This window comes from sulfur-oxidizing endosymbiont of Gigantopelta aegis (assembly GCF_016097415.1).
In the GTDB taxonomy this organism is placed as follows: Bacteria; Pseudomonadota; Gammaproteobacteria; order GRL18; family GRL18; genus GRL18.
Window position 1 is genome coordinate 1,032,585 of sequence record NZ_JAEHGE010000001.1, and the last position, 57,671, is coordinate 1,090,255.

General features: G+C 40.3%; 50 protein-coding genes and 5 pseudogenes (2 of these 55 cut by a window edge). 46 read left to right on the plus strand and 9 right to left on the minus strand.

The window, feature by feature from the left end; all coding sequences use genetic code 11:
• The 20 genes from JEU79_RS05385 to JEU79_RS05485 all read left to right on the plus strand — a co-directional run.
• Window positions 1–361: the 3' portion of a hypothetical protein gene (locus JEU79_RS05385; RefSeq protein ID WP_198263283.1), read on the plus strand. It extends 104 nt beyond the left edge of the window; 361 of the gene's 465 nt are visible here — the last part of the coding sequence; its start codon lies beyond the left edge, outside the window; its stop codon occupies window positions 359–361.
• A 357-nt stretch (window positions 362–718) separates the two neighbouring features.
• Window positions 719–1,639, plus strand: a complete 921-nt coding sequence (locus tag JEU79_RS05390) for an alpha/beta hydrolase (protein WP_214660504.1) — start codon at window positions 719–721, stop codon at window positions 1,637–1,639.
• 10 nt (window positions 1,640–1,649) lie between these two features.
• Window positions 1,650–3,863 (plus strand): bifunctional diguanylate cyclase/phosphodiesterase, encoded by a 2,214-nt coding sequence (locus JEU79_RS05395; RefSeq protein WP_214660505.1) that lies wholly within the window; start codon window positions 1,650–1,652, stop codon window positions 3,861–3,863.
• Between the two features lie 104 nt (window positions 3,864–3,967).
• On the plus strand, window positions 3,968–5,155 hold the full coding sequence (locus JEU79_RS05400; RefSeq protein WP_198263286.1) for a lytic murein transglycosylase: 1,188 nt from the start codon (window positions 3,968–3,970) through the stop codon (window positions 5,153–5,155).
• A 135-nt stretch (window positions 5,156–5,290) separates the two neighbouring features.
• Complete coding sequence (gene cysC / locus JEU79_RS05405; RefSeq protein ID WP_198263287.1) at window positions 5,291–5,947, plus strand: adenylyl-sulfate kinase; 657 nt, start codon at window positions 5,291–5,293, stop codon at window positions 5,945–5,947.
• Between the two features lie 304 nt (window positions 5,948–6,251).
• The gene (locus tag JEU79_RS28350) at window positions 6,252–6,470 is read left to right on the plus strand and encodes a DUF4124 domain-containing protein (RefSeq protein WP_198263288.1); all 219 of its coding nucleotides are present in this window, start codon (window positions 6,252–6,254) and stop codon (window positions 6,468–6,470) included.
• Between the two features lie 769 nt (window positions 6,471–7,239).
• The gene (gene lpxC, locus JEU79_RS05420) at window positions 7,240–8,202 is read left to right on the plus strand and encodes a UDP-3-O-acyl-N-acetylglucosamine deacetylase (RefSeq protein WP_214660506.1); all 963 of its coding nucleotides are present in this window, start codon (window positions 7,240–7,242) and stop codon (window positions 8,200–8,202) included.
• Between the two features lie 155 nt (window positions 8,203–8,357).
• Entirely contained in the window at window positions 8,358–9,362 is a 1,005-nt protein-coding gene (gene bioC / locus JEU79_RS05425; protein ID WP_198263291.1) for a malonyl-ACP O-methyltransferase BioC, read from the plus strand.
• Between the two features lie 2 nt (window positions 9,363–9,364).
• The gene (gene bioD / locus JEU79_RS05430) at window positions 9,365–10,078 is read left to right on the plus strand and encodes a dethiobiotin synthase (protein WP_198263292.1); all 714 of its coding nucleotides are present in this window, start codon (window positions 9,365–9,367) and stop codon (window positions 10,076–10,078) included.
• Between the two features lie 129 nt (window positions 10,079–10,207).
• Window positions 10,208–10,834: a hypothetical protein gene (locus JEU79_RS05435; protein ID WP_214660507.1), complete on the plus strand. Its 627-nt coding sequence runs from the start codon at window positions 10,208–10,210 to the stop codon at window positions 10,832–10,834.
• A gap of 466 nt (window positions 10,835–11,300) precedes the next feature.
• Window positions 11,301–12,737, plus strand: a complete 1,437-nt coding sequence (ccoN, locus tag JEU79_RS05440) for a cytochrome-c oxidase, cbb3-type subunit I (RefSeq protein WP_198263294.1) — start codon at window positions 11,301–11,303, stop codon at window positions 12,735–12,737.
• Between the two features lie 12 nt (window positions 12,738–12,749).
• Entirely contained in the window at window positions 12,750–13,496 is a 747-nt protein-coding gene (gene ccoO / locus JEU79_RS05445) for a cytochrome-c oxidase, cbb3-type subunit II (RefSeq protein ID WP_198263295.1), read from the plus strand.
• The gene (locus JEU79_RS05450; RefSeq protein WP_246540020.1) at window positions 13,489–13,722 is read left to right on the plus strand and encodes a cbb3-type cytochrome c oxidase subunit 3; all 234 of its coding nucleotides are present in this window, start codon (window positions 13,489–13,491) and stop codon (window positions 13,720–13,722) included. The genes ccoO and JEU79_RS05450 overlap by 8 nt, the downstream gene beginning before the upstream one ends.
• A complete protein-coding gene (gene ccoP, locus JEU79_RS05455; protein ID WP_198263296.1) occupies window positions 13,722–14,579 on the plus strand; it encodes a cytochrome-c oxidase, cbb3-type subunit III in 858 nt (285 codons plus the stop codon). The genes JEU79_RS05450 and ccoP overlap by 1 nt, the downstream gene beginning before the upstream one ends.
• A 506-nt stretch (window positions 14,580–15,085) precedes the next feature.
• Entirely contained in the window at window positions 15,086–16,519 is a 1,434-nt protein-coding gene (ccoG, locus tag JEU79_RS05460) for a cytochrome c oxidase accessory protein CcoG (protein ID WP_198263297.1), read from the plus strand.
• 35 nt (window positions 16,520–16,554) lie between these two features.
• Window positions 16,555–17,076 carry a FixH family protein gene (locus JEU79_RS05465; RefSeq protein ID WP_198263298.1) on the plus strand — a complete coding sequence of 174 codons (522 nt, stop codon included), beginning with the start codon at window positions 16,555–16,557 and terminating at the stop codon, window positions 17,074–17,076.
• Window positions 17,077–17,099: 23 nt separating this feature from the next.
• Complete coding sequence (locus JEU79_RS05470; RefSeq protein WP_246540021.1) at window positions 17,100–19,649, plus strand: heavy metal translocating P-type ATPase; 2,550 nt, start codon at window positions 17,100–17,102, stop codon at window positions 19,647–19,649.
• A 13-nt stretch (window positions 19,650–19,662) separates the two neighbouring features.
• Window positions 19,663–19,881: a cbb3-type cytochrome oxidase assembly protein CcoS gene (gene ccoS / locus JEU79_RS05475; RefSeq protein ID WP_198263299.1), complete on the plus strand. Its 219-nt coding sequence runs from the start codon at window positions 19,663–19,665 to the stop codon at window positions 19,879–19,881.
• A gap of 145 nt (window positions 19,882–20,026) precedes the next feature.
• Window positions 20,027–20,191, plus strand: a complete 165-nt coding sequence (locus JEU79_RS05480; RefSeq protein ID WP_198263300.1) for a hypothetical protein — start codon at window positions 20,027–20,029, stop codon at window positions 20,189–20,191.
• A 181-nt stretch (window positions 20,192–20,372) separates the two neighbouring features.
• Window positions 20,373–20,876 carry a hypothetical protein gene (locus JEU79_RS05485; RefSeq protein ID WP_198263301.1) on the plus strand — a complete coding sequence of 168 codons (504 nt, stop codon included), beginning with the start codon at window positions 20,373–20,375 and terminating at the stop codon, window positions 20,874–20,876.
• A gap of 132 nt (window positions 20,877–21,008) precedes the next feature.
• Here JEU79_RS05485 and rpoH read toward each other — a convergent pair whose 3' ends face one another.
• The 4 genes from rpoH to ftsY form a co-directional block, all read right to left on the minus strand.
• The gene (rpoH, locus tag JEU79_RS05490) at window positions 21,009–21,863 is read right to left on the minus strand and encodes an RNA polymerase sigma factor RpoH (RefSeq protein ID WP_198263302.1); all 855 of its coding nucleotides are present in this window, start codon (window positions 21,861–21,863) and stop codon (window positions 21,009–21,011) included.
• A gap of 279 nt (window positions 21,864–22,142) precedes the next feature.
• Window positions 22,143–23,135 (minus strand): permease-like cell division protein FtsX, encoded by a 993-nt coding sequence (gene ftsX / locus JEU79_RS05495; RefSeq protein ID WP_198263303.1) that lies wholly within the window; start codon window positions 23,133–23,135, stop codon window positions 22,143–22,145.
• On the minus strand, window positions 23,132–23,809 hold the full coding sequence (ftsE, locus tag JEU79_RS05500; RefSeq protein WP_198263304.1) for a cell division ATP-binding protein FtsE: 678 nt from the start codon (window positions 23,807–23,809) through the stop codon (window positions 23,132–23,134). The genes ftsX and ftsE overlap by 4 nt, the downstream gene beginning before the upstream one ends.
• Window positions 23,810–23,867: 58 nt before the next feature.
• Window positions 23,868–24,932: a signal recognition particle-docking protein FtsY gene (gene ftsY / locus JEU79_RS05505; RefSeq protein WP_198263305.1), complete on the minus strand. Its 1,065-nt coding sequence runs from the start codon at window positions 24,930–24,932 to the stop codon at window positions 23,868–23,870.
• Window positions 24,933–25,528: 596 nt separating this feature from the next.
• Here ftsY and JEU79_RS05510 point away from each other — a divergent pair.
• From JEU79_RS05510 to JEU79_RS05550, 9 genes are all read left to right on the plus strand, one after another.
• Window positions 25,529–26,992: a M16 family metallopeptidase gene (locus JEU79_RS05510; RefSeq protein WP_246540023.1), complete on the plus strand. Its 1,464-nt coding sequence runs from the start codon at window positions 25,529–25,531 to the stop codon at window positions 26,990–26,992.
• Window positions 26,993–27,041: 49 nt separating this feature from the next.
• Window positions 27,042–28,478 carry a M16 family metallopeptidase gene (locus tag JEU79_RS05515; protein ID WP_198263306.1) on the plus strand — a complete coding sequence of 479 codons (1,437 nt, stop codon included), beginning with the start codon at window positions 27,042–27,044 and terminating at the stop codon, window positions 28,476–28,478.
• Window positions 28,450–29,070, plus strand: a complete 621-nt coding sequence (gene rsmD / locus JEU79_RS05520; protein ID WP_246540025.1) for a 16S rRNA (guanine(966)-N(2))-methyltransferase RsmD — start codon at window positions 28,450–28,452, stop codon at window positions 29,068–29,070. The genes JEU79_RS05515 and rsmD overlap by 29 nt, the downstream gene beginning before the upstream one ends.
• A gap of 103 nt (window positions 29,071–29,173) precedes the next feature.
• On the plus strand, window positions 29,174–29,713 hold the full coding sequence (locus tag JEU79_RS05525) for a hypothetical protein (protein ID WP_198263308.1): 540 nt from the start codon (window positions 29,174–29,176) through the stop codon (window positions 29,711–29,713).
• Window positions 29,710–30,189: a pantetheine-phosphate adenylyltransferase gene (coaD, locus tag JEU79_RS05530; RefSeq protein ID WP_198265874.1), complete on the plus strand. Its 480-nt coding sequence runs from the start codon at window positions 29,710–29,712 to the stop codon at window positions 30,187–30,189. The genes JEU79_RS05525 and coaD overlap by 4 nt, the downstream gene beginning before the upstream one ends.
• Before the next feature lie 86 nt (window positions 30,190–30,275).
• Window positions 30,276–30,524: a YfhL family 4Fe-4S dicluster ferredoxin gene (locus JEU79_RS05535; protein WP_198263309.1), complete on the plus strand. Its 249-nt coding sequence runs from the start codon at window positions 30,276–30,278 to the stop codon at window positions 30,522–30,524.
• Window positions 30,525–30,687: 163 nt separating this feature from the next.
• Window positions 30,688–32,496, plus strand: a complete 1,809-nt coding sequence (gene ggt, locus JEU79_RS05540; protein ID WP_198263310.1) for a gamma-glutamyltransferase — start codon at window positions 30,688–30,690, stop codon at window positions 32,494–32,496.
• A gap of 52 nt (window positions 32,497–32,548) precedes the next feature.
• Window positions 32,549–32,929 carry a hypothetical protein gene (locus JEU79_RS05545; protein WP_214660508.1) on the plus strand — a complete coding sequence of 127 codons (381 nt, stop codon included), beginning with the start codon at window positions 32,549–32,551 and terminating at the stop codon, window positions 32,927–32,929.
• Window positions 32,930–33,752: 823 nt separating this feature from the next.
• On the plus strand, window positions 33,753–33,956 hold the full coding sequence (locus JEU79_RS05550) for an addiction module protein (RefSeq protein WP_198263312.1): 204 nt from the start codon (window positions 33,753–33,755) through the stop codon (window positions 33,954–33,956).
• A 136-nt stretch (window positions 33,957–34,092) separates the two neighbouring features.
• On the opposite strand, the gene JEU79_RS05555 is transcribed toward JEU79_RS05550, so the two are convergent.
• Window positions 34,093–34,383 carry a hypothetical protein gene (locus JEU79_RS05555; protein WP_198263313.1) on the minus strand — a complete coding sequence of 97 codons (291 nt, stop codon included), beginning with the start codon at window positions 34,381–34,383 and terminating at the stop codon, window positions 34,093–34,095.
• A gap of 75 nt (window positions 34,384–34,458) precedes the next feature.
• On the opposite strand from JEU79_RS05555, the pseudogene istA reads away from it, so the two are divergent.
• Window positions 34,459–35,949, plus strand: a pseudogene (gene istA, locus JEU79_RS05560) (IS21 family transposase).
• Window position 35,950: 1 nt separating this feature from the next.
• Window positions 35,951–36,698, plus strand: a pseudogene (gene istB, locus JEU79_RS05565) (IS21-like element helper ATPase IstB).
• A gap of 25 nt (window positions 36,699–36,723) precedes the next feature.
• On the opposite strand, the gene JEU79_RS05570 reads toward istB, so the two are convergent.
• Genes JEU79_RS05570 through JEU79_RS05580 form a run of 3 tightly spaced genes read right to left on the minus strand, consistent with a single transcriptional unit; the run spans window position 36,724 to window position 38,365 of the window.
• Window positions 36,724–37,689, minus strand: coding sequence for an IS66 family transposase (locus tag JEU79_RS05570; RefSeq protein WP_198262524.1), 966 nt, complete (start codon window positions 37,687–37,689; stop codon window positions 36,724–36,726).
• On the minus strand, window positions 37,683–37,928 hold the full coding sequence (locus tag JEU79_RS05575) for a hypothetical protein (RefSeq protein ID WP_198263038.1): 246 nt from the start codon (window positions 37,926–37,928) through the stop codon (window positions 37,683–37,685). Before JEU79_RS05575 ends, JEU79_RS05570 begins: the two co-directional genes overlap by 7 nt.
• Before the next feature lie 59 nt (window positions 37,929–37,987).
• On the minus strand, window positions 37,988–38,365 hold the full coding sequence (locus JEU79_RS05580) for a hypothetical protein (protein WP_198263314.1): 378 nt from the start codon (window positions 38,363–38,365) through the stop codon (window positions 37,988–37,990).
• A 155-nt stretch (window positions 38,366–38,520) separates the two neighbouring features.
• On the opposite strand from JEU79_RS05580, the gene JEU79_RS05585 reads away from it, so the two are divergent.
• The 8 genes from JEU79_RS05585 to JEU79_RS05620 all read left to right on the plus strand — a co-directional run bounded on the left by JEU79_RS05585 (window position 38,521) and on the right by JEU79_RS05620 (window position 47,306).
• On the plus strand, window positions 38,521–38,907 hold the full coding sequence (locus JEU79_RS05585) for an FHIPEP family type III secretion protein (RefSeq protein WP_198263315.1): 387 nt from the start codon (window positions 38,521–38,523) through the stop codon (window positions 38,905–38,907).
• A gap of 81 nt (window positions 38,908–38,988) precedes the next feature.
• Window positions 38,989–40,767 carry a flagellar biosynthesis GTPase FlhF gene (flhF, locus tag JEU79_RS05590; protein WP_198263316.1) on the plus strand — a complete coding sequence of 593 codons (1,779 nt, stop codon included), beginning with the start codon at window positions 38,989–38,991 and terminating at the stop codon, window positions 40,765–40,767.
• Window positions 40,768–40,816: 49 nt separating this feature from the next.
• A complete protein-coding gene (locus tag JEU79_RS05595; protein ID WP_198265875.1) occupies window positions 40,817–41,680 on the plus strand; it encodes a MinD/ParA family protein in 864 nt (287 codons plus the stop codon).
• A gap of 229 nt (window positions 41,681–41,909) precedes the next feature.
• Window positions 41,910–42,623 (plus strand): RNA polymerase sigma factor FliA, encoded by a 714-nt coding sequence (locus JEU79_RS05600; RefSeq protein WP_198263317.1) that lies wholly within the window; start codon window positions 41,910–41,912, stop codon window positions 42,621–42,623.
• A 474-nt stretch (window positions 42,624–43,097) separates the two neighbouring features.
• Entirely contained in the window at window positions 43,098–43,472 is a 375-nt protein-coding gene (cheY, locus tag JEU79_RS05605; protein WP_198263318.1) for a chemotaxis response regulator CheY, read from the plus strand.
• A gap of 99 nt (window positions 43,473–43,571) precedes the next feature.
• Window positions 43,572–44,363 carry a protein phosphatase CheZ gene (locus JEU79_RS05610; protein ID WP_198263319.1) on the plus strand — a complete coding sequence of 264 codons (792 nt, stop codon included), beginning with the start codon at window positions 43,572–43,574 and terminating at the stop codon, window positions 44,361–44,363.
• 10 nt (window positions 44,364–44,373) lie between these two features.
• Window positions 44,374–46,485 carry a chemotaxis protein CheA gene (locus JEU79_RS05615; RefSeq protein WP_198263320.1) on the plus strand — a complete coding sequence of 704 codons (2,112 nt, stop codon included), beginning with the start codon at window positions 44,374–44,376 and terminating at the stop codon, window positions 46,483–46,485.
• 41 nt (window positions 46,486–46,526) lie between these two features.
• Entirely contained in the window at window positions 46,527–47,306 is a 780-nt protein-coding gene (locus tag JEU79_RS05620) for a flagellar motor protein (protein ID WP_198265876.1), read from the plus strand.
• Between the two features lie 20 nt (window positions 47,307–47,326).
• Here JEU79_RS05620 and JEU79_RS05625 read toward each other — a convergent pair.
• Window positions 47,327–48,273 (minus strand): annotated as a pseudogene (locus JEU79_RS05625) (IS1595 family transposase).
• A gap of 160 nt (window positions 48,274–48,433) precedes the next feature.
• On the opposite strand from JEU79_RS05625, the gene motD reads away from it, so the two are divergent.
• The 7 genes and pseudogenes from motD to JEU79_RS05660 all read left to right on the plus strand — a co-directional run.
• Entirely contained in the window at window positions 48,434–49,309 is an 876-nt protein-coding gene (gene motD / locus JEU79_RS05630; RefSeq protein WP_198263321.1) for a flagellar motor protein MotD, read from the plus strand.
• A 387-nt stretch (window positions 49,310–49,696) separates the two neighbouring features.
• Window positions 49,697–50,479, plus strand: coding sequence for a ParA family protein (locus JEU79_RS05635; protein ID WP_198263322.1), 783 nt, complete (start codon window positions 49,697–49,699; stop codon window positions 50,477–50,479).
• Window positions 50,472–50,702, plus strand: a complete 231-nt coding sequence (locus JEU79_RS05640; RefSeq protein ID WP_198263323.1) for a hypothetical protein — start codon at window positions 50,472–50,474, stop codon at window positions 50,700–50,702. The genes JEU79_RS05635 and JEU79_RS05640 overlap by 8 nt, the downstream gene beginning before the upstream one ends.
• Window positions 50,703–50,733: 31 nt before the next feature.
• Window positions 50,734–51,039, plus strand: a pseudogene (locus JEU79_RS05645) (transposase); the annotation flags it as partial.
• A 110-nt stretch (window positions 51,040–51,149) separates the two neighbouring features.
• Window positions 51,150–51,386, plus strand: a pseudogene (locus tag JEU79_RS05650) (transposase); the annotation flags it as partial.
• Window positions 51,364–52,068: an IS3 family transposase gene (locus JEU79_RS05655; protein ID WP_198263325.1), complete on the plus strand. Its 705-nt coding sequence runs from the start codon at window positions 51,364–51,366 to the stop codon at window positions 52,066–52,068. The pseudogene JEU79_RS05650 and the gene JEU79_RS05655, both read left to right, overlap by 23 nt.
• Window positions 52,026–57,671: the 5' portion of a matrixin family metalloprotease gene (locus JEU79_RS05660; protein ID WP_198263326.1), read on the plus strand. The gene runs 1,002 nt beyond the window's last position; 5,646 of the gene's 6,648 nt are visible here — the first part of the coding sequence; the start codon lies at window positions 52,026–52,028; its stop codon lies off the right edge, out of view. The genes JEU79_RS05655 and JEU79_RS05660 overlap by 43 nt, the downstream gene beginning before the upstream one ends.

Below are 57,671 nucleotides of genomic sequence, written 5' to 3' on the forward strand. Positions count from 1 at the left end.
GAGACGAAAAATAAAAAGTCATGCCTATCATGCCATAGAAAATGAATACAGTTTACAAAAGAAATTGGCCACTTACATTGAAAATAGGGTGACTGGCATTGCTTATGCAGCCCATGCATTAGACGTTGAACTGGCTGTATTAACGCCACAATACTCTAGAATTCAGGTCAGTCGAAGTTGTTTGTTGTTACGCCTGCTTGACGAACTGAAAAAGCAGAAAAGCATTCGACCCTATCAAAAAAAATATCAATTCTTTCAGGCACTTTTTTATAATCTGCAGCAAGCGTTGGGCGAAAAGCTGGATGAGGTACAATCTAAAAACACGCAGGCAGGGACGTTACAAAGGCACTTCTGCTCATGAATGTATTTCTGGCCAAAAAGTGGATGACTGGCTGCCCACCATTGGGCGTCTTGCACTAAACAAAAAAATCATCTCTCAATGCTGTTTTTTCAGAATTTAAATATTCTGTGGCTAAAGTGTGTCTATATGTAAAGCAAAAGGCTTAGATTTGATCTGTCCCGAATAAAATTCTGATGTTGACTTTGTTCCTGACCACTTCTGACGAAGAAGAGTGCTTTTTTCTTGGCTTAAGCACTCAGGTTAAAATTTTTTTAATTTAATTATTTTATAAAGCGGGTGTTGTTTTTTTTTAAATACAAACTATATTGAGAGTAATAAATTATTATTATTCAGAGTGCTATGGGGTACTACATTGATATGAGTAACTATTTATTTTTTTTTCAAATAAACAATGTTATCAAAAATGGGTTGATTTACCTCTTTTTTAGTCAGTTATTCTTCTGTTATTCTGCGTTTTCTCAGGATGATTTAACACAGCCCCGTATTATTGTTTTACCACAAACTGATGCACTTTCTTCTTATGGTGAATGTTATCCTGGAGAGAGTGATAAACCGACAATACTTATTTTGCACGGATTTATGCTGACTCATAATTTTCAGACCGTCAAACGACTTGCCGAATCATTGCATGATTCCGGTTATAACGTATTAACGCCAACATTAACGCTGGGAATCAACAAACGTAAGCAAAGTATGTCCTGCGAAGCAATTCATACTCATTCACTCCTTGATGATATGAAAGAAATTGAACAGTGGGTACAATGGTTAACAAAAAAAAGCTTAGCAACAAAAGCTGAAAAAAAAATCATAATGATAGGTCATAGCGCAGGCTCTTCACAAATCATTTCTTATATCCATCATTATCCTCAAACACCGGTCAAATATCTTATTTTTCTGTCGATGCCAAATTTCGGAGACAGCCCTAATTCGTTTGAAAGAAAACAAGATCTGGAGTTGGCTGAAAGCGCAAAAAATGATAATGAAATGAAAGTGTTTTCTTTATCATATTGTAGAAAATATGTGACGACGGCTAAAAACTTTATATCATATTATAATTTGTCAAAAAAGAATTTATTTAAATATCTTGAGCAATCGCCTATTGATAAAACCCTTGTTCTGGGTAGTGAAGATACTCGAGTGGATAAGGAATGGAATAAAAATCTAAGCTCTACAGGTATGAATGTTATTATAATTCCAGGGGCAAATCATTTTTTTGATTCTGAACATGAATTTAATCTGTTCGATGTGGTTGAAAACATTCTAATGGAGCTTAAATAACCGAATCATGATGATAAAGCGTCTATCCATAAAACATTATGCCTTGGGATTTATTCTTTTATATATCATTGTTTTTATCAGCAGCAGTTATTATGCGTATCATTATATCAATATCATTAATGAGCGATTAGTCAGTGCCAATAAAGATCGAGGAGAAACTGAATTAATCACGGCTTATCAGGCACTAATCCAACAACATCAGAATATCAGCAATAAATTTGCTTTGTGGGAGGAAGTGCATCAACAATTAGACAATACTGCCTTTTATTCTTACTGGCATTCTCATCGTTTATATAGTTCACATCGTTTGCCTAATTATTTTAAAGAGGTTGCGCTCTATAATAAACAGGGTAATATTTTGGCAAAACTCATAACAACCACATTGCCTGAAAAAATTACTAGCAATAATTTATCCCCCTATTTTATTATTGAAAAAAACACGGCTTATCTTATACTGACTACTGCTATAATTGAGCAGGGTGATGAAAAAATAATTCGCGGTTATCTCATGACTAAAAGCCAAGTCATAAGTTCATTATTAAGCATAAAACAATTTAATTTTATTGAATCAGAATCGATTAAAGAAGCAGTCAATGAAAAAAGCAGATTCCCAGTTGATCAGCTCATTGAATATTTGCATTATCAGCTTAAAAACAATGACAATATTCATATTTATTCAAATATACTGAAAGAAGCGATTTTTCGCAATGCAATGGTACTCATTGTCTTTGCTCTTTTATTTTATTATTTAATCAGCTTTTTTCTCTCCCGTCCCTTACTTAAAATCGCCACTTATATCGATAAGCTTAACAAACGCTCAGAGAGTAATAAAATATTGGACTCTGATGATCAATTCCATATTGATGAACTGGAAAAAGTGCGTCATTCTCTTGTCCAGTATCAGCGTAAATTAAAGAAAGTTTATCTGAACCTGGATGTAAAAAACAAAGAACTCTGGGATATGGCACATCATGATGCCCTGACAGGTATTTATAATCGGAGGGCATTTGACGAACACTGGAAGCATGTAAAAGATGTGTTTTTCGATAATAGGCATAAAATCGCATTACTTTTATTTGATATAAATCACTTTAAAAGCATTAATGATTCTTATGGTCACCTGGTTGGCGATAAGGTGCTTAAAGCCATAGCCATAGCTATAGAAAAATCACTTAGAAAAGGAGAAAAACTTTATCGTATCGGTGGTGATGAATTTGTCTCTATTATACAAATTGAAAAAATAGATGAAGCACTTTATGTTGCTGAACGATGCAATAATAATATTAAAAATATTGCTTTTAATGACTTCAAAATAAGTGAACCGGTGAATGTCAGTATTGGCATTGCGCATAATGTCGGGCTTGAACAAAACAATATTAATGACTTGCTCTGGCAGGCTGATATCGCTGTTTATGAGGCTAAAAAACCAGGACAATCACATATTATTTTTTACTCAAAAAAGATTGAAAATATTTCTAATAGCATTTTTTCAAGCAAAATTAACACACTGGTTTATGATACAATTGAGTCGGGAAAAGGCATTACTATGTTTTATCAGCCCATTATTAATTTAACAGATAATTCGGTCGCTTATTATGAAACTTTATTGAGGATAAAAAAAGAGGATGAATTTATTTCACCACAACATATTTTTCAATTAGTTGAAGCACGGAAACTAGAATGTGAGCTGGATATTGTTATTTTTAAATCAATAGAACATGATCTGAAAATGGGTGTTATTAGTGAAAAAACAGGGGGTTCAATTAATGTTTCTGGGCCTTCTATTGTCAGCAATAAAATTATAGAAAAGCTCTCTCAGTTTACTCCTTATTTAGCTCGGTATAAAATTATTCTGGAAATTACTGAAACCTCATTAATTACCAATATCAATCAGGCCAGTGATAATATCTCCCAACTAAAAAAACTGGGCTTTATGATTGCTCTGGATGACTTTGGTAGTGGTTATTCATCCCTGAGTTATTTATCATCCATGCCGGTTGATATTGTTAAATTTGATATCTCTTTAATTCAACAAGTAAGCAATAAAAAACAATACACTTTGATTAATTACCTAGCCAACATGATTAATGAGATCGGTTATAAATTGGTAGCAGAAGGCATTGAGACTGAAGCAACCAGCAAGATTATAAAAACCATGAAATTTCATTATGCTCAAGGCTTTTTATATGGCAAGCCTTCGAATAAACCTAAAAAAATTAATTGAATCAATTATGAGTGACGGATGTGTAGTCACCCTATGATAAATTCAATTATAATGCAGTAACCCAAACTTGACATCCTCAATCACCCAAATACAATACATTCCCTATGAAAAAACAGATAACTTTTCTTTTTATGATATTACTCTCACCCATCATCCTGGCTCAGGAAGAGGAGTTGCCTACACAATGTATTAATCGCTTACAGACTCAGGCAAAAGCTGCTGGACTGCCTGCATCTTTAATTATGGACATTATTCCTAGGCTTAAAGTGCTCCCTAAGGTCATTAAGTCTGATCAGTCACAACCGGAGTTTACCCAGACTTTTTCTGATTATCTGAGCAAACGTGTCACCAATACCCGTATTAAACAAGGCACAAAATTATTAAAAAAGCATAATAAGTTTCTAAATGCACTTTATCGTCAATATGGCGTACCGGGTCGCTATCTGGTTGCATTCTGGGGGCTGGAAACTAATTTTGGTTCTTATATGGGTAAAATGTCGACGCTGAATTCTCTGGCAACACTTGCCTGTGATAAACGTCGCTCAGAATTCTTTACAGCCGAGTTTATACAAGCATTAAAATTAATTGAACGTGAATCATTGGTGCCTGAGAAGATGCAAGGTTCATGGGCAGGTGCTATGGGGCATACTCAATTTATGCCATCGACTTATTATAAATATGCAGTGGACGGTGATGGAGACGGTAAGATAAACCTCTGGTTCAGTGAAAAAGATGCACTGGCCAGTAGTGCCAACTATCTTCATCAATTGGGTTGGAAGTCAGGTGAACGTTGGGGGCGTGAAATTAGTCTGCCAAAAGGCTTTCCCTATGAAAAAACGGGTCTAAGGAAGGCGCGGCCATTAAAAGAGTGGAGAGCGTTGGGTGCAATAAATATCAATGGGGTTCTGGTGCCTGCGCTGGATATAGAGTCATCTATTCTGGTGCCTTCGGGTCACAGGGGACCTATTTTTGTTGCCTATAATAATTTTTCTATCATTATGCGTTGGAATAATAGTAAATCGTATGCACTTGCTGTTGGCTTGCTTGCAGATAGAATTATTGGTCAGGGGCCATTAAGCCGGTCATCAAATGATCAAAAACCGCTCAGTACTAAAACAGTTTATTCACTACAGAAAAAGCTCAATAGAGCTGGTTTTGATGCAGGTAAGCCTGATGGCGTTATAGGCTCAAATACCCAGCAGGCTATTCAGGCATTTCAGGTTTCAGCCGGCTTGATTGCTGATGGTTATCCAGGCTTTTCAACTCTTTCAAAACTGCCTGATGATGGATAGTATGAGGTAATCCCATCGATGAAAACAATCATAATTCAAGGGAACTATTTTTATACTCAAAATAGGATCTCATATTTTATCCGGTCAAATGTATATAATAAGACATGACATAATATATTTTATAGAGGATCTACTATGAACAATGATACAAATGTTACCTGGCATGAACATAGAGTTTCACGAGAAATGCGTGAAAAGAAAAATAACCACAAGGGTTGTGTTATTTGGTTTACAGGCTTAAGTGGTTCAGGAAAAAGTACTATTGCCAATACACTCGATCATAAGCTTCATCAGGCCGGCATACAGACTGTCGTGCTTGATGGTGATAATGTTCGTCATGGCCTCAATGCTGGCCCAGGCATGCTGGAAGACTCTCATGGAATAGAATTTTCAAAACGTTTTGGACTGGGGTTTTCTGCTATTGACCGAGAAGAAAATATTCGCCGCATAGGCGCAGTGGCTGAAATTTTTACTCAGACGGGTGCCATCGCACTTACTGCCTTCATTAGTCCCTATCGCATTGATCGTGATCGAGTGAGAAATACTTTAAAGAAGGGTGAGTTTATTGAGGTTTTTGTTGATACGCCCATAGAGGTTTGTGAGCATCGTGATCCTAAGGGGCTTTACAAAAAAGCAAGAGCAGGTGAGATAAAAGGCTTTACTGGGATTGATGATCCCTATGAAGCGCCAGTAGCACCTGAAATTATTCTCTTAGCAGCTGAAAAAACACCCGATATGCTTGCGGATGAAATTATTACTTTTTTGAAAAATAAAGATATTATCAGTCTATAGAGGAGCTTGCAAAATCCCATAGCCCCATAGTCCTAGAATAATAGATTATTATACGTCACATCATTAATTAAATTATTTCAATTCATTTTTCTGTATTTTTTGCTAATAAGCAGTGAGTTTAAAATGTCAAAGTAGCAAAATTTCCAATTTATGGATTGAAAAAGTCATTGAATTGCCCAACCTTTTTCCTTATGGGTGAGTGTTGGAATGTGTGAAGATCCATGAAATACTCTCTTTAGCAGGTAAAAAATGAATACAATGAGCTGTAAAAGGCAATGTTTTACCATAAAACACAGGATAGAAAATGATTATCACTATACGAAATTTTTTTTATGTTCTCTTACTTTTATGCGTATCACAGACGAATTTCGCGGAAACTATCTATCAGTGGAGTGATTCTTGGGGGCATATTCAGTATAGTAAAACACCAGTTTCGGGCGCTATGATATCACCAGTTACCGCAGCAGCAGCCGGTCACAGAACAACAGAAACAGGAGGCCATGTTAAAAAAAAATACAGGTGATACAAAATGCTGGCAAACAAGTACGTGACAACAAAACCATTGCACAATTGTTGATGAAACAACGGCTACAGAAAGATAACTATTGTCGCAAACTACGCGATATGCTGGCCGATGTGAGGTCGGTAAATTTACAAAAATATTATTACCCAAGTGGTGGATTATATCCTGACAGGTATCCTTATCAGGGAAATAATTATATGCCATACTATCATTATTCGCAGGCTAAATATAAATTTCTGGAAATGGATCTGTATAGAGAAATGCGAAAAAACTGCCGCTAAACGGATAGACAAGGAAATTGCTAACAACTTGTGACTCTTTTATTGCGTATCCCAAACCAAATTCAATAACTCAATATTATTAAGTTTTTTCCTCACAGGATAATCTGTACACCCTTTGCATCCTGAAATAATATGCCGTGCCTCGTTAATTTCAAAACTGATATTTTCAAGTTCTTTTTTCGAATAGTTGAAACAATGTGTAACATTATAAATACATTAAGAAATTTTTGTGAAACTCAGTTGTTTTATCATAAGCACTCAAATAACCGTTCCTAAACGCTAGGTTCTGATGTGGAGCATTAAATAATGAATGCCCCCTATTAGCCCTCATGGAGCCGACTTTTGGCAGAGCCGCTATTGAGATGGTCGGAGAATGCATTTCTTTGATCTAATTTATAAATAAAGGAAGCATTGATGAAAGAAATTTGGTTGGATTACACTATAACTATCTCAATAATTTTATCAGTTCTTACGTTTACAAAAGTACTATGAACACTCATACTACCTTCCAGCGTACTCTGAAACAATCGGTCAGTTTTATTGGCTTGGGATTACACAGCGGAACAAAATCACGCATCACATTGAAACCCTGTGAAAAATCCACAGGTATATTTTTCAGACGAAAAGATGTTCCTTACCATCAATCAATGATTCCCGCCAGATGGAACAATGTCACCGATACAACTTTATCCACTGTTTTATCAAACCATTATGGTCATTCTGTATCAACAGTCGAGCATTTGATGGCAGCATTACAACTATGTCATATCAATAATGTTGAAATTGAAGTAGATGGTAATGAATTGCCTATTATGGATGGTAGTGCAAAACCCTTCGTAGACACACTATTAAACATTGGTACCCGCTCGATAAAAACGCCTGTAAAAGCAATTTATATACATAAGAAAATAGAAGTTCGAGATGGCGGTCGATTTGCTTTATTATTGCCCGATACTCAACCCAAACTGACTATTTCGATTGATTTTAAGGAAAAGGCCATTGGCACACAAAGCCTTTCAGTCAATACAAATGATAATAGCCTGACTCGAAGTATTGCACCTGCCAGAACATTTGGCTTTCTGGATCAAATTGAAGATTTACAGAGAAAAGGGCTTGCATTGGGGGGCTCTTTAAATAATGCGATTCTAGTGGATAACGATCAGATAGTAAATCGTGAAGGGCTTCGTTTTAAAGATGAATTTGTACGCCATAAGGTGTTAGATGCTATTGGCGATCTTGCCCTGGCTGGCGCTCCAATTATAGGTCATTATCAGGCATTTAAAGGGGGGCATTTACTCAATACACTTCTAATGAATAAGTTGTTCACTGATAAATCTGCCTGGTCTTATGTTTCCATGGCTGAGTTTGATTATTTTCATGGAAAGAATACTCAAACCCAGCATAAATTTCCTGGGTATAAACCGGAACTTAATGCAGTATGGGCCAATTGATAAACAAGTATAATTTTGGCAGCGATCAAATAAGCCAATTTATCTTTACATTTGTCGGATGTGTAACTCAGGTAAGAAAGGATACGCTAAACGCTCTCAACGATATATAATGTCCCTAGTTTATATTTCGAATAACTTATTTTGAGTAACCTATTTTGACTAATGATGTTTCCCGACCTTTTGTCAGGCCCTTCACTAAAGCACAAGTCAGAGACTCGTTTAATAAATCGGCTCAGGGCTATGATGATGTGGCAGTATTGCAGCAAGAAGTTTGTAAGCGCTTACTCGAACGTCTGGATTATATTAAAATTAGTCCAGATGTTATTCTTGATTTGGGGGCGGGTACGGGTCAGGGGAGCTTAGGGCTGGCACAACAATTTCCGGATGCCTCTATTGTGGCAATGGATATGGCGGAGCAAATGCTCTGCACCAGTCGGGATAAATTGCAGCCTAAAGCAGGGCTGGGTAAAAAAGTCAGTGGCTTCTTTAAAGGTAAGTTGAAAGGCAAGTTTAATAGCAAGCCTGATAGCCAAAAATATCACTTTGTGTGTGCTGATGCAGAACAGCTTCCTTTTGCTGATGCCAGTGTGGATTTGATTTTTTCCAGCCTAACCATTCAATGGTGTCATGATTTAGATACACTGTTTAAAGAATTTCGGCGGGTGCTTAAGCCCGGTGGCCTATTAATGTTTACCACTCTGGGTAATGAAACCTTACATGAGCTCAGAAGCAGTTGGGCAGCAGTCAGCCAAAAAATCCATGTGAATGATTTTAGCGATATGCATCATTTGGGTGATGCATTGTATAATGCTCAGGTAGAAAATCCTGTTATGGACAGCGAAGTCATTATACTGAATTACCCTACCGTGAAACAAATTTTGCTAGAACTCAAAGCCATTGGTGCGACCAACCATAACCAAGGCAGAGAAACCGCATTGATGGGAAAATCCCGTTTGCAGGCAATGTATCAGGCCTATGAGCAATTTCATACTGATGCCGGCTATCCGGTCACTTATGAAATACTCTATGGTCATGCGTGGAATCCTGCAAGACCCATGCAAAGCACTCAAACTTATGATGGTGAACAACAGACTGCCATTTCTCTATCTCAACTGAAAAGCACTTTAAGTCATTCGAACAAGCCAAGTGCAAATAATTAGCTATGAAAGCCTATTTTATTACTGCAACGGATACCGATGCTGGAAAAACCTTTGTGTCAGCAGGACTTTTACATAGCTGGTCAAAGCAAGGTTTCAAAACATTGGGCTTTAAGCCCATTGCCAGCGGTTGTCAGATGACTCACAGCTCAGCAGGTGGTGAGGAAGGAAATGGTCTGAGAAACGAAGATGCTCTGGCCTTAATCGATGCTGCAAACGTGTCACTGCCTTATAAGACGATTAATCCCTATAGTTTTGAACCAGCCATCGCGCCTCATATTGCTGCGCAGCAAGCAGATACCGTAATCGACTTAGAATCAATTGTTGCAACAATCAGACCCTATCAGTCACAGGTAGATTATCTTATCGTTGAAGGCGTGGGAGGCTGGCAAGTGCCTTTAAATGAGCAACAAAACGTATCTGATCTGGCAAAAATGCTTAATTTTCCAGTTATTTTAGTGGTGAATCTGAAATTGGGCTGTATTAATCATGCTTTACTCACAGCACAGGCTATTGAACGACAAGGCTTGCAACTGGCCGGCTGGATTATCAATCATGCAACTAATGACAAGCCAATGTCACATCAGGCAGAAAATGTCCAAAGTCTACAAGCGCGTATTCATGCTCCTTTGCTGGGAGAACTGCCTTATATTTCCGGTTCGGTGCAAGCACAGCAAGAGAAATTTGCTGATTTTATTGATCTGGAAAAGTGCATTTAAATAATAATTTCATTATAATCATTTTCTAATTTACCCATTATCTTCTTCGGAGCGCCTGTGTTTAAGCCAATTACTTTAATTGTTGTTGCCATTATCTTTGCTTCAGTCTATTGGCTTTATGGCCATATGATGACACCCCAACACGGTAGCTCAGTAAGAGTAATGAACCTTCCTTGGCAAATTACCGTGACAGATGAGCAAAGCCTGCATGTGTTTGATCTGGATATTGGTCGCTCTACATTAGACGATGGCGTTAAGGTGCTAAAAAGTGAATACCACCTCGCCTGGTTTGAGAGTCAGGATGGCACCTTGAGTCTTGAAGCTTATTTTTTTCGTGTCAGTATGTCCGGGCTTCGAGCAAAGGTGATTCTGGAATTGGATTCAACGGGATTGGAAAAAGAGTATTTATTGCAACATTCCGGCAAGCCTGAGGTGCAAACCTCACGTACCATTAAATATCCGCTAGATGACTTAGCACAAACCTTAAAAGACCGCGTTATTCGTTCATTGACTTATGTGCCGCTGACTAATCTCGAACCAGCGTTGTTAAAAAGTCGTTTTGGTGAGCCAGAAGAACGTATTGTGGTGAATGATAATAGTGAATATTGGTTATACCCGAAAAAAGGACTGCTTATTACTGTCAGCAAAAAAAGCAAAAAAGTGCTGCAATATATTCCTGTGGGTGAATTTGAGCGTTTGAAGCAAAGTATTGTGGCGACTGTTAGCCATGCGCAACAGGAAAAAACAGCCGAATAAACGCTTGCACCGAAACCCAGTTCAACAAAAACTACAATGTTTTGCCTACTATTTGGCGCTAACTTATTAGTATTAAATTGATCTAGGTCAATGCCTTTTCATCGTGCCTATGAAACTCGCCCTCCGAGTAAATCCTTAGCTAACCCAGTTCACAAAAAAACAAATAAAATTAAAAAAAATTGAACTTTTCTTGATATTAAAAATTTACCTTTAGAAACCTATGGTTAATTGTTGTAAAAAGGGTAAATATTTAAAAAAGTGTGGCATTTGACACTAAAATACATTAGAAAACATTGATACTTGCTTATAAAAGAGGCAAAATAGCAGCACATAAATCCCTCGATGCTGGAAATTTATCGTTTGCAAAATCGATAGAAGAAAACGTGGGTAAACTATGTAATTTTTTTGATTACTCATCTGAGTAGTCTGTTGTTAAAAATATTGTTAAATAATTGTGGAGAACACTATGGAAGAAGCTGCAGCGGAGCAGAAGTATAACTTCGACGTTGTTCGCTGGTTTGCCGTAATGACTGCCGTCTACCTTGTAGTTGGCGCATTAGTTGGGGTGTATATTGCCTCAGAATTGGCTTGGCCGGTGCTTAACTTTGACAGTCCTTATCTATCCTTTGGTCGTTTACGACCATTGCATACTAATGCAGTGATTTTTGCCTATGGCGGCTGTATCCTGATGGCGACTGCCTTCTATACAGTACAGCGTACCTGTGGCGTGAAACTGTGGAGCAATAAAATGGCATGGTTCACCTTTGTTGGTTGGAACTTGGTCATCGTATCGGCTGTCATCACTCTTCCTTTAGGTCTGACTCAGGCTAAAGAATATGCAGAACTTGAATGGCCAATTGATTTAGCCATTGCTGTGGTCTGGCTTTCTTTCATGATTAACTTCATGATGACCATTGCCACCCGTAAGAGCTCACATATTTATGTCTCAAACTGGTTCTTCATGGGTATGATGATTATGATTACCATACTGCACGTGGTAAACAGCGCAGCGATTCCAGTGAGCATGTTCAAATCTTATTCTGCATACTCCGGTGTTCAAGATGCCATGATTCAATGGTGGTGGGGACATAATGCAGTTGGTTTTTATCTAACCGCTGGCTTCCTGGGCATCATGTACTATTTCGTACCCAAACAGGCTAATCGTCCTGTCTTCTCTTATCGTTTATCTGTTATTCACTTCTGGGCATTAATGTTTGGTTATGTTTGGTTAGGTGCTCACCACCTACAATACACAGCATTACCTGACTGGACTGGTTCTTTAGGTGCGGCAGTTTCTATCGCCATGATCATTCCTTCATGGGGTGGTGCAGTTAACGGTATGATGACTTTATCCGGTGCCTGGGACAAGTTACGTAACGATTACGTATTACGTTTCTTAATTATGTCTTTAGCATTCTACGCAATGTCTACTTTTGAAGGTCCAATTATGTCAATCAAGACAGTGAATGCATTGTCTCATTACACTGACTGGACAATTGGTCACGTACATTCCGGTGCTTTAGGCTGGGTTGCTATGGTCGGTATTGGTGCTTTATATCACATGGTGCCTAAAATATTCCACACCCCTATCTACAATGAAAAACTAATCAATATGCATTTTTGGATGGCGACTATTGGTACAGTAATTTATGTTGTTGCGATGTGGGTATCCGGTATCATGCAAGGCCTAATGTGGCGTGCTTATGACGACTACGGAACTTTAGCATACACCTTTGCAGAAAGTGTGGAAGCAATGCATCCTTATTACGCAATGCGTGCAATTGGCGGCGGTATCTTCCTGCTAGGTGCAATTGTTATGCTGTATAACATCATTATGACTGTCCTGAAGGCGCAACGCGAAGGTTCAGTTAAGGCGGCACAAACTGCTGCTGTAGCGGCGTAAGGAGGAGTTACTATGTCGAATACAGAAGTATCGAAAAATAATACATCAGAGCAGAAACCAACGGGTTTGCAGGACAGAGCAGAACGTAATGTCTGGCTCTTCGCACTTTTAACATTCCTGACCGTTTCAGTGGCAGGTATTGTGGAAATTTTACCTTTATTCTATCTTGATAGTACATTTCCTGCGAAGAATATTCCAGGTGTGGTCTGGGATAGAGGTGAAGCACCTAATCAAAAATCTCTAGCAGATTGGAAAGAAGGTGACGGTGTTCGTCCTTTAAAGCCACTTGAGCTTGCGGGTCGTGACGTTTATCAACGTGAAGGCTGTTATTTGTGTCACTCACAAATGATTCGTCCTTTCCGTGATGAGAAAGAACGTTATGGTCACTACTCATTGGCTTCAGAGTCTATGTACGATCATCCATTCCAATGGGGTTCAAAACGTACTGGGCCTGATTTGGCTCGTGTTGGTGGTAAGTATTCAAATGAGTGGCATGTTGCTCACTTGAAAGCACCTCGTTCAATGGTTCCTGAGTCCGTGATGCCAAATTATCCTTGGTTTGAGGAAAATACAGTTGACGGTGAAGAGATTAAAGCACATATGCGCGGTTTAAGAACAGTAGGCGTCCCTTATACTGATGCTGATATTGAAACCGCTTCAGCCATTACAGGTAAAACTGAAATGGATGCAATGGTTGCTTATCTGCAAGTGCTTGGAACTATGATTAAATTCCAGAAAGGGGTAGATTACCGTGAGTAATGACTCTTCTGCTAAGGCAATAGAAGAGAATGCACAAGGGTATTTCTATACTGACTGGAGTGCAATGACATCTCATGACTGGGCTGGAATGATCATTACGGTGGTCACAATGGTTCTCATGGTCATTGCTTACTTCTACGTTTTTCGTCCTAAAAATAAAGACAAATTAGAAGCGCAACGCTTTATGTTGATGGACGACGAACCCAAAAATACGGAGAAAAAATAATGTCGGAACATAATCCTTTTCCAGACGAAGGCAATACCGGACATATTTGGGACGATAATATCCGCGAACTGGCGAACCCAGTTCCCAATTGGTGGATGATGGCATTTTATGCCAGTATCGCATTTGTTATCGGTTATGTTGTTATCTATCCATCAATCCCGCTGGCGACATCTCATACCAAAGGGGTAACAGGTTGGACAGCAATTGGTGAATATAAAGCAGCAATTGCAGAGGTTGAAGCAATACGTAAACCTTTCGAAGATAAAATTGCTGCTAAAACAGCACAAGAAATTTTGGCTGATGAAGAGCTTTCTGCTTATGTAGAAGCGTCAGGTAAAGTTATCTTTGGTGATAATTGTGCGGCTTGTCATGGTAATGGTGGTGCGGGTAACGTTGGTTTCCCTGTACTCGCAGATGATGACTGGTTATATGGTGGTACAATTGGGCAAATCCAGACCACTATTACTAACGGCAGAAAAGGCATGATGCCTGCTCATGCTGCAACCTTGTCAGCTGATGAAATCAGCACTCTGGCAAGCTATGTTGTTGGTTTGAGTGAAGGTAAAGTAGACGAAAAAGGCAAGGCTTTGTTCCAAGGTAAAGCTTGTTTTGCTTGTCATGGTATGGATGCTAAAGGTATGGCCGCTTTAGGTTCTGCTAATTTGACTGATGGTATCTGGCGCTTCAATGAAGCAGATATCCTTGCAAGTGCCACTCGTACCATTACTCATGGTGTGAATGCTGCAGGTGATGATGAAACTAGAAATGCCGAAATGCCTTCTTTTAAAGATAAATTGTCAGAAGCTGATATTAAGAAAATGGCTGTTTATGTTTATAAGTTTGGTGGTGGTAAATAAGTTTCACCCTGCTCCTGATGACTTTATCGCTTAGGAGCAACAGCACTACTCACACTTTGTTTAAGTTCTCATGATATGTGTCAATGGGAGGTTAAAGCAAGAATGCTATAATGAAATTTTACCATCTATTGTGGTGTTTAAAATAAGGTGAGGTGTTTGAAATGAATGATGCTGTACTTATAGGTTCGATTGTTGCTGTATCCATTTGTGTTATTATTTTTGCTTTAATCAGTGTTTATGCATTAAAGAAAATAAATAATGATCACAGTGAAGACTAATGATTGAGCGCCAGAAAAAAGAGAGGCTTAGCCTCTCTTTTTTTTTGCATTTTTTTTAATTTAATTTAATTTAAATTAAATTATTATAGTAAATAACGAATAAACAAACATTAGAACAATATAATTTACTTATGGTGTATAAATTTAAGGTATAATGTCTATAATTAATTTTAGGACTTTTTACGATATATACTCATGATACATGTAGCAACACATAGGTAAGAAAGCATGTCTGAAAAACGAATCCAGGAACAAAGCATTGAAGAGTTATATGCTGAAGCGCAAGAGCATAAAATCAATGTGGGTGATATTAAAATCCATGCCAAGCGTATGGGTGGCAAATTTCGCAATTTAAAGTGGTTATCAAACCTAGTTTGGTTAATATTTTTTATCGGCCCCTACCTACGTCTGGGCGAGCGTCAAGCTGTTCTATTCGATATCCCTAATCGCCAATTCCATATTTTTAGCCTGACCTTATTGCCACAAGATTTGTGGATGCTGTCCTTTGTGTTACTCTTTTTTGCCATCTTATTAGCCGTAGTCACGGCATTGGCTGGTCGTGTCTGGTGTGGTTTTTTCTGCTTTCAAACTGTCTGGACCGATGTTTTTACTTGGATTGAAGACAAACTAGAAGGTGGACCTGCTAAGCGACGTAAGTTAGAAAAAGCTCCCTGGAGTGTATCAAAAATACTCATTCGTGGGCAAAAATATTTTCTCTGGCTGATTATAGCAATACTGACTGGTGTGAGTTTTGTCGCTTGGTTTACTGATGCTTATGAATTATGGGCAGATATACTGACCTTCAATGCCTCATCAACAGCCTATATCACTATTTTGATGTTTATTTTTGGTACTGTTTACTTGGCAGGATTTTTACGTGAACAGACCTGTTTTTGGTTGTGTCCTTATGCGCGTATTCAGGCTGTTATGATTGATGATACCTCTATCGTACCGAGTTATGATGTGTCTCGTGGTGAGAAAAGAGGCCGTTTACTAAAAGGTAAACCGGCAGCAGAAGGTCAGGGTGACTGTGTTGATTGCAACCAATGTGTGGCAGTGTGTCCGACCGGTGTTGATATCCGTGGTGGTCAGCAGGAAGGTTGTATCATGTGCGGCATGTGTATCGATGCCTGTGATGCTGTCATGGAAAAAATCAACAAGCCTAAAGGCTTAATCAAATATGCCTCATGGGATGGCATCATGGGGAAAAAAGAATTACCCTTGTTAAAGCGTCCAAGAGTTTGGCTGTATGGTGCTATAATGTTGGTTTCTATACTCGGTGTGACTATTGGTCTCAGTGGTATGGAAACCTTAGAACTAAAGATCATTCATTCCAGGCAGCCCCTATTTGTATTGCAGTCTGATGGCACTATACAAAATCGTTATACGCTGAAAATTTTGAATAAAATGAATGAAAATCTTAAGGTCTCAATTGCCGTTGATGCTGATAAAGATTATAAGGGGCTGGTCTTAATCGGTGCTGAAAATGAGTTACTTGCGAAACATGGTAATGTCACACCTATGACGGTATTTGTTAAAGTGCCTAAAAAGAATTTAACGGAGACTTCACAAGCGATTACTTTTATCATAGAAGCGAAAGATAAATCAGGTGAAGTACATAAAAGTGAACGAAAGAGTGTCTTTATAGGTCCAAATCGTTAAATACGATTTTGAAAATTTAAATAGGTTAAAAAAGCGTGATTGAAGTTAATTCAAATGAGCAAAGTTTAAACAAAAAAATACCCTGGTATAAAAGCCCCTGGGTTATAGGTTGGTTATTATTAGTGCTAACCGTCATGGCCGTTAATGCCTTTATGATCATGAAATCAATTAATGACTTCCCCGGTTTGGTGGTGGATGATTTTTATGAACGTGGTCAGGATTATGAAGAAAATATTCATAAGAAAATACAAAACAATCAAAAATGGCAGCCAAAGTTTCAAATGGATGTTGCTTACTTAAATAAACCGGTAAATGTTTTCTTTAACCTTAGCGACAAAGAAGGTAAACCTGCACCGGTGGAAAAAGTGACCTTATTTGCCTATCGCCCTTCAAATTCAAAAAAAGATTTCTCAATGGTCATGAAACCATCCGATGAAAAACATACTTACCAGGTGAGCATGACATTTGCCACCAAGGGTTATTGGGATTTATTAGCTAGCGTGATCATTGAGGGAACAGAAGTTAATTACGCCAAAAACATCTACGTTCAAGAATAACATAACGTAATGAACCTGCCTTCGTGAGCCAAGCCGATCAACATTGCGACCACTGTCATTTACCGCTACCTGAGGGTGAAGATATCAGCGCTACCATCAACAATCAAAAAATGCACTTTTGTTGTTATGGTTGTAAAACCGTTTGTGAAACCATATATGGTGCCGGTATGGATGGCTTCTATCAGCGCCTTTCCTATCAGCAGGATATCGATGGCGACATTTTAAAACCCCCTCCAGAAATTAATTCAGAATTAGAAGTCTATGATCTCGATGAAGTGCAAGGTGAATTTGTTGATGCGCTAGGAGACATCCGTGAAATCCATCTGCTGGTTGAAGGTATTCATTGTGCTGCCTGTGTTTGGTTGATAGAACGCAGCCTGGATAATGCCACGGGTGTTATTCAGGGAAATGTTAATTTAAGTGCCAAAAAACTGCATTTAAAATGGGATAACCGAGAAACAAAACTCTCCGCTATCTTACACACACTGGGTCAGATAGGTTATGCCGCAGTGCCCTTTGATCCAGAAGCTGCTGAAGGTCAGATAAAAAAACACAATCGACAACTTTTATTTCGTCTGGGTTTCGCTGGCTTTGCCGCCATGAATCTGATGTGGATATCCATCGCACTTTATACCGGGGCGGATGAAGGACAATTTAAAGAGCTTTTCTATTGGCTGGGTCTTGGCTTGGCTACCCCCACACTTATCTATTCTGGCTATCCCTTTTATCGTGGTGCGATTACGGGCTTGATCAACCGTCACCTGACCATGGACTTACCCATCGCTATTGGTGCCACGATCACCTATTTGTATTCTTGTTATGTGGTTATTATTGGTTCTGAAATTGCTCACGTTTACTTTGATACCGTGGTGAATTTTATTTTTGTTATCCTCACCGGACGTTACTTAGAAGCGATGTCGAAGCGACTAGCGGTACAATCTACTCAACGCTTACTGGACTTGCAGCCGAAAATATCAACCTTGATTATAGGTGATGAAACTAAAATTGTACCTGTGAGAGCCTTACAAAAAGGTGATAAGGTTTTAGTGAAAGCCGGTGAAAAAATTCCTGTCGATGGTGTCATTATCAAAGGTGAAAGTGTCGTTGATGAATCGATGCTGACCGGTGAATTTGTACCCATGGCAAAATTTATCGGCGATAGCGTTTCAGCCGGGACAACAAATAAAGAAGGTGTGCTAACGGTAGAAGTAAGCCGAACATTAAAAAATACCGCCTTGGGAAAAATCATTCACCTTGTCGATGAAGCACAGGCAACCAAAGCACCTATTCAATGTACCGCTGATCGCGTTATTCCTTGGTTTGTGTCCATCACCCTGATTTTAGCAACCGTCACTTTCCTTTTTTGGCTGACAGTCGATTTTGAATTAGCCTTAATGGCCGCCACCTCGGTGCTTATTATTACCTGTCCCTGCGCTTTTGGTTTAGCAACACCGATGGCCATTGCCGTGGCAACCGGTGTCGGTGCTCGCATGGGCGTGTTGGTCAAACACGGTGCAGTATTAGAAATTTTATCGTCCATCAAGCATTTTGTTTTTGATAAAACGGGTACCTTAACGCAAGGAAAAATGCTGGTCAGCACTTTGTTTTATGCCGCTTTAGAACAAGATGAGCAACCGATATTAAGAAAAATTGAACCGGATGAACAATTACTGGAAAGACTCAGCAAGAAAGAAAAGCAACTATTAAGCTTGGCGAGTTATCTGGAAAGTCACTCTGAACACATGATTGCTAAAGCCATTGTGAATTTTGCTCAGTGTTATTCGCTAACACGAAATGAACTCAATAATTCAGCTGAACTTGAACACATTAAAGTGACTTCTGGCTCAGGCATTTCAGCGTCCTATCAAGGAAAAAAGCTAGCCATAGGTTCACTGCTTTGGATACGTCAAATGGCGGGTGATTTGGCTGTTTGGCCACAATTGGAAGCACAGGTACAGGAATATCAATTAAGCGGTAGTACGGTGATTTATGCTTGGCTGGAAAATGAATCTATTTGCGCCTATGTGGTCGAAGATAAAGTACGTGACAATGCTGTCGATATTGTTGCGCAAATGAAAGCACAAAATTTTGCTGTAACCTTGCTCAGCGGTGACAAGCAGGAAGTCGCAGACTACATGGCAAACAAACTCGGAATCGATGAAGTTATCGCCGAAGTGATGCCTGATGAAAAAGACCAAGTCATCCAGCAAAAACAACAGCAGGGGCATTTAATTGCCATGGTGGGTGATGGTATCAATGATGCACCAGCATTAGTGAGAGCAGATGTGGGTATTGCTATGGGCTCTGGTACCGATGTATCAATCGACAGTGCAGATATAATCCTGGTCAATGGCGAATTAGAAAAAATTCCTTTGGCAGCAGAGCTATCACGTGCAACATTAAAAACGATCAAGCAAAATATCGGTATCTCAATTGTTTACAATATCATTATGGTACCTCTGGCAATGGCTGCCATGATCACCCCATTGGTTGCGGCAGTTGCAATGCCTCTGAGTTCATTATTAGTCATCGGCAATGCAGCACGATTGCGTTGGCGTTTTAAAAATAGGTAAAGGGTAAAACAAAGTGGAAGTAATATACGGCTTAATCCCCAGCATGATTATTATTGGCATTGTCTTAGTAGTGATCCTCTTTTGGGCCATTAAATCAGGCCAGTTTGACGATCTTGAGGGTGATGCCCATCGTATCCTGATGGATGAAGATTTGACCCCGATGAAAAAGAAGACTGATAAGCAGCCTACAGAGCAGTCAGAAACGGATAATAAAAAAAATTCTGAGACATAACGAAGCGTGTTTGTTCTATCATTAGCCCAAGTGTCACGGGGATAGCGTATGGGATTATTCTTTATAAGATTGTGCTTATGTGATTATTATTACTGAAAAATAAATTCAAAATGACTATTATTTAAGTATTAATCTAAAATAAATAGTGGAAGAAATGGGTAATACTCTCTGGTTTATTACAATTTTAAAGGAAAAACCATGGCTAGGCTTCTTAATTGGCTTATGCTTTATGGCTGCTATGTTTTTGTCAAAAAATTTGATTGTTTATTTGTATTCACGCAATCAGGAAAAGAAAGAAAAATTAAAGTAGGATAAATTAACAAGCGAAAAGCTGACAAAAATAAAGAAAACAACTATTATGAATTATATATATTGAATCATTAGGCTGAATGATTCTAGATTAAAATCTATGTTAGAATATCATGATTCAATTATCTTTAACTGATATTTTATTTTTTATCGCTCAAATAAGGGTTCACAAGGAGTCTCGTATGAGAAAAATCACGACATTAATTTTAGGTTCATCACTATTAATTGCATCTGTTTCTGTATCAGCGTTTAACTTTGGTAATGGCAACGGTAACGGCGGCAATGGTTGGAATAATGGCTGGGGTGGTAATAATACACCTTGGAACTGGAATAGCGGTAATGGTGGTAATAGCGCACCTTGGAACTCATCGTTTGGCCCATGGAATAATGGCAATAGAGGTGGAAACAACTGGGGTGGTAATAATGCACCTTGGAATTGGGGCAATGGTAATAATGGTTGGGGCAACAATAGCTGGGGTGGTAACAATGCACCTTGGAACTGGGGCAACAACAATAATAATAACTATAATAGACCCTATAATGGTGGCGGTTATGGTAATCCTTACGGCAATCCTTATGGCGCTGGCTATGGTAACCCTTATGGTGCACCACAATACCAACAAGCAGCACCCGTACAAAATGATTTACCCATTGAAGTAGAAGTCAGACAGGTACCTGCCCAATAAGTCATTATTGAGTACTTATTCAGCAGACATAAAAAGGGCGCTTATATCACTATAAGCGCCCTTTTTACGATTGTTACCCTCTGTTAAAATGCATCAAACATTAAACATTAAACATTAAACATTAAATATTACTTAGGCAACCATGGAGCTTCTAAGCTTTTTCATGGCATTGTTTTCCAACTGTCTAACGCGCTCAGCGGAAATTTCATACTTACCTGCCAGTTCTTGTAAGGTTTGCTTATCATCGCTCAACCAGCGTTGAGAAACGATATCACGGCTACGATCATCCAATGTTGATAAAGCAGAGTGCAGTGCTTGAGACTGATTTTTCTTGGTACTGGAAGTAACCAATGCTTGCTCAGGTGTTGGCTCAGCAGATTCCAGATAATTCGCTGGAATGACTGGTGCATTATCATTGTCTTCTTCATCATAACCATCAAAGGCATTATCCTGATAGGTTAGACGGGCTTCCATTTGTAAGACATCTTTAGTGGTCACACCGAGCTCGCGAGCTACAGTATGGACTTCTTCATCAGAAAACCAGCCAAGACGCTTTTTCTTGCGACGTAGGTTAAAGAACAATTTGCGTTGCGCTTTGGTAGTGGCGATTTTAACAATACGCCAGTTACGTAGAATATATTCGTGAATTTCAGCTTTAATCCAATGCACAGCAAAGGAGACTAAGCGGACTTTCTTATCGGGATCGAAGCGTTTAACCGCTTTCATTAAGCCGATATTACCTTCCTGAATCAAATCACCCTGAGGCAGGCCATAGCCACGATAACCACGAGCAATATGCACAACAAAACGTAAATGAGACATAATCATACGTTGTGCAGAGTTAAGATCGCCATCTTCTTTAACACGTTCTGCCAGAGAGGATTCTTCTTCAGCGGTAAGCATAGGGATCGAGTTGGCAGCGCTAATATAGCTTTCAAGACTGCCTGTTGGAACCGCCAATGATATTGCTAAAGATTTACTTGTCATGTCATTATTCCTTTTTATGGGCTTAAATTCTCAATTATTTACCATAATTTACATTCTATTTACAACTGTGTAGTCATAACTACAATCATGCTCAATCTAATTATAAACAGATTTTAGCACTCATTACAATAGAGTGCTAATTGCCAATAAAGTTCAATTAAATAATTTATTATATTAGCAAAAGATGATTTTCTTTATATAAAGTGTTAAGGAGGATAGCAGAATTGTTTAACCAAGTAAAACACTAAGGTATTATTTTTAAAAAAATTACTTAGCGTTTTACTTAGGTTCGATTTCTTTAAGATGCTTGCCTACAGCTAGTCTTGCGCCAAACAGCCCCAATAAACAGCCTGAAGCTATTAATGACAGGCTAGTATTGATGCCCATGAGTCCAAGTGAAAACAGCTCACTCTCATAGAGAGATGACAGGTGAGTGAGGGGATCATTAATGATAATCAGGGACAGATTAACCAATAAAATGGCAATAATGCTACCCAACAATCCATACCAGAAACCGGTATATAAAAATGGGCGGCGGATAAAGCTATTGGTTGCCCCAATCAGCTTCATGACCACAATTTCACTGCGGCGGTTTTCAATGGCCAAGCGAATCGTATTGCCCACGATGAGCAAAACCGCCAAGGCCAGCAAACTGCCGATAATTAAAATGCCACGCTGACCAATGTGCAAAATAGCATAGAGTCGCTGTAGCCACTGAATATCTAATTGCACTAAATCGACTTGTTTGATTTGCTTTAAACGTGTCAGCAATTGGTTGATCTGTTCTGGATCATTGTGTGTCATGCTGGGGTTAACGATGAGTAAATCAGGTAGTGGATTGTTTTTTAATGCTTTTAAGGCATTGCCAAAACCAGAGTTTTGTTGAAATTCTGCTAAAGCCGCCTCACGATTAATGTGTTGCACTTGAGCAATTTCGGGGTAGGCATTCAATTCTTTTTGGATCTGCTGTAGTTTTTTCTCAGACGTGCCTTTTTTCATAAACAGAGAAATTTGATTAATGCTATTAATATCGCCGGATAACTGACTGGCATGATCCAAAATCACATATAAACCTGCGGGCAGTGCTAATGCGATCCCTAAGGCAGAGGCGGTGAGCAGGGTGGCAAAAGGCGCACGGCTTAATAAGCCCAGGGAATAAAAAAACACCTGTAAATGGCGAATAAAAAATTCTTTAAAGCGTGATGAAAGTTTGGGCTTCAATTGGCGTAATTGCACCGAACTGGTGGTTTCACTGCCGTGTTTATCAATCATTGCTCTACCCCGCTAACGGCGGTATCTAAGAGCTTGCCATGACTCAATTTAACAATGCGTTTATTGAGTTGGTTGATCAGTGGAATATCGTGGGTGGCAATAAAAACAGTGACCCCGACCTGATTAAAGGCCATAAATAAGTCCATGATCTCACGGGATAAATCGGGATCTAAGTTACCTGTTGGTTCATCTGCCAGTAATAAGGCTGGCTTGTTTACGACCGCACGGGCAATGCTGACCCGTTGCTGTTCACCACCTGAGAGGGTAATAGGGTATTTTTTTTCGAAGCGTAATAAGCCGACTTTATCCAGGGCAGCATGGACGCGACGTTTGACCTCACGAGAGGAAAAGCCGCTGATAATCAGGGGGAGGGCGACATTATCAAAGACCGTGCGGTCGTTTAATAATTGATAGTCCTGAAAAATAATGCCCATATTGCGGCGTAAATAAGGAATGGTATGACGGCTGACTTTATTGAGGTTCTTGCCGCCAATAATGACATTGCCACTAGAGGCGCGTTCAATGAGCGCTATGAGTTTTAGCAGGGTACTTTTTCCCGCACCGGAATGGCCAGTAAGAAAGGCCATTTCACCCGCCTGCAGATGAAAATTCACCTGGCTGAGTGCTTCATTGCCCCCTCGATAACGCTTGCTGACTTGATCAAACAAAATCATAGAAAAACCATTTTTTATTATTATTTTTTAAAACGTTTATTATGAAATAATTATATTGCTACTCACCATCCCGACTTAATAAGGCACTGACAAACTCTTTGCCATTAAAAGGCCGCAAGTCATCAATACTTTCACCAACGCCAATAAAACGAATGGGAATTGACAGTTTTTTCGCAATAGCAAAGATAATACCACCTTTTGCCGTACCATCTAGCTTAGTGACGGTAATACCGCTTAAGCCCACGGTTTTATTAAACTGTTCAGCTTGAGTTAAGGCATTTTGTCCTGTGCCGGCATCTACGACCAGCATCACCTCATGAGGTGCGCTAGCATCTAATTTTGTCATAACGCGCTTGACCTTGGCGAGTTCATCCATCAAATTGGTTTGTGTATGCAAGCGTCCGGCAGTGTCAGCAATGACAATATCAATCTGGCGCGCCTTGCCCGCTTCAATGGCATCATAAATAACTGAGGCTGAGTCAGCTCCGGTATGCTGGGCAATTACTGCAATATCGTTACGTTCACCCCAGACTTGCAGTTGTTCTACGGCTGCAGCACGGAAGGTATCACCGGCTGCCAACATGACCGAATGCCCTTCATTTTGAAATTTTTTCGCCAGCTTACCAATGGTGGTGGTTTTGCCTGCACCATTGATGCCTACCATCAGAATCACGAAGGGTTTTTTGCTGGTATCAATCACAAAGGGTACATCAACTGGCGCTAATAGCGCATTCATATCTTCTTCAAGTGCGACAAAAAGTGAATCGGCATCAGATAATTGCTTGCGGGAAATACGTGCGGTCAGACTGTCGATAATCGACATACTGGCTTCAACACCCATATCGGAAACCAATAATTGTGTCTCGATTTCTTCGAGCAAATCATCATTAATTTCTTTTTTACCCAGAATAGCACTACTAATGCCATCAGTAATGGAACTACGGGTTTTGCTCAGGCGTTGTTTGAGACGGCCAAAGAGGCCTTTTTTGGTTTGTTCTGGCGGTTGTTCAGTCGTGATGATGCTAGCGTTGGTTTTTGAACTCAAATCATCAGCAACAACAGTCTCCGTGGAACTGTTTTCTTTCTTGGAGGTCTCTTTATTACGCTTTATAAAACTAAACATGGTGTGATGGTACTTTTATAATTGTTGGGGCGGCTCAAACCTGCTTTACACTTTAAAGTAGGATGTGGTGAGGAACGAACCGCATCAATGGCTTTAAACATAAGTTCTTGATGCGGTTCGTTGCACTCACCACATCCTACATCGATAAAGATAAATGGCTTTATTTGAGCTATCCCTAATGGTTGATGGTCGTTATTGATAGATAATTTATGTTAATATTCTGAAGCCAGTAATAAAACATTGCTTATACCCATGATACTTGAAAATGCAGACTTCGTTCTTTTAACTAAAAGCCTCAATCATGTAGTACTTATACAATCAATCGGCTCTTAGTCAAAATGCCTCGCTGCATTTCCAAGTATAATGGGTATATAAAATACTGACGCTTAATGTAATTAGTGGACATTAACGTAAAATAGCCTCATATTATCCTAGATTTTATGCGAGTATAGCAATATTTTTAATGGCTATAGTCATAGTATTTCACATATTCAATGAAATATCAGAGCAATACCTAAGAAAGCCTTAAGAAACACCCCAGTAATACTGAAACAAAGTAAACAATAGTTAGAACAATTTAGGAAGAGAACGTTTTAATGATAGAAAATAACCTGTTTAAGTCGGATTTCAAGTCAGTGTTAAAAACATTGGCTAATCGTGCTAATAAAAAAACTTTAGGCGTATTGGTGCTAATCAGCCTAAGTCAAACGCTATATGCGACGAGTGATATGCCATCCAATAAAGCCGGGCAAATGACTGCTGTGAGTGAAACAACACTTGATAATGGTCTAAAAATCATTGTTAAACCCGATCACCGTGCCCCCGTAGTCATTTCACAAGTCTGGTACAAAGTGGGCTCCAGTTACGAAACAGCAGGCACTACCGGTGTGTCTCATGTGCTGGAACACATGATGTTCAAAGGCACTGAAAAACACCCTGCCGGTGTATTTAATAAAATTATTTCGCGCAATGGCGGTGAAGACAATGCCTTTACCTCCAAAGATTACACCGCCTATTATCAAAAACTGGAAAAAAGTCGTTTAAAAGTCAGTTTTGAACTCGAAGCCGATAGAATGCGTGGCTTATTATTGCCTCAGGATGAATTTGCCAAAGAAGTCATGGTGGTCATGGAAGAACGTCGCTGGCGTACTGAAGATAAGCCGCAATCACTGACGTATGAACAGTTTTATGCCACCGCCTTTGATAATAGCGGTTATCACAATCCCACCATTGGTTGGATGGATGACTTGCAAAACATGACGGTAGCAGATTTAAACACCTGGTATCAACGCTATTATGCACCCAATAATGCCACCGTCGTAGTCGTGGGTGATGTGCAACCCGAGGCTGTTTTTAAACTGGCTGAGAAATACTTTGGTGATTTAAACCCCTTTGATATTACCAAGCTTAAGCCCAGAACTGAACGCCAGCAAAAGGGCACTAAACGCATTGAAATGAAGCTTGAAGCCAAACTGCCTTATTTGCTAATGGGCTATAAAGTGCCGGTGATTAATACCGCCAGTGAAAAATGGGAACCTTATGCCTTGGACTTATTAGCAGGCATTCTTGATGGCGGTGACAGCTCACGCTTGAGCAAAAGCTTGGTGCGTGGCAGTAAAATAGCAACCTCAGCAGGCGCAGGCTATTCTTTGGATTCACGGGTACAAACGCTATTTTTATTGGATGGCATACCAGCCAAAGACATAACAACTGCACAATTAGAAAAAGCCTTATTGGATGAGTTGGAAGTTATCAAAACAACGCTTATTTCCGACCAAGAACTCAATCGTGTTAAAGCACAGGTCATTTCATCCGCAGTGTATGAACAGGATTCCATGTTTTACCAGGGCATGAAAATCGGTATCGCAGAAACCGTGGGCATTGGCTGGAAAAAAGACAGCGAATATGTGCAACATATACAGGCGGTCACAGCAGAGCAAATTCAGCAAGTAGCGAACAAATATCTCGTACCAGAAACACTCACCGTTGCTATCCTGACCCCTATTAAAAAACAGGATAAGAAAAGTACAGAAACAAAGCTAATCGGACAGGTGAATTAGAATGCAAATAGTAAAAAAATTAAGCCTATGCTGTGTTTTGGTCAGTCTTATGAGTGTTTCCACACTACAGGCCAATGAGACAAAAGAAGAGACAAAAGAGTTAAAAGAGAATACTGAAAATGCTCAGCAACGGGTCAAAGTGGGCAAAATAACCCAGTGGAGCACGCAAAATGGCATGAAGGTGCTATATCAACAAGCCGATAGCTTGCCCATGATTGATTTTCGTCTTATTTTTGATGCGGGTGCAGCCCGTGATGGCAGTTTTAAATCCGCTGACGGCGAAGTACTGGCGGGACTGGCCAAGCTGACCAATGGTCTTATCTTTGAAGGCACAGATAAACTCTCAGCCAATGATATCGCCGAGCAATTTGCCTCTTTAGGGGTAGAATATGGCAATGGCAGCTATCGTGATATGGCCATCGTGAACCTCCGCACTCTGAGCTATGAAAAGCAGCGTAATCAGGCACTGGATTTATTGACTGACATTCTGGCCAATACTGTTTTTCCAGAAGAAGCATTGCAACGTGAAAGCGCCAGAATGTTAGTAGCATTAGATTATGCCGATCAGACACCATCGAAAAAAGCCTCACGTTATTTTTATCAATCATTATATAAAACGCACCCGTATGGCACGCCACCGGATGGTACGCGTGACAGTTTAAAAGCGATTCAACGCAGTGATCTACAGGCCTACTATAAGCAGTTTTATGTTGCTAAAAATGTCGTGTTGGCAATTGTCGGTGATTTAACGGAAGCACAGGCGAAATCCTATGCAGAGCAAATTTCCCAGGCCATGCCAGCGGGAGAAAAAGTCGCTGCATTACCCTCAGCGGAACAAAATGAGAAGGCAATGGTGATCAGAGAAAATCACCCTTCTACACAAACCACCGTGTTAATGGGACAGCCTATTCTTAAACGCGGTGATGAGGATTATTATGCCCTGTATGTAGGCAATCATATTCTCGGTGGCAGTGGCTTTAATGCCCGCCTGATGAAAGAATTGCGTGTTAAACGTGGCCTGACCTATAGCATTGGTAGCTATTTGGTCGCCATGCATGCCCAGGGGCCGTATCAGTTTAGCTTCACCACTAAGCAAAGCTCGACCGAAGAAGCCATTCAACTGGTGGCTGAGAATTTACAACAATTTATTACCGATGGCCCCAGTGAAGAGGAACTTAAAGATGCCAAACTGAATATTACCGGCAGTTTTCCATTGAAACTGGCGAGTAATAAAAGCATTGTCGAAACCCTCGCTGTGATTGGTTTTTATGATTTACCGCTGGATTATATGGACAATTATAATGCCCATATTGAAGCCGTGACTCTGGCGCAAATTAAATCGGCTTATAAGCGTCGTGTCCATCCGAACAAAATGGTGACTGTCATTGTTGGCCCGGATGTTGAAAATTCTAAGATTGAAGACTCTAAGACTAGTGGGCATGAGCAGGCGAAGAAGGATGCAGGGCTTGAAGCGAGCAAAGGCTAAGTCTGGTCAAAGTAACCAACTACGTATCATTGGTGGTCAGTGGCGCGGACGCAAACTCAATTTTGCCGATGGCGAAGGTTTACGACCCACGATGGATCGGGTGCGTGAAACCCTGTTTAACTGGCTACAGGCCGATATCGTAGGCGCACGTTGTCTGGATCTCTTTAGTGGCAGTGGTGCGCTGGGCTTAGAAGCTTTGTCCCGATATGCGGCTGAAGTGGTGATGATTGATAAAAATCCTCAGGCCATTCAAATGATCCGACAAAACCTTGCACTCTTGCAGGTTGAAAATGCTCAGTTAATACAGACTGACGCGAAAGCTTATTTGCAAAGCCATAGTTTGCAAAAGCAGGCCTTAGCCAGTGAGAAAACCTTCGATATTGTTTTTCTCGATCCCCCCTTCAATCAGCATTTAGTCCCAGTCTTTTGTGGACTATTACAACAGTCTCAATGCCTGTCAGATAAGGCCTTGATTTACATTGAAGTTGAAAAAAATACGCCATTACCACCATTACCAAATGGCTGGACAGTGCTAAAAGAAAAAAAAACCGGACAACTCGCATATTTTCTGATCAATGTGCATAAGAAGTGAGCATTAAGTGATTAAGGTCACTGGTATATTAGTGTTTTTATGTGTACAATTCGTACCACTAATTAAATAGTTAATAAAATACTAATGATGGGTGGTCTGTAATATGTATCTTGATGTCAGTGATGAAGAAATAAAGAAAGCGAAAGTTCCCCACGATATCTTTTTAATCAATTTAATTGGCAATCACATTCTGACCTTTGTCGCGACTTTAGGTTTGGCGACTAGTTGGGCTTGGCCGATGCTAATTGTGCCTATTGCATCTTTTATCCTCTTGGGCTACATCATTAAAAAAGGCATTGATTCCCGTAAAAATGAATCCTGGTACGTGATGTGCCATTGGCAAATTGCCATCAAGCGCAGTGTCTTTTTTATCAAAATGATTTTGGCCATCAGTGTAGTGGCATTAATCGGACTTTATGGCTACACTAACCTTGGCTGGATGAAAGAAGCCGTCTTTGCCTTAATTGGCGGGGTGTGCATTTTACCCATTATGGTAACAACCTTGGTGCTTATTCTCATGGAATCGGACGCCTTGCATCAGGCCGCAGAAGGTAAATTACCCGATAATATGATTGACTTGTATCCTAATCCTGACGCCAAAATTATAGACAAGGATATAGAGCCAGTAACAGAGAAAAAATAATGGTTAATGCAGTTTATCCTGGCACTTTTGATCCCATTACCAATGGCCATATTGACCTGGTTAAGCGTGCGACAAAAATGTTTGACCATGTCATCATTGCCGTGGCGAGCAACCCCAGTAAACAGCCCTTGTTTGATATGCAAGAGCGGGTGCGTATCGCCACGGAGGTACTGGCTGATTTAGACAATGTGTCGGTGGTTGGTTTTGACAATTTATTGGTTGAGTTTACTCAGGAACATAATGCCAGTGTTATTCTACGAGGCCTGAGAGCTGTTTCGGATTTTGAATATGAGTTTCAATTGGCAGGCATGAATCGCAGTTTGGCACCGGATATTGAAACCATTTTTTTAACCACGGCTGAACAATACGCATATTTATCATCGAGTCTGGTGAAAGAAGTGGCAAGATTAGGTGGCAACATAACAAAATTTGTTCCACCGCAAGTAATAGCTGAAATTGAACAAAAATTAAGTTAGAATTACCAGTTATTTAGATTATTATTGTATTCTAAGCAATAGGCTTAGAAACAAACCAAGTTTTAGACTATTTTCGGAGGCTACCAATGGCATTGTATATCACTGATGAATGCATTAACTGTGATGTGTGTGAACCTGAATGTCCTAATGAAGCGATTTTCATGGGTGAAGAGATTTATGAAATTAACCACGATCTCTGCACAGAATGTGTTGGTCACTATGATGAGCCACAATGTGTTGAAGTCTGTCCCGTAGACTGTATCCCCAAAGATCCAGATCACGTTGAAAATGAAGACGAATTAATGGTCAAATACAAAAAATTAACCGGCGAATAGTCATCTAGCGCATCAGACTGTCATCGGCCACCAAAGCCCCTTATTGCCAAGTGATTAATAACTTGCCATAAGGGGTTTTTTTTTGCTATTTTTTTACCTATGCTGTAATGAGCGCTATAAAAAAGCCTATTATTTTAGAATCATTAAGAGACTTACGAAACGAATGATGACACGAACTGTATTGTTACTCTATTGCCTGTTGAGTTTATCGGCACAAGCCCAGCCTCTTCCACAGGAGGCACAACAAACACCACCCCAAGCTGCCATAGCAACCGCACATCCTCTAGCGACTCAGGCAGGTAAAGACATCCTCTTATACGGCGGCAATGCCTTTGATGCAGCAGTTGCCATTACGGCTGTTTTAGCCGTTGTTGAACCCTATAGCTCAGGCTTGGGTGGTGGTGGCTTCTGGCTGATTCATGATCAAAAAAAGAACAAAACCACCATGATCGATGGCCGAGAAATGGCACCGGGGCAAGCCCATAGGGATATGTATCTGGATGATAGGGGTGAATACATCGCCAATAGCTCAGTCAATGGTCCCTTGGCCGCAGGCATTCCCGGCACCGTCGCGGCAATGGCACATCTAGCAAAAAACTATGGTGTACTGCCCCTGAAACAAGTCCTGCAAACAGCCATTCAAATTGCTGAAGCAGGCTTTCCCGTCACAGAGCATTACCGAAAAATGGTCGGTTTCCGCCTCGAAGTCTTGCAACAATATGAAGCCTCAGCAAAGATATTCCTGCACAATAACGAAGTGCCTGAACTCGGCTATTTAATCGTGCAAAAAGATTTGGCACAAACCTTAAAACGTATTGCAGAAAAGGGCGGCAATGAATTTTATCAAGGGCTGACAGCCTTTAAAATGGTCAACTCAGTACAGGCCAGCCAAGGCATCTGGCAAATGGCAGATTTAAAAAATTACACCATTAAAGAACGTGAACCAATTCAGTTTCAATACCGTGATATGACCATCACCTCAGTGCCACCGCCTTCATCAGGCGGCATTGCGCTCGCCACCATTTTACAAATTTTACAAAATTTTGATTTAAAATCCTTGAATGACAGCCAGCAAACCCACTTGATAGTCGAAGCCATGCGCCGTGCCTACCGTGACCGGGCAGAATTTCTTGGTGATAGTGATTTTGTCGATGTGCCAGTTAAACGCCTGAGCCATCCCTGGTATGCCGATGGCCTACGGGAAAGTATTCGCTTAGACAAAGCCTTCCCCAGTGCCGATTTACCCGATATTAGCTCACCGAAAAAAGCCATAGCGACCACAAGCAGTACGCAGCAAACAGAAGGTCAGGACACCACTCATTTTTCCGTACTGGACACCCAGGGCAACCGAGTTTCAGCCACCATGAGTATTAACTATCCCTTTGGCTCAGGCTTTACCGCCAATGGCACAGGAGTACTCTTAAACGATGAAATGGATGACTTTTCCGCACGACCGGGCACACCGAATGTTTATGGCTTAGTTGGTGCAGAGGCAAATGCCGTTGCCCCAGGCAAACGCCCCCTATCCAGCATGAGCCCCACCTTTGTAAGCACCCAAGATAGCATTGCCTTATTAGGTACTCCCGGAGGCAGTCGTATTATTACCATGGTTTTACTGGGTATTTTAGAATTGGAAAAAGGCGGCACAGTGACTGATTGGGTGACACGCCCACGCTTTCACCACCAATACCTACCGGATAAAATCTTTTATGAAGCCAATGCTCTGAGTGAGGATACCCAGGCAGAATTGCAACTCATGGGGCATCAACTTCAGCAACAAGACTCAGCCTATGGCAATATGCAAGCCATTAGTTGGAACAAGGAAACAGGTGTTGTGCAAGCCGCATCCGATCCCAGAGTAGAGGGACAGTCTTTGGTCTTTGATGTGCCTGAGCTAACGTCTAAAATAATGCCGGAACTCACACCTGAAATAGCACCTGAAATAGCACCTGAACCTGAGCAAACAGAATAATTTTATGCATCAAAGGCTGAGCATTTTAACCCTCTTGTTTGCTGGTGTTCTATTGGCTTCAGGCTGTGCTGAAAAAAAGACTGATGAAGCACAGATTTTGGCTCAGATCGCCGTCCTACAAGCAGCCATAGAAAACCATGACCGTGGTGAATTTATGGACGTGGTTGATGAGCAATACCAAGATCAACGAGGCAATAGCCATAAATCCCTACAACGTATGCTGATGGGCTTCTTTTTCCGTTACAAAGACATTTCAGTCTATGTCTCTGCCAATCAGGTCGAACTACAATCCATTCGAGCCGATGTCCAGTCACAAGTCATCATCACCGGCGGAAAAAATATCATCCCTGACAACGCCCGTCACTATGCAGTACATAGTTGCTGGAAAAAAGTCTCTGATGAATGGCGACTCAGTTGCCTGGAATGGCAATAAACTTGTATGCTTAACTTCCCCCTTCTGAAGAAGGGGGACTGAGGGGCTTGCATCTTTTGACTTTACATTTCCCCCCCCCCCCCGAAAAAGCCAAAAAAAAAGCCCTACTGTTTCCAGAGGGGCTTCAAGAGTTTTGCTAAACCTACACTACACATTAAAAGTGCAAATCGCTAAATGGTTAATGCTAAGGTGCTTTAAGTTCAATGAGTAAGGAGGCCATTGTCTCTAAACACTCTGCAAGTAACACATTAAACAATATGGAGAGTATGTATATTGTTCAATATTACTTATATTAAAGCAGTTTCTGTGCCAACTTTTAGATTGAAAATAAATAGTGTTTTATAATATAGGTTTAAGAATGGTTGGCATGATTTGTAAGTATTGGAAAATCAGACGATATGTCGCTACTAATGCGATATTTCATACCAAGTGAGAATAAGTCATACGAAATGACGATGTTTGATGGAAATTTTTTTAATGTAAAATTAATTTTATAGTTTTGGCGGTTATTTGGCGTGGATTTGTCGTGCTTTGTAAATAAAGTGGTGTTTTGGCGCGAATAGACAATCGATTGGTGATAAAAGCCAAGCAAAATTAGTTTGGTGTTGTATAATGGGTGCAAATGAAAAGATTTATTAATTGGAGTTGCTTGGTTTTATCTGGAATCGTGGTTTTTGAGAGAGATGCTAAGATTTTATGTAATTTAACAGGCCTCGTTAACCACTTGTTATGTTTCAAAATCCCGCCAGTCATCCCAATCTGAAAACTTGCTTTAAAACTGCTATAGTGATTACTAATCCACAGTATATTTCAAGAGATTAATATGGAAATACAAGAACTTACGGTATCAGAACGTATTATCTTAGCTGAAAAGCTATGGAATAGCGTTCTTAATGATGAATCTGAAATGAAATTAACGGAAAATCAAGAAATTGAGCTTGACAGGCGTCTTGATGCATTTGCGAGTGACAATGATTTTGGTTCACCTTGGTCAGAAGTTAAAGAACAGCAAAACTCGGTGAAGTAACTTATTCTTATGAATTAAGCTGAAAACAGCATTTTTTGTTTGCCTGATGCTTTTTAAAATTTTTTTTGTTCTTTCTTTCTAAATAGCAGGCACGGGAGATGCTGCGTTTAATCGACGCATTTTCCCTAAAATAGGTTTATTTTCTTATTTTTACAGGTCTCATCTCCTCATAATCGTCTCTGTACAATAAAAAATCCATTAAATGTTCCCAGGAGTCCATCACAAAAAAGGTAATAACCCCTCTGAACTTTTCCCACATTAATTTTTTAGAGCCAAACTTTTTACGACAAGCTTGATAAGCCCCATCGGTTAATTCAAAAATTTGATGGAAATAAAAAGCCAGCAAGGTTAACAGATACATATTAAAGCTCAGGTGCTTCTTCCCATGACCATAATTATGCTCAATGTGATAGCTATTAGGCGACAATTAACTTGTCCGGTCGGCGACAACTAGCTTGGCCGGTTTGATACACTCCAGACACATTAATCGAGAAGGATTTTTATGTCTGGAAAATCAATTACCCAAGAACAGGTCAAGTTATACATGTCACATCGAAAACAACCGAATCACACTCAAGCTTCATCAGCAGCCAAAGCAGGATTTTCAGAAAGATCAGCGCGACGCATTGATACAGGTAAGCACCCCGGCGGCACCACACAGCCCAGACAGTACAAAACTCGAAAAGATCCCTTAAATGGTGCTTTTGAACAACATTTAGTGCCCTTACTTGAGATTGAGCCCAAACTACAGCCCATTACCTTATTAGAAGCACTGGAAGAGCTAGAACCCGGTCAATTTGACAACACTCACCTAAGAACACTGCAACGCCGAGTCAAACGCTGGCGTGCTCAGGAAGGACCGGAGCAAGAAGTTATTTTTCAACAAAAACACATTGCCGGTGATATGGGTATTTCAGATTACACCTGGGCTAATGAGCTTAAAATCACGATTGACGGAGAAGAGTTTAAACACAAACTTTATCACTACCGATTGGTTTATAGTGGCTGGACTTATGTTCAAGTTGTCTTAGGTGGAGAGAGCTTTGAATCTCTTTCTTCAGGCTTACAAATGCGCTATGGCAATCAGGCGGTGTCCCTGTAAGCCACCGAACCGATAGCCTAAGTGCTGCATTTAACAATCATTATGAACAAGAAAAGCTGACCGAGCGTTATGAAAAATTATGTCAATACTATGGTATAAAAGCCACTCGAAACAATAAAGGCATTGCCCATGAAAATGGAGCCATTGAATCCCCTAATGGTCATTTAAAACGCCGAATCGAACAAAAGCTACTCCTTCGTGGCAGTCGAGATTTTACCGCCTTATTGGATTATGAAGCCTTTATTGATGACATCGTTCGCCAAATAAACATACGCTGTAAAACACGATTTAATGAAGAAAAAGCACACTTAAAACCGCTTCCCAGCCGCCGCACCAATGGCTTTAGTGAGCTCTATGTTAAAGTCACCACAAGGAGTACCATTTCAGTTAAACGAGTCACTTATACCGTACCCTCCCGATTGATTGGTACCACGTTATTGATCCATATTTATGATCAACATTTAGATTGTTTCTATGGTCATGAATTGACCTTAAGTTTAAAGCGTATTTATGCACACCGCCATATCCGTTCGCGTTCAATCAATTATAAACATATCATTCACTCGTTAGCCAAAAGCCCAATGCCTTTAAATCATCGGCTTACCGAGATGATATTGTCCCAGAAGGTGATTTCACCCTGATTTGGGAAAATCTCAAACAAACGGGCATTCATGATGATGATTGCCGTTATATGGTGAGCTTGCTGTCCATTGCCGATGCCTATGATTGTGAAGCAGCGCTGGGTCGTTTTGTCTTAGCCTCGTTAGAAGCCGGCAGTCGAGTTTCCATCAAAGCGTGCCGTGACTTTTTGCGCCCATGTCGGTTGATAGACCTCAGTACACCAGTCAGCAACATGACTTATCGACCTACAATGTATTACTGGGGAATTAATATGGCCAATGCACAAAGTTTACCGTTTTTACTCAAAGAATTACGTTTAACGACCATGGTCAAACAATGGCAGCAGGTTTCACAAAAAGCCATTGAATTAGATTGGGAGCCTGAATTATTTTTAGCCCATTTATGTGAATTAGAAACCAGTTACCGGCATGACAATAAATTAAAGCGCTTATTAAGAGAAAGCAAACTACCCATTGGTAAACAGTTATCACAGTATGACTTTAATGAAATAACCGGTGTGACAGCCCAACAGCTCAAACAAAAATCACTCAGTTAAACTGGCTCAGGCAAGGACATAATCTGCTTTTATTTGGTGCCAGTGGTCTGGGGAAAACGCATTTAGCCGCCGCTATTGGTTACGCACTCATCGAGCAATCAGTGCGGGTTAAATTCATGAGCAGCACTTCATTGGTGCAAATGCTTCAAAAGGCAAAAGAAGCGTTATCTCTGGAATTTGAACTGAAAAAGCTGGATAAATATGAGTTACTTATTCTTGATGATATTGGCTATGTCAAAAAACCAATAGTGAAAGCCAGGTACTATTTGAATTAATTGCGCACCGATATGAACGCAATAGCTTGCTCATTACCTCAAACCAGGCTTTCAGTGAATGGGATAGTATCTTCACTGACAATATGATGACAGTGGCTGCCATTGACCGACTCATTCATCATGCGTCTATTTATCAAATTGAAGGCGACAGTTATCGTAGAAAACAAGCGATGAAAGGCTTAGATTAAGTAACTTCTCAATAAGTCTGTGCATTTAAACAGCACAAACTTTACCTTTCAGCAACTCAGGCAGATATGGGATCAAATTTCTCTTGCTGATCCGGTCATTAATAAAATCCCAGAATGAAATTCCTTGTTTCAAACAAGTTTTCTTTAAACTGACAAAGGTATCTCTGCAAAGTTGCCCATCCTTTGAGCGTGTACTACCACTAATTTTACGCTTAATAACATATTCTCGAATATCATTTTCACTCAAATTATTATGAAGAGGAATATCAGGCCGTTCCAATACCAGCAGTAATTCTGTTTTATTTCTTGCCAATCGTTTCAGTGCCTGATTCAACGTTTCAAAGCTTGTTTTAGTCCGGCACAATTCATCAAAATGTTCAGCAATCGCTGACTTCAACGGATCATCTGGCTCAAGTTTATATTGTTTGAGATCATAAAATAGTTCCCAAATCTGAGTATGTACCCAGTTCAGTTCTTTATCATGTCGCTCATTGAGTGGTAGTATCCGCTGAAACACTCTGTCTGCATGTATCCAACATAATGCGTGCAACAAAATATCAAATTGTCCTGCATCATCACTCACAATCACCAAATCACTTGGAAAGCCACTGTTAATTAATGCCCCCAGTAAAGCGCCTTCTGTGGCAATGCGAACATGCCGTTGTGTTATGATACTATTGTTCTGCAGATAGTATTTCCAGGCTTCTTCATTATCAAAGCAAGTCTGATGACTTTGTTCAATAACGCTCAATGGCTTGTGAGGTAATTTTTCTGCTCTCATATAATCAAGTGCTGCATCGTTGAGCGTATAATCAACAGCAGCACCTCGTAACAATTGTAGAAAATTAATCCGGCTCTTATATCGAGTACTTGAAAACCAGGCAAAGGTTTCATTGCCAACGTGAGTACAATAACCATTCTTTCCATCATGACGACTACCCGTATCATCAACATGGATATAAGTACTATTGTTGATACCGGCAGTTAGCAATGTATTTTTTCAGTATGAAAATGGTCTTTGTCATGGATTAAAATCTCATTGATCTGACCCGTTGAAATATCAAAACCTAATTCTGTTAATTGTTGTATTATCAATGGCTGAGTCACTCTCTGGTGATAATATTGATAAACGATATAACTCTGTAATGTATGGCCAAAATGTCCTATATGTGTATCAAAGCTCAATTTTCCTATACAGGTATCACCATCGGGTGTTTTATAGCGAGCCAATCGATAACGAGTATTGAAAGGCTTAATCAGCAGCTCCTGAACAAAATAATCCTGATACCCTAAAAACGTGAATGTTCTGGCAGGTTATCTGGTTTGATAACGGTGGTTTTATGAATAGCCAATTTCTTCTTTCGTTTACGACTTTTACTAGTCCCATTTCCTGAGTTGTTTTTCTTGCTTCCTGAATGACCTGTCGGATTATCATTGTCATCATCCTTTGGCAATTTACTGGCTCTTATTTTAGGCTTTGGAGGTAGCTTTTTAAGCTTAGCAACTTCTGTTTTAAGGGCATCGATTTCAACCTGTTGGTTTTGAATGATTTCCTGTTGTTGCTCCATGAAAGCAAGGAGTAATCGGACTACCGGTGTCTTTTCTTCTTCAGGTATCTCTGGAATTGGAGGTAATTTTTCACTATAATCAATACAGGTTGTTTTCAATAAAACAATTGTATCATGGCTTTTTAAGGCTCTTTAGTTTGCCCTGTGTTGATCAAACTCCCTCTCAGTTAAGATAATATTCAAAAATATTCTATTTCGATCTGAGACAGATCGACAGGATCATTTATAGGGATAAATTACATGGGGCAGTGAAAATGCAATTTTTGTCCTCTAAAATGCTGTCAAGACTTTTTTTGTTTTTATTTCAAGTTTTGCACAGACTTATTGAGAAGTTACCTGAATTGTCAGTAATTACTTTAGAGCCATCTTTGGAACAGTTATTGCATCAATCAATTCAGATGTCAGAAGAAGGTGGTGGTTTGGAGCCAAGCTTAGCAGAAAAAATGCATCAGTCATTGACTGAAAGTGCTCAGGCTCAGGAAGTAAATGGTTCCCCCGCTATCTTGTTGGTTTCTGCACAGGTGAGATTGATGCTGGTGCGCTTTGTTAAGCATAGCATACCGAATATGCATGTATTGGCCTACAACGAAGTGCCAGATAATATGCAAATAAAAATAGTTTCTACCGTTGGACAAAACTAAAGAATTGTTTTGTTAAGTAAAGAGTTGTTTGTTAAGTGAAAGAGCTTGTTAATAAAAAGTGCTTAAATAAGGTCGTTAGATATGAAGATTAAACGTTTTTTTGCTGCTGAAATGCGTGATGCCATTTGTCAGGTTAAAGATGAATTAGGTGCTGATGCCGTGATTCTATCCAATAATAAAGTGGATGGCGGCATTGAATTAGTGGCAGCGATTGATTACGACGAGGAAGCGGTACATCGCTCCTTAAACTCACGTGAGTCAAATTCACGTGAACAAGCGCCACAAATGAGTTCTCGTGATAGCTGGCAGCATGATGAAAGCCGTTATCAGGAGCAAGTCCCTCAGAAGAAAAAACGTTCAGTCTTTGCCAAAGTAAAGAAGCCGTCTTTAAATAAACAAGAGCCAAGTGCCAAGTTTGCAGATGCAATCCAAGATGATGTGATCAGTTTTAGCCATCAGGCAAGTCAAAGAAACGTACAGCAGTCACCTGAGCAAGCACAAAAAAGAGGCTTTGCTGATTTATTAAAACAGTCAAGTGGAGATCAGAGCAGTGCTTTAAAAACAAAAAAAGTAGCTCAGCATAGCTCTAAATATAGCTCTAAACATAGCCCTAAACATAGCCCTCAAGATGTCTATCGTAAACAAGCGATCAATGAGCGCAAGCAACCCTTTATTTCAGATTTTGATGATGATAGCTTTGATACTGAACGTTTTGAAGAGCCAACGATAGGCGAAAGCGCAGCAGAATCCAGCTATCCTTTTGATTATGAATCACTCGTAAAAGAAGAAGAGCGCCGTAGTCAGCCTAAGGATAATGACTTCTTTTCTATGCATGAAACACCAGTCCAATCAAAACGCTCAGTACACTCTATACCAGCAAAGAAAGGCTCTAAGAAAGTTCAATGGGTGGAAGATCCTGCAATGACGTCCATGCAGGCTGAAATTAAATCATTGCGTGGCATATTGGAAAATCAATTATCAGGTCTGGCATGGGGGAATTTTTCTCGTAGCAATCCTCATCAGGCAGAATTATTATCACGTTTGTACCGTCTGGGCATTAAATCATCATTGAGTGAAAAAATTGTTAAGCAACTAAAATCTGAACCAGATGATTCACTGGAAGACAATTGGCGTCGGGTATTGAGCATTATTGCTCGCAATATTCCCGTGCCAGAGGAAGATTTACTGGATGAGGGCGGTATTATCGCCCTGGTTGGACCGACTGGCGTGGGTAAAACCACTAACATTGCCAAATTGGCGGCTCGCTTCACCCTGAAATATGGCGCAAAAAACCTGGCACTGGTTACTACCGACAGCTATCGAGTGGGCGCGCATGAACAATTAAAAACCTATGGTCGTATTTTAGGCGTGCCTGTTTATGTGGCTAATGACGAAAATGAATTAAAACAAGTGTTATCCCGTTTAGAAGATAAGCAATTGGTGTTAGTTGATACGGCGGGTATGAGTCATCGTGACCTGCGCCTAACACAGCAATTATCAATGCTACGTCATAGCCATGAGAAAATAAAAATTCTTGCAGTATTGTCGGCATCGACACAAACATTGGCTATGGATGAAGTTATAAAAACCCTGAATGCCAAAGAACTGGATGGATGTATTGTCTCAAAAGTGGACGAATCGACCTCAATTGGGGGAATAATTTCAATTCTTATTGAGAATAAACTACAACTCAACTACATTAGTGATGGGCAGAAAGTTCCTGAAGATATCCATTTAGCCAATACCACAAGCTTGCTCAAACAAGCATTGGAAATGGTCAGACAGCATCCAGTCAAGGTCAATAGTGACGAACTGGCGATGTCTTATTCTGGTGGAGGTTTGGCCCATGCCGCTGGCTAATATGAGTGTTGCCGACGGTTTGACAGGGAGTAGTGCCTTATATTACAACATGGCACGCCCTAATTATTATGATCAAGCAGAAGGTTTACGACGCATGACCCAAAATCGACCAGTCAGAGTAATTGCAGTAAGTAGCGGTAAAGGAGGCGTGGGGAAAACCAATGTCTCGGTTAATCTTGCAATGTCTTTGGCGGCTAGTGGACAAAAAGTATTAATTATGGATGCCGATTTGGGCTTGGCTAATATCGACGTCTTGCTGGGCTTACACCCCAAGTTAAATATCTCTCACGTGCTTTCCGGGGATTATGATTTATCAGAAATCATCGTGGATGCACCGGGTGGCATACAGATTATTCCAGCCGCGTCTGGTATATCCAATATGGCGGGTCTGACTGATGCGGAAAATGCCGGCATTATTAATGCCTTTGGTGAGCTGCAAAATGAATTAGATGTACTGATTATTGACACCGCAGCAGGCATTGATAAAAGTGTGGTCAGTTTTTGTCGCGCTTCTCAGGAAGTCATTGTGGTGGTTTGTGATGAGCCATCATCAATTACCGATGCGTATGCTTTGATTAAAGTGTTAAACAAAGAGCAAGGCATTAACCGTTTTCGAATTTTAGCGAATATGGCTCAGGATATGAAAGAAGGACGGGTTTTATTCGGTAAAATTTTAAAGGTAACGGATCGGTTTTTAGATGTTTCGTTGGACTTTTTAGGCGCCATTCCTTTTGATACTTACCTTAGAAAGGCAGTCAAAAAACAAACAGCAGTGACTCGGGCTTATCCAAGAAGCCCTTCTGCTCAAGCGTTTACGATGGCGGCACAAAAGATAAATAAATGGCCTATGCCCAAACGACCTGGGGGACACCTTGAGTTTTTTGTGGAGCGATTAATTAGTGCCAGTGAGTAAATAAACATAACTATTCAGCCTATTGCAAAGCGCTTACAGAGTATCAGCTTGAATGGCTTACCTTTACAGGGGTTTGAAAATAGGGATATTTTCATAAAGCGTCACATGGATGTGCTTGAGCGTCCCTGTAAAGGTAAGCCATTTGAGATGATACGGGAATTGTGCTGAATTGTTAGTTGTTAGATAAAAAAGTAAATTAAGGCACGGGGATGTGGTAATGAGCCTGATAATGAAAAAAATTGACGTTTATAGTCAATATGAAAAGCAAAATACGGTGGAAACACATGCACCGATGGTGAAACGTATTGCCTATCATTTAAAAAGCCGTATGCCGGCCAATATTCAATTGGATGACTTAATTCAGTCAGGGATGATTGGTTTGCTGGAGGCGGCAAACAACTATGATGCCAGTCAGGGGGCGAGCTTTGAAACCTATGCCAGCATTCGGGTGCGTGGTGCAATGCTGGATGATGTGCGTAAAAATGACTGGGCACCCCGCTCGGTGCATCGCAATAACCGCCGGGTTGCAGAGGTGGTGCGTAAAATTGAAAATGAAAAGGGTCGCGATGCCCGCGATACTGAAATTGCCGAAGCGCTGGAAATGGATATGGATGAATATAACCGTATCCTGCAAGATGCTAGTGGCCATAAAATACTTAGCTTTGAAGACATTGGCAATGGCGAGGACTCACTGATTGATAGTATTCCCACTCCGATGAGTGAGCCGCTTGATAGCCTGCAAAAAGAAGACATTAAATCTCAGGTTGCCACGGCAATTGCCAGTTTACCGGAGCGGGAACGCCTGGTGATGGCGCTTTATTATGATGAGGAATTGAACCTGCGTGAAATTGGTGCGGTGATAGGGGTTAGTGAGTCTCGCATCAGTCAAATACACTCTCAGGCCATCATTCGCTTACAAGCCCGCTTAGATCAAACGCTATAAAATACCTAAATTATAAGTTGTTGAATTTACAGATTTTATTTTAATTCCCTTTTTTATAAAAACACCCTGCAATATTTTTCTTGTCTAATCTTTATTTATTTTAAAATAATCCCCTGATTTACTGGTAAAAAATGGATTTTTTGCCTACAAATAGAGTGAGCCTTTTTTTATGCAAGTGCTAAGCAAACCTTAAATAGGCATTAAATAGGCATTAAATAGGGAACACTGAGATAAGAATCTGACTTTATTCATAAAAGGGTTTAGTTTCTGGTCATCTTGCCGATAGTTCTATTGTAAGTAATGAGTTATTAAAGTGAGGCTGTCCAAAATTCTGGCTTAGTTTTTCGGAAGCAGGACGAATTATCATAAAAAATTTGTAAGGCTATCAGTTTTAAAGAATAATTTGGGGTAAAATGTCGGGCTGTACCCTTAATAATTTCTTTTTATAACCTGGAGGTTGATTTGAACAAAGATATGAAAATCTTGATCGTTGATGATTTTTCAACAATGCGTCGCATTATTAAAAATCTATTAAGAGATCTTGGATTTACAAACACAGTAGAAGCAGATGATGGTTTGACTGCACTGCCGATATTAAACGCCGGTGGTATTGATTTTCTGGTCACAGACTGGAATATGCCGGGTATGCAAGGTATTGACCTGTTAAAAGCAGTGCGTGCAGATGATAAATTATCTACCATGCCAGTGTTAATGGTGACTGCGGAGCAAAAAAGAGAACAGATCATTGAGGCAGCACAAGCCGGTGTGAATGGCTATATTGTTAAACCGTTTACAGCAGCAACACTGAAAGAAAAAATTGATAAAATTTTTGAACGCATCGATGGATAAATCAGCGTCAAAAGAAACTCAGTGTGTGATTCGGACTTATAGAATAATGTGAAAACATTATTTGAATAAATATCTATAGTTTAAGGTACGGCGGAAAGTATGGCAGAAAATGAAGTGCTTGATGAAGCTTTTATTAAACGGGCAAAAGAACTGGTCAGCAGTGCTGAGGCGGGCAATGATGAAGACGTCAAGCTAATACTTGATGAACTCATTACCATGAAGGAGACCAGCTTATTTCAGGAGCTGGGAAAGCTGACTCGTGATGTACATGAGACTTTTAAGGCTTTTCGTTCTGACTCACGTATTACTGAGTTAGCAGAAGATGGCGGCATGGCTGACGCGAAAGAACGTCTTCATTATGTCATTACCATGACTCAGCAAGCTGCCGATACCACGATGAGTCAGATAGAGGAGGCTATTCCGCTTTGTGAAAGTATTACCGGAGGCACTTCAGAATTATTGTCCAGCTGGGAACGCTTTACTCATAGACAGATGGAAGCTGAAGAATTTCGTCAATTAAGTAAAACCCTTAAAGATTTTCTTGAGACTGCCAATAATGATAGTAAGTCTCTGATGAGCAACCTGAACGAAATCATGATGGCACAAAGCTATCAGGATCTGACAGGGCAGATCATTTATAAAGTGATCAAACTAGTTGAAGATGTTGAAGGTGACTTGATAAATCTGATTAAATTGTCCAGTAAACACACGGGACAAAGTGGGGATTCAGAAACCGAATCAGTAAATGAGACTTTATCAGGAGAGCCTGATAAGAAGAAAAAAGATAAAAGCTCTTTGGATGGACCTGTTGTACCAGGTTTGGCTGATGAAGTTGAAACCTTGGCAGGTCAAGATGAAGTCGATGATCTGCTTTCAAGCTTAGGATTTTGAGGAAATAAATATGTCATTTGATGCTGATGATGAAATACTTCAGGATTTTTTAATTGAAGCGGGTGAAATGGTTGAGACGTTGAATGAAGAGCTGGTAGAGCTTGAACAACGTCCTAATGATTCTGACCTGCTCAATTCGGTATTTCGAAGCTTCCATACCATCAAAGGCGGTGCCGGTTTTCTTTCTTTAGAACCCTTGGTACAACTTTGTCATCGAGCAGAAGACGTGTTTAACCTCCTACGTAATGGTGAATTAGAGGTTAATTCAGCCATCATGGATGTGATGTTGCCGGTTTTGGACTCATTGAATGAAATGTTTGATCGCCTACGGGCAGCCACTGAGCCTGAGGATGCTGATCCCGCTTTATTGGCTGCTTTGGATGGTATTTTAAAAGGTGATGCGACTGACGCTGCTCCTGTTCCAGTCGCTGAAACATCAGCACCTGCGGGTGAAGAAGATGTCACCGATGAAGAATTTGAACAGCTGCTCGATGCATTAGATGAACCTGCAGCAGGTAAAACAGCAAGTGCTGCTGGCGATGATGATCTTTTTGATATCGGTGCAAAGCCATCACCACCAAGCGGTTCAGATGATATTACCGAAGAAGAATTTGAAAACTTACTCGATCAATTACATGGCAAAGCTAAAGGCGAAGATGGTGCAGCACCAGTTGCAAAACCCAAACCTGTCTCAAGTAGTCCAGTCACCGCCGGCGATGAAATTAGCGATGATGAATTTGAAAACCTTTTAGATGAATTACATGGCTCAGGCAAGTTTGGTCAAGTTGACGAGACAGATGATGTAAAAGCAGAAGCGAGTGCTCCAGAGCCTGTGGTTGAAAAAGCACCTGAGCCAGTGGTTGAGGCTGCTGAACCTGAAGTGATTAAAGCCAAGCCAAAAGCTAAACCAGCCGCAGCAAAAAAATCTGCTGAGGGTGGTGCTCCATCCCCCGTACCGGCTGAAGCAACCGTACGCGTGGATACCAAGCGTCTTGATGATATTATGAACATGGTTGGCGAACTGGTACTCGTGCGTAACCGATTAGTGACCTTAGAACAATCACTGGGTAATGAAGAAATGTCCAAGGCTGTCAGCAGCTTGGATGTTGTGACGGCTGATTTACAAATGTCGGTCATGAAAACCCGTATGCAACCGATCAAAAAAGTATTTGGTCGTTTTCCCCGAGTGGTTCGGGATTTGACTCGTACCATGAAAAAAGATGTCAAACTGGAACTCATTGGTGAAGATACCGATTTAGATAAAAACCTAGTTGAAGCCTTGGCTGATCCCTTGGTGCATTTAGTTCGCAACTCAGTCGATCACGGGGTAGAAATGCCTGATGTGCGTATTGCAGCAGGCAAATCTGCACAAGGTACGGTGACATTGTCGGCAGAGCAAGAAGGTGACCATATCATGCTATGCATTGAAGATGATGGTGCTGGCATGAATGCCGATTATTTGCGCAAGAAAGTCGTTGAAAAAGGCTTAATGGATGAAGAAGTTGCTGCACGTCTTGATGACAAAGAATGTTATAACCTGATCTTTATGCCAGGCTTTTCAACCAAGGACGAAATATCTGATATTTCTGGTCGTGGCGTGGGTATGGACGTGGTGAAAACACGCATCGCCCAGCTTAATGGCGGCATTGATATTGATTCAGAAGAAGGTAAAGGCACACGTATTGCCATTAAAGTCCCTCTGACTTTGGCCATTATGCCGACCCTCATGGTGAAACTAAAAGAACAGGCTTTTGCCCTGCCATTGGTGAGTGTTAATGAGATTTTTCATTTGGATTTAACCAAAACCAATACCGTTGATGGCCAGTTGGTGATCATGGTACGAGAGAAACCCTTGCCATTGTTCTACTTGACGCGTTGGCTGGTCAAAGGCGCTGAGTATGATGAATTGCCTGATGAGGGACACGTAGTTGTCGTCCATGTGGGCACGAAAAAAGTGGGCTTTGTGGTGAATCATCTTATCGGTCAGGAAGAAGTAGTGATTAAACCCTTGGGTTCAATGCTTCAGGGAACGGATGGCCTTGCCGGTGCGACGATTACCGGTGATGGCAAAATTGCCCTGATCCTTGATGTACCTACACTGATGTCATCCCGTGTCCATTAAAGCGGATTGCTTTTGACACAAAATATAAAAAGGCATAAATGATAGATTTACTAAGTCTATTTGGTCTGATTCTTGGGGTTGGTTCCATATTGCTTGGACAATTTCTTGATGGCGGGCATATGGGCACACTCATAAATGGCCCGGCAGCGCTGATCGTTATCGGTGGTACCTTCGGTGCTGTCATGTTGCAGTCACCAGCGAACGTCTTTCTCCGAGGACTGAAAATATCCAGTTGGATTTTCTTCCCTCCACGATTTCATACCGAAGAAAGCATTGCCCGTATTATCGACTGGAGCAATATAGCCCGTAAAGAAGGTCTCTTAGGTTTAGAAATTGTTGCCGAAGAAGAAGAAGACTTATTTGCTCGTAAAGGTTTAGAGTTATTAGTTGATGGTAGCGAACCGGAAGTTATGCGCTCCATTATGGAACTGGAAATAGATGCCAAAGAATCATTTGATACCTTAGCCAGCAAAATTTATGAGGCCATGGGGGGCTTTTCTCCCACCATCGGCATTATCGGTGCCGTGATGGGCTTGATTCATGTGATGGGAAATCTCTCCGATCCCAGTAAACTCGGCAGTGGTATTGCGGTCGCCTTCGTAGCAACAATCTATGGTGTTGGCGCTGCTAATTTATTGTTTATTCCCATCGCCACAAAACTTAAAACACTGGTCAATAACGAAGTCATGTATCGTGAAATGATCGTTGAAGGCCTAGTATCAATTGCCGAAGGTGAAAATCCCAGAAATATTCAACGTAAGTTAGAAGGTTATCTGGATAAAACGACTATCAGTGATGAGAATGAGGGGGAGTTGCTTTAGACTTACTTAAAATTACTTGATTACCCATAAAGCTCCGCCATTTTTAGGAGCTTTCCATTCATAGGTGGCGTTTTCATCGCCACGCATAAAAACCTTGGCATCATGTCTTTTAAGTTAAAGCGTCTATTAAACCGATAACAAAATTCAGCAAGATACCGAGGTAAATGTTTTGAGTTAATGGAATGATAGCTTCCCTTCATAGAGTTTTTAATATTACCTATCATAGTGTTAACCCAGATAAACTCAATTTTATCAACACTTGCCGCACCACCACCCGTGACGATTGGAACATGCTTACAGTCAGCTTCTTTAACCGCAGGAAAACAATTTAACCCATCTGAGTAAACAGTACTTCCAGGTGTTAAATGAGTTTGTGCCCATCGTTTTATTTCACTGGATTTAAACCCTTTAAGCACATTTAAATTCATTGCAATCAGGTGTCCATCTTCATTAGTAGAAACGGCTGCAACGAACGGTGTTTTATTTTCTGAACCACGACCTCTGGAGCCGCCTCTGTGCTCACCACCCCAGTAGGCATCATCAATTTGAATGATGCCTGATAAAGGTTTACTGTCATCACGTTCTTTCATAACCTGCATGATCTTTTGTTTCATACTCCAGGCTGTATTGTAGCTTACCTTAAGCTGTCTCTTTAATTCTAATGCTGAAACCGCTGTCTTCAATTGAGTCATAAGATGAATCGCTAAAACCACTTAGATAAAGGCAGTTTGGTACTATCAAATATTGTCCCACAGGTTGCTGATGTCTGATGATGACAATGGTGGCACTGATAAAGATGGCGATGTTCTAGAGTGCAATAAGTCTTATTGCCACACTCTGGGCAAACAAATCCATCAGGAAATTTCCATTTAAATAAGGCTTGTCGGCACTGTTTGTCAGTGCCATAATCATTAAAAAGCTCAAATAAACTATAACCTTCTTGAAACTGAATTTTATTTTTTGACATCATTCTACTCCACACATAATCTATACTTTAATTATAGTATAATTATAGTATAATTATAGTATAATTATAGTATAATTATAGTATAGTTATCGAAATATGGCGGAGCTTTGTGGGTAATCAAGTAAAATTATTCCTAAAATAAGCCTGTCCGGTATGAATTATGTCAAGACGTAGAAAAAAAGTAGAAGAGCATGTTAATTTAGAACGCTGGTTAGTGTCTTATGCAGACTTTATTACCCTATTGTTTGCTTTTTTTGTTGTCATGTATGCCATATCCTCAGTCAATGAAGGCAAGTATCGCGTGTTATCGGATACCTTGAATGAGGTCTTCAATGCGCGTCCGACCACTATTTCTCCCATTCAATTTGATAACGCCTTAAAAGAAAAACCAACCTTATCTGAACAGCCGGATGTCATTGATATACCTATTCCAGAGCATGACGATATATTGACACCAGCAGAGAATCCAGAGCTGGAAACCTTGTCAGAAGAGATTACCAAGGCGGTACAACCACTAATTGATGATGATTTAATTCAGATTAAAAAAACCGATGATTGGCTGGAAATAAACATTAAATCCAGTGTTTTATTTGGAAGTGGTAATGCGACATTATCAGAGGATGCAGAAGAAATTTTATCAATCATTGCCTCGCTGATAAAAACCTATCCGAATGACCTACAAGTAGAAGGCTATACCGATAATATTCCTATAAAGACCAAGGCTTTTCCTTCAAATTGGGAATTATCTTCCTCTCGTGCTGCGAGTGTGGTGCATTTGTTTGAAGACGAGGGGGTTGATCCTAGGCGGATGCTGGCCATTGGCTTTGGCCAACATCGTCCTAAAGGAGACAATACCACAGCAGCAGGGCGTAATGAGAACCGCCGTGTTAGCTTGGTCTTATTGGGCAAGGGTGAGCAACGAAAAATAATGCAAAAACGTAATCAGGCGCTTAAACAAGCCACTCAAAATGTTAATGATACGATCCAAATTAACGATCCAAGTGAAGGTTTCAATCCCGTCTTTGATATTCAATAATTAGTGTCCATCTGTTTATTCTAGAATTATTTGATAATTGTGGCTGTAAGGTGGGCACGCTTTTTGTGCCCACGCTGAAAGTGTGAATACAAGGTATTGAGTCAGCGTGGGCAGATAAAACCATGCCCACCCTACTATTTTATACTGACAAAAAAACCTATTTACGGATGGACACTAATTAGTCATTCCTGACGATACTTTTTGCTCAGTTTTAAAAAAATTATGTAAAACTTAACTGTTTTGGTTTAAATTTTGCATGTTATATAGCAGTGATACTTGGAAATGCAGATCCTGTTATTTCTTGGTGTCATAAAGCGTGTCACAAAGCGTGTGCTATAACGTGTACTATAAATGGTTGAACCGTATTTATAATTGGGGACAAAATAAGTGAAAATTTGGGCCGTTGCAAATCAAAAAGGCGGTGTGGGAAAAACAACAACAGCAATCTCTCTGGCAGGCTGGTTGTCCGTAAAAGGTAAGCGAACGCTAGTCGTTGATCTGGATCCGCATGGCTCAATGACTAGTTATTTTGGCCTTGACCCAGATTCATCGGATAAAAGTGTTTATCAGGTGTTTCAAAAAGCGGCTGCTAAGCAGTATATGGATATTAATGAGGTGATTCAGCCTACGCGTTTTGAAAATCTGTCAATACTGCCTGCTTCCACTGCTATTGCGACATTGGATAAGCAATTGGGCACTAAAGAAGGCATGGGACTAGTCTTGGCCAAACAATTACTCGGCCTTAAAGGGCAGTTTGATTATATATTTGTTGATTGTCCTCCGATGCTAGGAGTGCTGATGATAAATGCCTTAGCAGCTTGCAATCAATTGTTAATTCCAGTGCAGACAGAACATTTAGCGCTAAAAGGGCTGGATAGAATGTTGAGCACCATCAAAATGATTAATCGTGCCAGAAAAACGCCTTTAGATTATGCCATTATTCCCACCATGTTTGATCGTCGTACGCGTGCGGCGATTGAATGCTTGAGAATTATGCAAAAAAATTATGATCCAAAAGCATTAAAGAGAACCTTGATACCGGTCGATACTAAGTTTAGGGAAGCTTCTAGAGATGGAGTGCCTTTACCGATATATAGCCCTCTTAGTCGAGGTTCTGTGGCCTATAAATTATTGTTAGATGTGTTATTAGCTGAGTTTATTCATGAGTAATGAGCAAAACAAAGATTCTTTGTTGGTGGATCAAAAAGATGCCCTGAGCTTCTATTTTGATGCTTTGCTATTGCCTGATGAAAATGAATTAAGTGAAAATTTTGCTGTAAAAGAACAAGTGCCAGATGAGGTGTTATTACCTTCTGACGATAATCTCATACAGGCTGAGCCACAAGAAATAATCGTTCTAATGTGGCTATACTTAACCGGACACACAACTTAAAATAACTAAAAGATAAAAAGTGTGACCTAAAATGAATGATCAAACAAAAAAACCGAATAAAAGCTATACATCAGAATTTAAAGAATCAGCTGTCAAATTAGCTAATGAGACGGATCAACCTGTTTCTCAGACTGCCAGGGAGCTAGGTGTTAATGTAAATACTCTACATACCTGGATCAGTAAATATTCCAAACCGGTGAAGACGGTAGCCAATAGAAGTGATGAACACATTTATGATGAAGTAAAACGTCTGAAAAAAGAATTGGCAAAAGTGATTCAGGAGCGTGATTTATTAAAAAAAGGCCACAGCGTACTTTGCAAGGGAAACTTTGTGAAGTAATGTGGCTAAAAAGTGTGACCTAAAATGAATGATCAAACAAAAAACCGAATAAAAGCTATACATCAGAATTTAAAGAATCAGCTGTCAAATTAGCTAATGAGACGGATCAACCTGTTTCTCAGACTGCCAGGGAGCTAGGTGTTAATGTAAATACTCTACATACCTGGATCAGTAAATATTCCAAACCGGTGAAGACGGTAGCCAATAGAAGTGATGAACACATTTATGATGAAGTAAAACGTCTGAAAAAAGAATTGGCAAAAGTGATTCAGGAGCGTGATTTATTAAAAAGGCCACAGCGTACTTTGCAAGGGAAACTTTGTGAAGTACGCATGGATAACTGATCAGGCTAAAGATTACCCGGTAACGATTCTGTGCCGTTTTATGGATGTTTCCCGTAGTTGCTATTATGATTGGGTTAGCTCTCCTAAAACGGATAGAGAGAAAGAAAATGAAGCGCTTACTGAGCAGCTAAAAAACTGTTTGAAGACAGTCGCAAGACTTATGGAACCCGTCGTCTTAAAAAGAAAACTGGCTGAAAAAGGCGTTCATATAAGCCGCCGGAGAATTGGTCGATTAATGAAAAAAGCCGGTTTGTTTTGTAAAACGAAGAGACGCTTTAAAGCGACGACTAATTCCAAGCATAATAAGCGTATATCTCCAAATTTACTGGAAAGAGAGTTTACTGTCTCTCAACCTGATCGCTACTATGTGGGTGATATTACCTATATTGCCACCAAGGAAGGCTGGTTATATTTAGCGGTTGTCATTGACTTATTCTCTAGGCAAATTGTTGGCTGGTCGATGGATGAGCGAATGAAAGCCAAGCTAGTCAATGATGCTTTACTGATGGCCATATGGAAGCGTAAACCAATGGATGGATTGCTTTGGCATACTGACCGAGGTAGCCAATATGCCTCTGATAGTCATAGAAAAATATTGTCGGATCATAACATAATTCAGTCTATGAGCCGCAAAGGAAATTGCTGGGACAATGTATTGGTACGCTTGATCTGCCTGAGTTGAGTGTGGGTATGAACATTGTTTATGCTCGTGATACTGCATTGGAAGACCTGTTAAATGGTTACACATTGGATGCGGTTGATTTTAGTAGCATTTTGCCGAATTGGTTAAGCGGGAATTATGTCATTGGTTTAGATATTGAAAATATTGTCACCGGTGCTGGAAATACGACGGTAAAATTTATAGGTGATGCATCCATTCAAGGTACGTTGACCAAAGGTGCAGGAGCACTAACGCTGGATTATAGTGAGTTTTCTGGAGTGGCTAGTACTGATCCGGATGCGGGTGTTGATTTAAAGGTGTTGCCTGAAATTACCCTGATTCCAGAGTTTAACGTGGGGCCTGTCACGGTCAATGAACTTGCTTTTCCTGGCATTGGTTTTTCATTGGGTGCAGCCTCCGGTGTTGAAGGTAATCGTTTAATGGGGCTCACGCAATGGGCTGATTTTCTGGAAAATTGGGATGGTAACTGGGGATTGGGCAATGATTTTCTTAATCTGAATATTGCCAGCTTAGCAGCAGCTGATATTGCTGTGACAGGCTTTAGTTCTGTTATAGGTTCAACAGGAAATGATAACCTGAAAGGTAATGATGACAATAATGCCTTTGATCTCTCTGCTGGTGGTGTCGATAACGTTGATGGCGGCGATCAGAAAAAAGATGGTTTTGATTCAGTAAAATTTGCTGATAGCGAACAAGTTATAGTGGATCTGCAAGGTGCAACCGCTTATACCGGTGATTATACAAGTTTATTAGCGCCCGCTCAATTGACACGTAATAGCAATGATAGCAGCAATCAAATACAAACCTTATCGACCAATGCAAATGTGGGTGTCTTTTCTCTGTCTTATAATGGTGTTAAAACTACACCATTAGCCTTTAACAGTAGCGCAAAACAAATAGAGGATGCCCTGAATGCTTTGGCTAATTTATCCGGTGTCAGTGTTTCTGGACAGGGAAGTGGCAATGATCCCTGGGAAATTATTCTTGGTAGCACAGGTAATTTTGATGCCTTAACATACAATACGAACAACATCACCTTAGTGACTGTAGATGCCAGCAATAGTATTCAGTTTGGTTTGTACCAATTGGACACCAGTGCTTTAACGACACGCGCCACCATCAATAATATTGAAGCCATACAAGGTGGCTCACAGAATGATCTCTTCTTTGGTGCAAGTGGTGATAACCGCTATCAATTTTCCAAGGGCTGGGGACAGGATATTATTATTGAGCAATCTTCATCTGGTGAAGATTTGTTAGAATTTGTTGATTTCTCAACAGCGGAAAAAGATGCTTTAAAAGACTTGAAACTGGGTGGTATTCATGTTTATTGGATGGATAACGGCACCAGTATTGATTATGTTATTGCCCTTAATACCGAAGGCGAAGTCCCCGATGATAAAAAAGCCACCTTTAATCTAGGCAGTAATTGGGCTAAGTCAGGAATAGGTACTGGTATTCAATTATTAAAAAATACCATAGGACCTTTGCAAGCAGAAACCGCTGGTATTAAAACTGGTCTTGTGGCATTGGACAGCACTTTGGCCAATGCTGCATTTACAGAAGCAAAAACACTTTGGACAGCTGCTGGACTGACGGGAAATCTAGCTAATTTTACTTTGGCTTTTAGTGATTTACCTGATAATGAACTGGCTAATTTTGATGCCACTAATAACATTATAAATCTTGATATTACTGCTGCTGGGCATGGTTGGTATACCAATGCCAGCGGTACACCCGATGCTGATAAAATTGATTTGTTGACTGTGTTGGTACATGAGATGGGTCATGCCGGTGGTTTAGAACATAGTGCCAGTGACATCAGTGTAATGAATAGCACTCTGGCAACGGGTGAGCGCTCTATTGATATCAGCAGTCTATTAGCCAATGCAGTAAAAAGTGATGCGGATAAATTACTGGATGGTTTAGGCGCTCTGGATCAATGGAGTAATAATTTAGGGACAAACCTAGATAAGGAATTAAGCAAAATTGGCTTGCCCTTTATTGGTGATGCCTTTTCGACTTTGGGCTTGGATCAACTGGCCAATAATGCCGTGGGGGATTCGGTTGCGGTGTTGAAAAATTCACTCAATGACTATCTCAGTAGTACAACGACCCCCGACATTGATGACCTACTGAATTATTTTAACAATGATACTAATTTAAGCAACTTTAAGATTAGCCGCAGTGATAGCTCAATTCAGTCCTATGCCGTCATAATTGAAGTGATCGGCTTTGATGAGAATATCGACATCAATCTGGATGACTGGTCACTTGATAGTTTGCCGATTGATTTACCTTTTTCTGTGCAATCCGGTACACCTTTAAATATTAATGGTGGAGTCTTTTTTAACTTTGATTTTGGTTTGGATGAAAATGGGAATTTTTATAGTGCCGATCCGGGTCTTGAGCTATCTTTGTCCATTGGTGATGACTTACATGTATTGACACTCAATGGCAGTGCTTTAGAAGTTTCCGGTGATGTTCGATCGGTATTGGCAGCGGGTGATGCCATTCAAGTGGTTGATGATGAAGGCAATCTATTATATACCACCATTAATGGTACTCCTACATACAATGCCGTCACCAATATCACGAGCCTAAGTATTGCGGCATTACCCGTAGGACTATCTGATGGTGAAACTCTGGCATTGCGTAAAACCCTTGATATGAATGTTAGTATGGGCATTATCGGTCTGGAAGTAGACAATGGTTATTTTGACTTCGATGCTGGTCTTGGTCTGTCTTATGAAGGTCGTCTGGGTATGGCGGCACTTAATGGCGATGATGGTTCTCTGGCAGGCACACCGAAATTGGATACAGTATTTGAATATGATATTCAATTACCGGTTAAAGCCAGTGGTGCACTCAGTAGTGTGATGGATGGTCTGGGCCTGATTACTGCATCATCGGCCAATCTGGCAGGTGATTTGTCACTAACGCAATTAATTGGTTCTATTCCTAAAACCATTGAAATGCAGGGGCTCGGTGACTTATTCCAAATTAATGGCATTTCTCTGGACATGCTATTAGATGCTCTACAGGCTATATTGACTGAATTAGAAAATGGTGGCCTGGATGAAGACATCCCATTACTGGGAGTGAGTGCGAATGATGTCCTGGGTGATGGCACAACAGATTTTGTTAGTGAATTAAATGCGGCAATTACGACGGCACGCAATGCCGATACGCTTGATCAAGTGACTGATATTATCAATGATCAAATGGAAGCTTTTCTTGGTTTGGATGCGACGGCAGATCCCTTTAAGTTGACCTATATGGACTCAACCTTAATGGCTGATTTTGGCCTGGAGTGGTTACTAACAGAACAATATCCTCTGGACTTTGATCTAGCGACATTAGACCCAACGGGTATTATGAAAGACTTGGGTCTGGTAGCGGATGGGCAGGCTGATTTGGCTTTGACTGGCTTGGCTGCAGTAAACTTTGGTATCGGTTTGGATGTTTCCGATATCAGCGCACCTTTGGCTTATGTCACCGATGATACAGGCATCGATTTACGCTTTGCTGCTTCAGCAGAAGATATTGCCATGAAGCTTGGTTTTAATGTTGATCAGCTCACAGGCATTGATTTAGATATTGGCGTACAGATCGAAGAGGGGCTCGCGTCACTGGATCTATTTTTAGAAGTTGGCCTGGATGATGTCGATGATGGACGTTATGCTATTGCTGATGTAGCAGATACCTTCTTTGTTGACGCTGGAGGTGAAGCATTAATTGATTTACCTCTGTATTTCCCGATTCGCAGTATGCCTCTGGGTGGCAGTACCGATGATTTAGATGGAGATGGTACTGCAGACAATAGCCTGTACTTAGATATGGGTGTTTTTTACAGTAATACTGATGGCTTTTCTTATACCAGTCCCAACACATCCATGCCTGATCTGTCATTTGATTTTAACTTATTTAATCTTTTAGCCGATCAAATCAATGATCCCAATAATGTTCTAATCGCCATGGAAAATCTCTTTGATCAAATTGATAAGATGGCCGATGGTATTGATAGCGTGGAATTACCGCTGATCGGTGGAGCGCCCTTTGATTCATTGGCTAGCGAATTACGTGATCTCAGAACCAGTATTTTAGGCGACAAGTCTACAGGGTCTTATACCTCTGGTATGGGCAAGGCCTTACTGGATGGAGTAGTAGCCGGTGATACTGTACTCGACTTAGTACGCGAAGAATTGTATCAGGGATTGAAAGAAATAAATGATCCGCTATTCAGTTTCTTGGTGCCTAATAGTGATGATTATGGTGCTTTGCAGTATTTAGGCAATGGTCAGTTGGACACCAAACCCGTGTCTAGTGCTGATGATATTCAATTGAGCCTAACCGATGAGGGAGAGCTGACCTTTAATCTGATCTTCGGTGGTGTGTTGGTTGATGAAGCATTAGCTATTGATTTCAGTGTTGGTGTGCCAGGATTTTCCTTAGGGGCAGAAGATGCCGAACTGTATACTAATATTTCCTATTTAATGGGCCTGGGTTTTGGCTTTGATTCTCAGGGTGTTTTCCTCGATACCAGTGGTATCACTGAAAGTGGTGAAGAAATCAGTCTGGATGTGTTTGCTGGTCTGGTTAAAGGTAGTACCTTTATTGGCCAGCTAGGTTTCCTACAAATGGAAATTGCTGATCTGGGTAATAATGGTAGTTTTGATGGTATAGATTACGGTAGTGGTATCAAAGGGCATCTGGGCGTTGATCTCAGTGCTGGTGGTGATGGTCGTTGGACTGTCGGTGAAACATTGGGTATTGAAGCGCTAGCTTCTTTATCGGCTGCGGCAGAATTATATACCGAGGTTGATACCAGTTTAGGTGATGTACTACCTGAAATCAGTACCACGATTATTTACAATCAAGTGCTGGCCAATGCCAGCCTATCCAGTTCTGGCAGCTCCATTAGCTTTGGCTTACCAGAAATCGAATTAAAAGATGTGACCCTTGATTTAGGCAATGTGGTTAACGGTATTCTAAAACCAATTGTCGATACTATTGGTGCTATTGTTGATCCTCTTGCACCACTGATAGAGTTATTGACTATGGAAATCGATCTTGGTGTCGATAAATTCCAACTCATTGATTTAGCCTATTTACGTTTACCATTCAAGGTTGTTGATATTGCCAAAAAAGTGTTGAATATTCTGGGTGAAACCATTGATTTTGTGAAAATGGTCAGGAGTATGTCGGTTGATGGAGGTATTAATTTTGGTGACTTTGTTCTGAGCAAAAATGTGCTTGAGAATGAGGGTAAGGATGGAAAAGTTACCAAGAGTGAGACGAGCGGGAATACGCTTACAAACACCTCAAAAGATAAAGCGGCTTTAAATGATCTAACGAGAGGGCCTGATCAAAAGGGCTTGAAGGATAAAAAAGGAGAGAAAAGTTTCCGTATTCCGGTGTTAGAAGATCCCGCATCAGTCATGAATTTATTATTAGGCAAGGGTGAAGTTGATTTATTTTGGTACGACTTGCCAGATTTGGAACTCGATTTTTCATATTCAAAATCAGTACCTATTTTCACTGGCATGAATGCCATTTTCGGTGGTGCTATTGGTGCTTATACCAATTTTGACTTTGGCTTT

What these genes read in the sequence shown, in the direction of transcription:
- JEU79_RS05390 (WP_214660504.1), top strand. Translation starts at nt 719, where the DNA reads ATGAGTAACTATTTATTTTTTTTTCAAATAAACAATGTTATCAAAAAT.
- JEU79_RS05395 (WP_214660505.1), top strand. Translation starts at nt 1,650, where the DNA reads ATGATAAAGCGTCTATCCATAAAACATTATGCCTTGGGATTTATTCTT.
- JEU79_RS05400 (WP_198263286.1), top strand. Translation starts at nt 3,968, where the DNA reads ATGAAAAAACAGATAACTTTTCTTTTTATGATATTACTCTCACCCATC.
- cysC (WP_198263287.1), top strand. Translation starts at nt 5,291, where the DNA reads ATGAACAATGATACAAATGTTACCTGGCATGAACATAGAGTTTCACGA.
- JEU79_RS28350 (WP_198263288.1), top strand. Translation starts at nt 6,252, where the DNA reads ATGATTATCACTATACGAAATTTTTTTTATGTTCTCTTACTTTTATGC.
- lpxC (WP_214660506.1), top strand. Translation starts at nt 7,240, where the DNA reads ATGAACACTCATACTACCTTCCAGCGTACTCTGAAACAATCGGTCAGT.
- bioD (WP_198263292.1), top strand. Translation starts at nt 9,365, where the DNA reads ATGAAAGCCTATTTTATTACTGCAACGGATACCGATGCTGGAAAAACC.
- JEU79_RS05435 (WP_214660507.1), top strand. Translation starts at nt 10,208, where the DNA reads ATGACACCCCAACACGGTAGCTCAGTAAGAGTAATGAACCTTCCTTGG.
- ccoN (WP_198263294.1), top strand. Translation starts at nt 11,301, where the DNA reads ATGGAAGAAGCTGCAGCGGAGCAGAAGTATAACTTCGACGTTGTTCGC.
- ccoO (WP_198263295.1), top strand. Translation starts at nt 12,750, where the DNA reads ATGTCGAATACAGAAGTATCGAAAAATAATACATCAGAGCAGAAACCA.
- ccoP (WP_198263296.1), top strand. Translation starts at nt 13,722, where the DNA reads ATGTCGGAACATAATCCTTTTCCAGACGAAGGCAATACCGGACATATT.
- ccoG (WP_198263297.1), top strand. Translation starts at nt 15,086, where the DNA reads ATGTCTGAAAAACGAATCCAGGAACAAAGCATTGAAGAGTTATATGCT.
- JEU79_RS05485 (WP_198263301.1), top strand. Translation starts at nt 20,373, where the DNA reads ATGAGAAAAATCACGACATTAATTTTAGGTTCATCACTATTAATTGCA.
- rpoH (WP_198263302.1), bottom strand. Translation starts at nt 21,863, where the DNA reads ATGACAAGTAAATCTTTAGCAATATCATTGGCGGTTCCAACAGGCAGT.
- ftsX (WP_198263303.1), bottom strand. Translation starts at nt 23,135, where the DNA reads ATGATTGATAAACACGGCAGTGAAACCACCAGTTCGGTGCAATTACGC.
- ftsE (WP_198263304.1), bottom strand. Translation starts at nt 23,809, where the DNA reads ATGATTTTGTTTGATCAAGTCAGCAAGCGTTATCGAGGGGGCAATGAA.
- ftsY (WP_198263305.1), bottom strand. Translation starts at nt 24,932, where the DNA reads ATGTTTAGTTTTATAAAGCGTAATAAAGAGACCTCCAAGAAAGAAAAC.
- JEU79_RS05510 (WP_246540023.1), top strand. Translation starts at nt 25,529, where the DNA reads ATGATAGAAAATAACCTGTTTAAGTCGGATTTCAAGTCAGTGTTAAAA.
- JEU79_RS05515 (WP_198263306.1), top strand. Translation starts at nt 27,042, where the DNA reads ATGAGTGTTTCCACACTACAGGCCAATGAGACAAAAGAAGAGACAAAA.
- rsmD (WP_246540025.1), top strand. Translation starts at nt 28,450, where the DNA reads ATGCAGGGCTTGAAGCGAGCAAAGGCTAAGTCTGGTCAAAGTAACCAA.
- JEU79_RS05525 (WP_198263308.1), top strand. Translation starts at nt 29,174, where the DNA reads ATGTATCTTGATGTCAGTGATGAAGAAATAAAGAAAGCGAAAGTTCCC.
- JEU79_RS05535 (WP_198263309.1), top strand. Translation starts at nt 30,276, where the DNA reads ATGGCATTGTATATCACTGATGAATGCATTAACTGTGATGTGTGTGAA.
- ggt (WP_198263310.1), top strand. Translation starts at nt 30,688, where the DNA reads ATGATGACACGAACTGTATTGTTACTCTATTGCCTGTTGAGTTTATCG.
- JEU79_RS05550 (WP_198263312.1), top strand. Translation starts at nt 33,753, where the DNA reads ATGGAAATACAAGAACTTACGGTATCAGAACGTATTATCTTAGCTGAA.
- JEU79_RS05585 (WP_198263315.1), top strand. Translation starts at nt 38,521, where the DNA reads ATGCAATTTTTGTCCTCTAAAATGCTGTCAAGACTTTTTTTGTTTTTA.
- flhF (WP_198263316.1), top strand. Translation starts at nt 38,989, where the DNA reads ATGAAGATTAAACGTTTTTTTGCTGCTGAAATGCGTGATGCCATTTGT.
- JEU79_RS05595 (WP_198265875.1), top strand. Translation starts at nt 40,817, where the DNA reads ATGGCACGCCCTAATTATTATGATCAAGCAGAAGGTTTACGACGCATG.
- JEU79_RS05600 (WP_198263317.1), top strand. Translation starts at nt 41,910, where the DNA reads ATGAAAAAAATTGACGTTTATAGTCAATATGAAAAGCAAAATACGGTG.
- cheY (WP_198263318.1), top strand. Translation starts at nt 43,098, where the DNA reads ATGAAAATCTTGATCGTTGATGATTTTTCAACAATGCGTCGCATTATT.
- JEU79_RS05610 (WP_198263319.1), top strand. Translation starts at nt 43,572, where the DNA reads ATGGCAGAAAATGAAGTGCTTGATGAAGCTTTTATTAAACGGGCAAAA.
- JEU79_RS05615 (WP_198263320.1), top strand. Translation starts at nt 44,374, where the DNA reads ATGTCATTTGATGCTGATGATGAAATACTTCAGGATTTTTTAATTGAA.
- motD (WP_198263321.1), top strand. Translation starts at nt 48,434, where the DNA reads ATGTCAAGACGTAGAAAAAAAGTAGAAGAGCATGTTAATTTAGAACGC.
- JEU79_RS05640 (WP_198263323.1), top strand. Translation starts at nt 50,472, where the DNA reads ATGAGTAATGAGCAAAACAAAGATTCTTTGTTGGTGGATCAAAAAGAT.